A 42,346-nucleotide genomic window follows, 5' to 3' on the forward strand; every position below is an offset into this window, starting at 1 on the left:
ATCGACCGTGGCACCAGATCCGACCGCCGACACACGTCCGAAGGACCCGCCATGAACCACTCCCCAGCCGGTACTCATCACACGGTCCAGCAGGACCATCCGCCCGCCGACCCCCGCCGCTGGACCGCCCTCGCTCATATCTGCGCGGCCCAGTTCATGCTGGTCCTCGACGTCACCGTCGTGAATGTCGCCCTGCCCGACATGGCTGCCGACCTCGATCTCCGCCGGTCCACGCTGACCTGGGTCGTCACCGCCTACACCCTGTGCTTCGGCGGACTGATGCTGCTCGGCGGCCGACTCGCCGACGCCCTGGGCGCCCGCCGCATCCTGCTCACCGGACTCGCACTGTTCACCGCGGCCTCGCTGCTCACCGGACTGGCCCAGAGCGCCCCGATGCTGCTCGGCGGCCGGATCGGCCAGGGAGTCGGTGCGGCCCTGCTGTCCCCGGCCGCGCTCTCCCTGGTCACTTCCACCTTCCACGGCGCCGAACGCGACAAGGCTCTCGGCGTCTGGGCCGCGATCGGCGGCACCGGCTCCGCGGCCGGCGTACTCCTCGGTGGGGCCCTGACCAACGGGCTCGGCTGGCCCTGGGTGTTCTACATCAACGTGCCGGTCGGACTACTCCTGCTGGTCGTCCTGCCCGCCGTCATTCCCGTCCGTGCCCCGCAGCCCGCACGACTCGACATACCCGGCGCGCTCCTCGTCACCGCGGGCACGGCTTCCCTGATCTACGGTCTGGTCGAAGCGGGGGACAGCGGCTGGACAGACCCCTCGACCCTGCTGGCGCTGGCCGGTGCCGCGGCCGCGTACACGGCCTTCGCAGCGGTCGAGCGCGCCAGTCGGGCACCGCTGATGGACCTGCGGATGTTCACCCGGCGGCCGGTGCTCGCGGGCGCGTTCCTGATGCTGATCGCCACCGCGCTGCTGATCTCGTACTTCTTCCTCGGATCCGTCTACCTCCAGCACATCCGCGGCCTCACCCCGCTGCGCACCGGGCTGGTGTTCCTGCCCGTCGCCGTGGCCACCGGCGTCGGCGCACACCTCGCCTCCCGGCTCGTCGGCACGATCGGCAGCCGTCCGACGGCTGTCGCCGGCATGACTCTCGCCGCCGCCGGGACCATCCCGCTGACCGGCTGTCCCAGACCGGCAACGTGTACGCCGGGCTGCTGCCGGGCTTCGTGATCGCCACCCTCGGTATCGGCGCGGTCCTCGTCACGGCCATGACGACCGCCCTGGCCATGGTGGAGCCCGCCGAGTCGGGCCTCGCCTCCGGCGTCGTCAACACCTTCCACGAGGTGGGAGGCTCGATCGGCGTCGCCGTCGTCTCCACCGTCGCCGCCTCCGGCTTCGAGCACGGTTCGGCCGCCGGATTCCGTGACGCGTTCACGGTGTGCGCGGTGGCCGCCGGGGCCGGCGCCGTCGTCGCCCTGGGGCTCGTGCCTCGCGGCAAGCCCCGGTCCACCGGCGGCCCGCACGTTCACTGATCGCCGCCCGCCGGCGAGCAGCCGCCGGGCCTCGGAACGCCGGGAACTGTCACGGTCCACCCCCGACGGCTCCCGGGCTCAGAAGGAAGCGATGAGTTGCACGGCGCCTACCTGCGATTCCCCGCCGATCTTCCCGTGGTGGTGCGCCGGGTGGTCTGCGACTTCGTGTACGGCGGTTCAGGTGCGAAGTCGTCTGTTGCATGCGGCGAACGTTCGTCGAGCAGGTCGCGGGCCTCACCCGGCGGTACATCCAGCAGACCGAACGAATGCGATCAGCACTGGCAGAGGTCGGCCTCGCCCTGGCCGGCCGCGCCGGTGTCCGGCTGGCCGACGTCTTCGGGGCGAAGGTCAGCCGGAACACGGTCCTGCGGTTGGTCGAGGCTCTCCCGGATCCCCGGCCACAGGTCCCGCGGGTGGTCGGCGCCGACGAGTACGCGATGTGCCAAGGCCATGTCTACAGGACCGTCTGATCGACGTTGAGACCAGCAGGTCGGTTGACCTGCTGCCGGATCGTGAAGCGGGCACGGTCGCCACCTGGCTGGCGGAACGTCCGGGGATCGAGGTTCGTGGGCCCGGAGCTTCCCGACGTTCTCGCGCTCGCGGACGTCGTCGTGTCGCGCAGTGGGGCCGGGACCCTGGCGGAGCTCACCGCTCTCGGCAAGCCGGCCGTGTTCATCCCGCTTGCCACCTCGGCGGGGAACGAGCAGCGCACAACGCCCGCCACCTGCAAGAGGCCGGGGCCGCCGTCGCGCTGCTCGGTGACGTCACGGGGGAGCGTCTGCGAGACGGTGTGGGCCCGCTCCTCACCGATCCCGCGCGTCGGGCCGAGATGGCGCGGCGGGCCAGGGCACATCGGAGACCAGATGCGGCGGAGTGGCTCATGGACGTGATCCTTTCCGCCTCCAACTGAGCCGTTACAGAAGGCGGCGGCCGCCGCGCACGATGTGCAGTGCCGTGCCCACCTCGATCAGCACGGCACAGGCGATAGCGCGCAGACTCCCCGAGAGGAGACCGTCTCAGCCGGGTACGACGTTGAAGGTGACCGACTCAGTTCCCGTCTGTCGCCAGTCCGTCGTGACGTCCGCCTTGAGGATGTAGGACCCGGGCTCGTCCAGGCTGTCCTCGAAGTTGAACAAAGTGATGCTCGGCGGGCGGCACCGCGCGCTCGTCACGCGCCGCACCACTTCCGAACCACGGCTCAGCGTCCACTGGACGTAGCACCCGCGGTCCAAGCGGCCGGTGTCGTCGTAGACCTCGGTGTTGGCCCCCGGCCGCGATCCCACGCGATAGGTGTCTGGCCCCGTCTTCCCGGACGAGCCCAACTTGATCCGTACGACCAGCAGACCCGTGTGCCCAGGGCTCTGAACGGCAGCGGCCCTGGAAGGCTCTTCCTCGACAGGCTGCGTCACGGGCTCACGTGCCGGCTCGGAGTCGTTCGACTCCTCGTCCCGCCCAGGCATGTCCTCCTCCTGCGTCGGGGCCGCTCGCGTGGCGGCCGGCGTGTGCAGGGTCGTGTCGGTGTCCGTTGCCGTAGGGGCCGCGACCGATGGCGGAGCGGAGTCCGTCCCTTTCAGCTCCTTCACACCGACGATCAGGCCCACCACGGCGGCGACCACACTGATGATGACAATGACCGGGTGGTCGGCCAGACTTCCGCGCCCAGAGCTCATGATGGTCCTCCCCCGTCGGCTCCCCCAGGTCCCGGACGACGCGCTGACGCCCGGTGCCGATGGGGCAGACCATAGCCAAAACGGCACCCGTTCCGAGACCGATTCCGCACCTTGCCGCCACTTGCCGATTGAGCTCAAGGAGCCCCCGATTCGGGGCTCGTGGTGGATCGCGAACGAGGCTCGCAGCGCAGCGCCTGGGGCGTGCGGGGTTGCCTGAGTCTCCCCTCACGGTCCTCCACACCCTCGTCGGCTGGAATATGCCGATACCGGACCGAGGAACCCGGTTGAATGAGCACGTGACTGTCCATGACGTAGCTCGCAGGCTCAGCAGGGCAATGGCCTGATCGCCCGCCGGCGACGTCAACGGTGATGATCACGACGACCTTGTCGTCGGTGATCCTTACGATCCGGACAGCCAAGAACTCTCGAGGTCGCTGCGGCCAACCGGTGGGCAGAGGCTCGTCGCCCCGTCCACGCCTCCCGACCACTGCACGAACTCGTGCAGGTCCTGGCGATCACCACTCGAGCGACGCGCAAGACGACGTGTGCGTCCCGCCCTGCGTATTCCAGCCGACACCAGTCCCCGAAGCTCCCGGTGTGAGCCGGCAGGAGTCGACGAAAGTTGACCGAGCCGAGGATGGTCCCGAAGCCGGACAGGGCCAGGCCCATGATCCACAGGTCACCGCCCGCACCGGGTGACCGCAGGGCGCTGGACAGGGGCGCGTAACCGGTCCACCCCCACTGGGCGGAGCCGTCGGGGGTGAGAAACCCCGACAGGACGATCAGGGAGCCCAGGAGGGAGAGCCAGTACGCCAGCATGTTCAGCCGAGGGAAGGCGACGTCCGGTGCACCGATCTGCAACGGCATCATCCAGTGCGCGAAACCCGCGAAAAGGGGGGTCGCGAAGATGAGGAGCATGATGATGCCGTGGGCCGTGAAGGCCTGGTTGAACTGCTCGTTGGATAGCAACTGCATGCACGGGCGCGCGAGTTCGGCACGCATCACGAGCGCGAAGGCCCCGCCGATGAGGAAGAACACGAAGGACGTGGCCAGGTAGAGCGTCCCGATCCTCTTGTGGTCAGTGGTGGTCAGCCAGTCCACGATTGCCCGGCCCAGGCCCGGGTCCTGTCGCTGCCGTGTGGCCGCGTCGGCCACCTGCACTTCCGCCACCGTCGCCTCCGGGTGTCTGAGTGCGGGGCCGGATCGCGTCCCCGCCGTGCTGTGCGCGCCAATCAAGCAGCGCGGCATACATGTGCCGTCTACGGCGGGTGAAGAGCCCGGCAGGGCCGCTTCTGCCCACGCGAGCCCGGCAGGGGCGGCTTCTGGCCGCGTCCACACCGATGCCGCGTCGCGGCCCTGGCCATGGCGTGCGCGGCGCGAGCGAGCCGGCCTCAGACCGAGACCGGTCTTCAGAGATCTACACGGCGTCTACGAACTGCACGGTCGCGCCTCGCGGGGCGCTCCGGGTCTCCGTCGCGGGTGTTGAATGGCATAAGACGCGGCCACCGGTCGTTAACCCCACAGGACACGGACGGAGCCGTCGCTCCAGCATGCGCGGCAGCGTCCGCGGAAGACGAACCGAATCGCCGGAGATCACCGACATGGCCAAGCCCGAACAGCACCGCGTGAGCGTCGATGGAAACCGTATCCGCACCGACCGGCTCGTCCTGCGGCCCTGGTCGGTGGACGACGCGGCGAACGCCGTCACCGTCTACGGCCACGGCGAAGTCGCACGATGGCTGGCGCCTGCCATGTCGGCCGTGGACGACGAGACCGCCATGACGGCGGTGCTCAAGCAATGGATCGACGAGTGCTCCGCCCTGGAGCCGCCCGCAGGCCGTTGGGCTGTCGAACTGGCGGATGGTGGCGAGCTGATCGGCGGGGCCGCGGTGCTGCCCCTGCCGCCGGACGGCGTAGACCTGGAGATCGGCTGGCAGCTGGCGCCTGCTCACTGGGGTCACGGACTGGCCACCGAAGCCGGGCATGCGGTGGCGCACTACACGTTCACGCAAGGCGTGGATGAGGTCTTCGCTGTCGTGCGCCCCCGCAACACGCGAGGCGCCGCGACGGCTCGTCGTGTGGGCATGGAGTGGGTCGGGGAGACGCAGAAGTACTACGGCCTCACCCTGCAGGTCTACCGCCTGCGGCGAGGTGATCTCGACCTGCCGGAGATCCCGGCGTCCGGGCCCTCGGACTAACGCGGGAAGACATCGAGGCGGCCGCTGGCGCGTCCGGTCGCTCGGGGCCCCGCTGGTCGGGTGCCCCGGCGCGGCGCCCGTTCCGGCCGAACCTGCTGGTGCGGACACCGACTCGCACATTGCGTTCGTGGAGGACGCGTGGCTCGGCGCCAACGGCCCGGATGGGCGACGCCCTGCACGTCAAGATCCACAAGCGCGACCCTCACCGGTTCACCCGCCTGCCATGGCGGCGGTCACCGCGACAAGCTTGTCGTGGTGCGCCTGCGCCGGCCGAGACGCCTCACTGACCACACCCCATGCCATGCCCGCGCTCGTACGGGACGAGCGCGGACTGCGTGCGAGGCGGGCCGCTTCGACGCGGTCAGAGGATGATGGTGCCGCGGATGCAGATGTCGGTCGCTCCGCTCACCCAGACCGTGCCGTCCGTGTCGGCGCTGACCTCGATCCTCGCGGCCCTGATGCGCGCGGACGATGGAGGTGTCGACCGAGACGTCCCAGTCGATCTCGCCTGCGGCGTCGGCCGCGGCCTGGACCCCCTGGAGCAGACGTTCCCAGGCGCCGTCGGCCGACCACAGGCGATGGCGTTCGTGAACGGTCTTTAAGGCTGCAGCCGTTTTCACTCAGCATCCGAAGCTCGACGACTTCAGGCCGAATCTGCACGAGCGAAGGGCCGAGGGCTGCACGAACGCCTGGACCCTTTGGAAGGAGATCCAGAGCCACGGATACGCCGGCGGGTACGGGGCGGTCCGTGCCTACCTTCGTCCCTTCCGGGAGACCGTGCCGGAGGGGCGGCCGCCGTCACTCAGGACGGTCTCCGGGTGGATCCTGACCCACCCAGACGCCCTTGCGGAAAAGGACCGGCTCAAGCTGAAGTCCGTTCTGGCCTACTGCCCCGAGGTGGACGCCCTTGCCGACCACGTCCGCTCCTTCGGGCAGATGCTCAGCCAGCGCCAAGGAGAACGGCTCCCCACGTGGATAGCGGCGGTCCGGGCCGACGACCTGCCCAGCATGCACACCTCCAGAAACGGCCTCGAATGTGACCTCGCAGGCGGCACAGCCCACCTGACCCTGCCCTGGAGCTCAGGCATCGTGGAAGGCCACGTTAACCGCATCAAAATGATCAAGCGACAGATGTACGGACGCGCTGGCTTCAAGCTCCGGCGCAAGCGGGTGTTGCTTGCCTCGCGACCTCGTTGTCTGTGGCCAGTGCGACGATCCTCCAGACGGCCACGCAAGGAGAGACATGGGCACCTGGGATAACGGCCCCTTCGACAACGACACCGCCGCCGACTTCGGCGGTGACCTGGACGAGGCAGCGCGGGAAGAACGCGAACCCATGATCCGCGGCGTGCTCGTACGCGCCGCGAGCTCCGTGGACTACCTGGGTATCTACGACGGCGAGCGGGCAGTGGCCGCAGCTGCCCTGGTTGTAGCCCAGCACCCTGACGGCGAGCTGACGTGTTTGAACTATGGCCCAGCAGAGCCGCTACCGGAGTTGCCCGCGGACCTTCGACTGCTCGCCGTCGACGCACTGGACCAAGTGGTCTCTGAACGGTCTGAATTCGCCGAGCAGTGGGTCGAAGCTGCGAACTGGCCGCAATGGCGTCAGGAGATCACCCGCCTCCGCGGCGTCCTTGACCCTCCGATCCCGCCACAAGAGGAAGCCCTCTTCGAGATCTAATCGGTTACCGCCAGTCACGGACCACAGGAGTTGCGCCAGAACCACTTCTCACCAGCATTCCCGCGCTCTTCGATCACGGCGTGATGTCGAAACCCACCGACATGTGCTCTCGCTTGAAACCTACGCAGCCAGCACCCAACGCTCGTTCGCGGAGCGCGCGTTCGCCCACCTCCACTGGTTCCGTCGCCTGCGGATCCGCTGTGAGATCCGCGACGACATCCACGAAGCCTTCCTCACTCCCGGGTGCGCGCTCATTTGCCGGCGACGCCTGGCAGCAGTTCAGCGCCGCCACTCATAGACACCCGGTGAGGACTGCAGGACCTCGCTCGGCCACTCCTTCATCACCCGTTCAAGCAGCCTTCGCTGCTCGCCGATCCAATCCTCTTCAAGGTTCATGGGAAGGAACACGGAGACGCACGACCTGCCCGGATCCTCAACATAAACAGCGGGAGTCTCGTGCTCTTCGTTGTGCGGCTGGATCCTGATCTCAGGGCTGTGGTCGTCGTCCCTCCAGCAGATGTCCTGCCCCTCAGCGAGGAGGTCCAGAGCCCGGGACCAGTGCTCCAGGTCGGCAGGGAACAGGGACATGGCCAGTCGACCGTTGACGAAGCTGCTCGTGATCACGACCTCTGCGTCGAGCTGATCATGAAGATGCAGCACACCCGGCGACCGACGCCCCAGCACACGCACCCGGAGGCCGTTGTCACCATCCGAGAGGCTGATCAGATCCACCGTGCACCCTCTGCTCTGCTTACCTTCACCCGCGAGGGACTCATGGTGTCGAAGCAGAGCTGGAGCCACAACGAGATTGCCCCAGTCTCATTCCGTCAGGAGTTCCTATCGCCGGACAGTGGCATCCGCACCTGAACGGGATTGTCCCCGGCGCAGACCGCCGGGCCGCATCCGGTTCCCTTGCCGACACTCTGGTCGATCTTCGTGCGCCATGCGTGCCCTGCGGCAGCTTCTGCTCCGGCCGCTAGGTCACTGAGTCGACCTCACTCGCGAGCACGGGCGAGCCTCCATGCGCCGTGTGACGAACAGGGCGCCCGCCAAGGCGGTCACCACGGCGGTGACAGCGGCCACAAGCAGGGTCCACAGCGTGTTGGGCAGCAGGGGCGGCCCGCTTCGCTGGGTTGTCCGGCCGGGATCGCGGGCGTCCACGTTCAGGACTTGGCGGCCCGCAGGGGTCCTGAGGAAAGCACGCTAACGGGCGGGTTCGAACAGTTCGATGAGGTTGTCGGCGGGGTCGGTGAGCAGGATCTGCCGTCCGCCAGGGCCCGAGACCACGTCGCTGTGGAAGGTGAGTCCGGCGCTGCGGAGCCTGGCGATCTCGGTGTCGAGGTCGTCGACGGCCAGGTGGATGCGGTTGCGGCCGGCACCGAGGTCGGCGGGGGTGGCGCGGGCGCCGGAGCTGGCGGGTCCGGACAGCAGCAGGCGCAGCGGCCCGCGCGTCACGTCGGCGAAGGCCGGGGCGGGGTGGCTGTGGAGGGTGAAGCCCAGGTGGGTGGTGTAGAAGTCGATGGCTGCCTGGACGTCGTCGACGAGGTAGCGGACGCTGGCGAACTGGTCGGTGGTCACGGCTGAACCTCCTGTGGCACAGGGGTGAGCAGGGGCAGCAGATAGCGGATGCGGGTGTCGATCTGCGCTGCTGCGTGGACGAAGGCGGGACGGCCGGTTGAGCCGGGGCCGGCGGCTGCGGCGGGATCGGGGATGCTCCAGTGGACCAGCCGAGAGTTGCCGCCGAAGTCCGGGCAGACCTCGCGGACCTTGTCGCACAGGGTGATCACGTAGTCGAACCGGCGGTCGTTCAGGGTGTGGAGGTGCCGGGGACGCTGTCCGGAGATGTCGATGCCGTGCTGCTCACGCAGAACCTGCACGGCGTCGGGATGGAGGCCGGGTTTGGGGTGGCTGCCGGCGCTGGTCACCTCGACCTGCCCGTTGGTGCGGTGGCGCAGCAGTGCCTCGGCGATCGGTGAGCGGGCGCTGTTGCCGGTGCAGGCGAACAGCACCGCGGGTCGTCTCGCCGTCCGCGGCAAGGAGGGTGGTGGGGCGGGAGTGAAAGCCAGTGCCGGGTGCAGGGCGCTACCCGTGCGGGCGAGTGCTTGGGCGCACTGCTGCACGTCCAGGTGGTAGTAGCAGTCGCGGGCGTCGTGGCTGCTGCGGCGGGCGGTGACCAGTCCGCTGCCGCGCAGCAGGCGCAGGTGGTAGGAGATCAGGTTCTGCGGCTGGCCGGTTCGCTCCACCAGTTCACGCACCCGGTAGTCGCTCGCGGCCAGTTCCGTCAGCAGCTTCCACCGCAGCGGGTGGGCGGCCAGCTGCACGAACGCCGGGGCGGCAGGATCCGCAGGCCTCATAAGGACAGAATACATCAAACAGGCTTGATGTACCGTGCGGGCAGGAGTCCCGACGCACACTGCCGCAAGACGAAGGCGCGTCAAGAGCCGACCCACGGGAACCGCGTCACCTCAGCTCCAGAGGCGGCGCTGATCTGGGGTGTCTCCCGCACCACGCCGGCGACGGCCCGTGACCGGTATCCGCCCCGCGTCCTGGGCGCTGCTCATCTGCGCTTTGAGGTGCCGTCTGCCGCAGGCCTTCGCCTTGCCTGCCGCCGACATGACCGCCCATGGCATACGTGCCCGCTCGTCAGCGCCCGCCGGACGCCCTGAACCGCTCACCTGCACGAGCACAGTGCCGCCCCGAAGGCGTACGTCCCGGCGGACCGGCCCCTTGCGTGCTATGAGGTGGAGCCGAACTCCCGCTCGTGTCCGATGTGGTCGGCGCTTTGCCCGGTGCGCCGCGAGCGGGCCAGAGCGCGCCGACCCAGGACCATGGCGATCAGCCCCAAGGGGACGGCCGCGACGGCTCCCACGATCCCGTTGCCGGTGCCGGGACCGCCGCTGGAGGTGGCCAGGTGCAGCACTGCGAGGGCCGTGCCGGCCACGCCCACCGCCAGGGCCGACAAGGCGCCGGTGCGGGCGTTGCCGATGCTGATACGGCCGGCGATGCGGGCCAGGGACAGCCAGCCGATGGCCACGCCGGTCAGCGCGACGCCGAGGGCCAGGTTGGCCCCCGTGCGGCCGTCGCCGATGACTCCGCCCTCGGCGGCCACCCCCAGGACATCTGTTGCGCTCATGCCGCTCTCCTCCTTCATGTGTGGCCAATTCCGCGGTGATGCGTGTGCCTTGAGCGTGCCGGAGGCCGCACGGCTGGTCGTCCGGCAGGTGCAGTCTTTTCGCACTGCCGCCGGCATGTCAGCCGCCTGCCGCGCGCGCGGCAGGCGGCGGGCGAGTACCGCGGGTGCGGTAGCCGGCCTTTCATCCGCAGGCGGGACTCGCCCGCGGCGCAGGTGCGGTTAGGGTGCCCGCATGGACACAGGGCGTTTTCGTGTCCCGGCCCGTGCCATGGACTGGGGGATCGCCGTCGGTGTGGCGGCACTGCTGCTGGGCACCGGGTTGTCCGGGGAGCACCCGGGCGGGGAGCGCGGGCTCCTCGGCGCCGTGCTGCTGACGGCGGGCGGCCTGGCGCTGGCCGGGCGTCGCAGGGCCCCGCTTGCCGTGCTGGCCGTCACGGGTCTGTGCGCGGTGGGGTACGAGGCGGCGGGCTTCGAGGTTCTCGCTGTCTCCTATCTGGTTGCGGTATACGGGGCGGTGCGGGCCGGGTACCGCGCCCTGACAGTGGCGGCATCGGTGTCGCTGCTCGTCGTTCTGCCTCTGACGGCGCTGGTCCTGCGTGACGGGCCGGCGCGAGAGGCGTTCGCACAGGCCCGCAACGTCCTGGAAATCGCCTGGTTGATCGCCGCGTTTGCCGCTGGGGAGGCGCTGGCGCAGGCCGAGCGGCGGGCGGAGGAAGCCGAGCGCACCCGGGAGGAGACCGCGCGGCGCCGCGCGGACGAGGAGCGGTTGCACATCGCGCGGGAGCTGCACGACTCCCTCACGCACCAGATTTCGATCATCAAGGTGCAGTCCGAGGTCGCCGTCCACGTGGCCCGCAGGCGCGGCGAGCAGGTACCCGAGACGCTGCTGGCGATCCAGACGGCCGGGCGGGAGGCGACCCGGGAGCTGCGCGCGACCCTGGAGGCACTCCGCGAGGACGACACCAACCCGCCGCAGGGCCTTGAGCACATAGCGGCGCTGGTGGAGCGCGCCCGTTCGATGGGCCTGGACGCGACGCTGACCATCGAAGGGCAACGGCACGACGTGCCGGCCGCCGTGGGCCGGACCGCCTACCGCATCGTCCAAGAGGCGCTGACCAACACCGCCCGGCACGCCTGCGCCGGCACCGCGAACGTCCGTATCGAATACCGGCCCGACGCCCTTGCCGTCCAGGTGGACGACGACGGCAAGGCCGCCCCCGACGATGCCCCGGTCCCCGGCCTGGGACTGCTGGGCATGCGCGAACGCGTCACCGCCCTGGGCGGCCGACTGGTCGCGCAGTCGGGCGCCGAGCACGGTTTCACCGTCCGGGCCGAACTCCCCGTGGAACGAGCATCATGATCCGTGTCCTGCTGGTCGACGACCAGCCGCTCATCCGCAGCGGCTTCCGCGCGCTCCTCGACCTCGAACACGACATCGAGGTGGTCGCCGAAGCCGCCGACGGCGAAGAGTGTCTGACGCTCATCGAGGAACAGCTGCCCGATGTCGCGCTCATCGACATCCAGATGCCGGTCATGGACGGCATCGAGGCGACCCGGCGCATCGCCGCCAACCCGGCCCTGGCCGGCGTGCACGTCGTCATGCTGACCAACTACGGCATGGACGAATACGTTTACGACGCGATGCGCGCCGGCGCCGCCGGATTCCTGGTCAAAGACATCGTGCCGGAGGACCTCCTGCACGCCGTACGGGTAGCCGCCCGCGGCGACGCCCTCCTCGCCCCCTCCATCACCCGCAGACTCATCCACCGCTACCTCACCCAGCCACCACCCCCTGCCAGAGCCGGTGCCGCGCTGGAGGAACTGACCAGCCGCGAACGCGAAGCCGTCGCCCTGGCCGCACGCGGCCTGACCAACGACCAGATCGCCGACCGGATGGTGATCAGCCCGATGACCGCGAAGACCCACATCAACCGGGCCATGACCAAACTCCACGCCCGCGACCGCGCGCAACTCGTCATCCACGCCTACGAATCCGGCCTCGTCTCCCCCGGCAACGGCTGACAACAAGGCAACGCTCGTCCTCACTGGCGCACTGCGCCCTGGTCGCCCTGTTCGAGGAGGGGTGACGCGGTTACCAGCAGGGTGCCGGCGGTGCGAGGCCCACCGGTGGCGGCCGGCAGCACGAACGATTCCACCGCCGCAGGCAGTTATCTGATCACCGTCCCTTCCGTAGGGCTTTCCCAACGTGAGAACACCCTCCTGGGCGGTAGCGGACTCCTCGGAGTGATCTGACGACACAGACCACACCGGCTAGGCCCGCGGCGGCACACCATGACGAAGGCCATGAACTCTCGAGGTCACTGCGGCCGACCCGGCGTGCGTATCACGCCGCCGAGGCCTCGAGGTTCCTCAGCTGCACAACCCCCATCAGGTCACCGCCTTCGTACGCGACCGTCCCGGGTACTTGCCTGGCCCGGATGTCGTCGAAGAGCCGGGCACCTCACCCTTCGTCGGCGGCCACCTGTGACAAGGCCGTTCTGCCGTCCGCGATGTGCGAGAAGCAGGCGTCAGTACGTCCTGGCTCCCCCGTTAGCACCTCGACCGCTCACCCAGATGGCCACGACCACCCCGCGATCGGCGCAGCCCGTGCGGCACGGGGCGGGGTCGCGCCGACGGCGTCACGGCCCGCTCCGGGTCGGTGCGGGCCGTGACACGGGCCGTCGTCAGAAGGTCAGGCTCCAGCTGTCGAGGTGGCCGGGGTCGACGGTGAAGATGCCGGGGGTGTTGTCGGTGACCCGCAGCCTCCACGTCCCGTTGGCGGGGACGGCCGAGGCGTCGACAATGTAGTCGGCGTGGAGTTCGGACTCTCCTTCGTTCCAGTACCAGGGCTTCACGGGGATCTCGGTTCCGTCCTCGCTGATCAGGGTGACCACCTGGCCGCCCACCCACGGGTGGACGAGGTCGACGGTGACCTTGAGCTCCTTGGGCGCCTGCCCCGTGCGGCCGGTCACGACGAGGGGGGACTCCACCGTGCCCCACCGCGGGATGTCGAAGCGGGTTGGGTTGACGAAGTGGTGGCCTCCGGAGGCCAGGACCGGCCAGTCGAAGCGCACCGTGGTCCTCGCCCCGTGCTGTGCGGTGTTCTCGACGGTGACGACGACCTTGAAGGTGCCCGCCTTCCGGGGCGTGCCCGAGATCAGGCCGCTGCGGGGGTCGATCGACAGCCCCTTGGGCAGGTTGTGGGCGGCGTAGGCGAGCGGCCCGGTGGCAGAGCCCTCCGCCACAATCTGGCGGCTGGTGGGCTGGCCCACGGCGGCCGGCCGGGTGGAGGGGGCGGTGACGGCGATGTGGTGGACGTAGCGGGCGCCCACGTTGACGGCGGCCCAGGCGTTCCCGACGGCCTCGTAGGTGGGGCTGCCCTGTCCGAACATGTCGGCGGCGGCCTGGAGGGTGGCGGTGCGGGCCCCGGCGTAGTCGGTGCCGCTGGTCATGTACGTGGTCAGGGCGCGGTACCAGATGTCGGTGGCGTTGCGCAGGCCGATCGGGGTGACGGGGAGGCCGTCGTAGGTGGGGCTGTCGTAGGCGACGCCGTTGAGGGTCTTGTTCCCGCTGCCCTCGGACAGCAGGTAGAAGAAGTGGTTGGCGGGCCCGGAGCTGTGGTGGACGTCCTCCTTGTGGAGGTCGGGCGTCCAGTAGTCGAGTGAGGTGCCCTTCTCGGGGTGGGCGTCCTTGGAGGGCTGGTCCATGTAGCGCAGGGGCCGCCCGGTGCCGCGGACGTCGGCGAGTTCACCGAGGGTGTAGTCGGGTGTGTCGGCCGCGTTGCCCGTGAAGAACTCCACCGCCGTGGCCATGATGTCGCTGGTCGCCTCGTTGAGGCCGCCGGACTCGCCTTCGTAGGTGAGGTTGGCCGTCGCCGAGGTCACGCCGTGGGTCATCTCGTGGGCCGCGATGTCCAACTCGGTGAGCGGGTGGGCGTTGTCGCGTCCGTCGCCGTAGGTCATGCAGAAGCAGAGGTCGTCCCAGTAGGCGTTGGCGAGTCCGTCGCCGGCGTGCACGCGGGAACGCGCTCCGGCCCCGTCGCCCTTGATGCCGTCGCGGCCGAAGCGCTCGCGGTAGAAGTCCCACGTCATGCGCTGGCCGTACGCGGCGTCCACGGCGGCCGTGGTCCGGTCGGCGTTGGTGCCGTCGCCCCAGTCGTCGTCCTCGTCGGTCACGAGGACGCCGGCGCCGCCGACGCCGGTCAGGTCGTAGGTCCTGTGGCCGCCGCGCTCCGGGTCGGTCAGTTCGAAGACGTCACCGGCGCGCACCGTGCCGATGGGGACCTGGCCGCTGTACCGGCTGTGTCCCGTGCCGGTGCGGATCTGTTCGACGTCCTGCAGAACCCGGCCCGACACAGCGTCCGTGACGACGCTGCGGCGGCTCGGGGTGCCGTCGGTCTGGACGCCGGTGACGTAGGTCTGCCAGGAGAGGGTGGCACGGCCCTCCCCCAGGTAGACGACCAGCCGGGGAGCGCCGGCGTCGGTCTGCTTCCGGGAGCGAGCGTCCTCGGCCGCGCCCAGTGCCGTGCGTCTGGCCTCGGAGGCGCTGATCGCGGGCTTCGTGCCGGGCACCCGCACGCGAGTGTCCGTGGCCTTGGTGACGGAGCGCGCGCCGGCCTTCCGGTGCACGACGAGGTCCCCGCCGAGCACGGGCAGGCCCGCGTAGGTGCGCTCGTACCTGGTGTGCACCGTGCCGTCGGCGTCCTTGACGACGTCCTTCGGTATCAGGGCCTCTCGCTCTTCCAGTCCCAGGGTGTCGGCGGTGGTGGACCGTTCGTCGGCCGCCGCGGTGAGCAGCCGCGCGCGCTCCGCGGGCGACAGGCGTACGGTGCGGGCGCCGGCTCTGGCGTCCGCGGCGATCCGCTGGGGTGCCTCGTCCGCCGCGTCACGGGCCGCCGCGAGGCCGGCCGGCAGGACGGGGGTGAGCGTCGCGGCCAGGGCGAGCGCGGCGGCAGCGGCCAGACCGCGTCGCCTGCCTCGTGCGCTCTGCCGGTGTGGAGCGGCGGGGTGTGCCAAGTGCGGTGCGTCCGCGGCACTGTGATGGTTCGTCACTCGTGGGCTCCTTGTGTCCGGCCCTGTGCGGGACCGGCCGTTCGAGGGGGTGCGGTGGCTGGTGAGCCGGTGGGAGGCGGCGGGGATGGGCTGTCGCGCCGTCGCCGGGCATACGGGCGGGGCAGGAGGCGGGCACGATGGGCTCCGCCTCCTGCCCCGTCCGGTGTTCACTTCGACCGCGTCAGCGCAGCCCGTACGCCGTCGGGATGGTCTGCCTGACCGTGTCGCCCTGGCTGTCCGCCGCGCTGATCCTCAGCCCGACGCCGTTCGCGGCCTGTTGCCGCCGCGGGTTCTCGATGGTCACCGTGTAGATGTTCTTGCCACCGGCCTTGGTAGCCGCCGGGTGCCAGGTCCGGCCGCCGTCGAAGGTGGCCTCCGCCTTCAGGGACGTCACCTTGGGAGGCGTCGTGAGGCGCTCCTGGTAGTAGGCGACGACCGTGACCTCGTGCTTGCGTCCGGACGCGGCGGTGTTGGCGAGGTCCAGGCCGAAGTCGTAACGCAGGAAGATCAACGGTTCGGGCCGGCACGCGGACGTGTCGCCGTCGACCAACTCCCCCACGCACGGGCTCTGTCGGGGCGTGTCGTTGGTGGTGGCCTTGGCGGAGGTGTACTCCCACACCGTTCTGACGTCGTCGGTCTGCGTCTGGAACGTGTACCGGGCCGACTTCGCCGGCAGGTCGTAGGAGACGAGGTCGCCGCCCTTGCAGCCGGTGAGTGCCAGCATCGCGGTGGCCGCGAGCACCGTGAGGACTCTTCCCCGGTGCAGGTCCTTCGGCACACGTCTGTTCATCGGATGGATCTCCTTCGGGGGTCGTGATGCCGTCACTGGAGCTCGAGCGTGTAGTCGGCGTCGGGAAGCGGCACCACATGCTGTTCGATCTCGTCACCGGAGGCGTCCAGCAGCTTGACGTCGCAGGTGAAGTCCATGTTCGGGAGGGTGACCGACGGGACAGGGCCGCAGGACGGGACGTCGGTGAGGGAGCTGGTGATCAACTCGCTTCCCTCGGTGGCCATGAGGGCCTGCCGGCCGCCCGAGCCGCTGCCCGTCAGATAGACCGCGGGAGAGAAGGTGTCGCCCTGCCGGCAGCCGGCGCAGGGTCCGGCGGTCACGGTGAAGCCGGACGCGGTCCGTGCCGTCTGCGCCGCTCCGGGCACGGCTGGCCCCTCGTTCCAGTGGATCTCGTCGCGCCCGTCGAGGACAAGGTCGTTCACCTCCTGGCGGTTGTGCTCCAGGAAGCCGCTCGCGTCGCGGTCGGCCCACGAGGCGGTGAACCTGCTGATGGCGTCGTCCCGCCGGGTGACGAAGACGCTCATGGTCTCCTGGGTCGGCGGCTGCGGCATGGCGACCTGCGAGGTGTATGAGGTGGCCCGCAGGTGCTGCATCCAGCTCAACTGGTGCACCACTCCGCGGCGTTGGGCGTGGAAGGAGAGGTCGACCCGGTCGAGGTCGCGCTGTGCGACGTCGTAGTCGTCGGCCTTGATGCCGCCCTCGTCGTGGTACCTGGCGACGTAGACCGTCGGCACGGCGCTGCCACCGAGGTCGACCTTGATGCCCGGACGGCCCGTCGTGAGCCGCTTGATGAGGGCCTCGGCCTCGCTGTAGGGCACGCTCACGACCGGCAGGGCGTCGTAGGTCTGCACGGCCGGGCAGCTGCTCGGCCCGTCCAGGCACTGGTCCAGGTCGGTGGGCCTGCCCAGGGAGGTGAGGTCGGGCGCGGCGACCAGGACGCCGACCGCTCCGGCCTTGGCGGCCGCGGCCACTCGTTCGTCCCGCAGTCTGGCGAAGTCGCAGACCCCGGCGCACAGGTCGTCCGGCGTGACGAGGACCAGCTTGCCGCGGGCGTCGACGCGGGCGAGGTCGGCGGCCGTGCCGGCGCCCGCGTGGACCAGGGACAGATGGCCCTTGACCGGGAGACGGGGCATGGGGATCGCGGCTTCGCGGAAGGTCGGGGACCCGTTGTCCCGCAGCCACATCTGGGTCTCCCCCACCGAGGCGTCCGGGGTCGCGTAACGGGCGGAGAGGGCGACGGGGGTCCCGCCGCCGGTGGCTCGCATGGTGACGACGGGCGTCGTGCGGGAGCTGTAGAAGTCGTGGGTGAAGGTGCCCATGGTCACCTTGCCGGTGGGCAGGACCCACCAGTTGGGCTCAGCGGCCTTGTACTCGACCTGGAGCACCGTGCTCTCCGACCACGCGCCGGTCTTGGACACCCGGGTGGACGTCGCCATCGCGGAGTAGGTCTCGGTGGGCTCCGGGTACCGCACCCTCAGGGGTTTGGCCTTGCGCAGGTCCAGGGTCACCGTGGTGGCCTTGGTGAGGTCCACCTCCGGCGCGACGGGCTCGGCCTGCTGCAATGCGCCGTTCGCGTCGCGCCAGCTGACCGACGTCCGCGCGGCGTAGGTGCCGCGGTAGAGGCTCTCGGTCACGCTCTGGCCGCCGGAGACGACGTCCTCCAGGGCGGGGTGCAGGTAGATCTTGTCGTCGACCGGCAGGAAGGTGACGGTGCCGTAGCGGACGTCCGTGGCGCCCGCCGGTGGGACGACCTTCAGGGTCAGGGGGAACTTCTCGTCCTCGACGAACGTGTGGACGCCCGACACCAGCTGGATCTCACCGGAGTCGTCCTTGGCCTTCAACAGGCCCTTGTAACCGCCGAAGGGGCCCTTGGTTCCCAGCACGCCGCCGTCGAGTGTCACCGACGCCTCGGCTGATCCGCCCGCGGGGACGACGAGTTCGTCCTTGTCGAGGGTGAACAGGCCCTTCGGCGCCGGGTTTCCGTCGGCGAAGGCGACCGGCATCGACAGGTGCAGCGTGATGGCCTGGTCGCTGCGGTTGGTGTAGGTGATCTTCTTGGTCACCGGCGCGTGCGGGAAGGCCCGCTGGCCGAAGTTCAGGTTGCCCTTGGGCACGAGTCGCGGGTCGGTCGCGGTCGCCAGGTCCACCTGTCCGGTGCCCTGGGCGTAGACGTCGTGGCCGAGGTCGTCCGCGGTGTCCATCAGCAGCGCCTTGATCTGCGCGCCGGTGAAGTCCGGGTGCTGCTGGGCGACGATGGCCGCTGCGCCCGCCACGTGCGGCGTGGCCATCGAGGTGCCGTCCGAGGCCGTGTAGGAGTCGTCCACCGGCGTGCCCATGGCGGTGCCGGAGGCGCGTGCCGCGACGATGCCGACGCCGGGGGCCGCGATGTCGGGCTTGGCGGCGCCGTCGCCGACCCGCGGGCCGCGGTTGGAGAAGGAGGCCATGTCGCCGTTGTCGTCGACGGCCGCCACGGCGAGGGCGTCGTCCGCGACCGCCGGGGCGACCACCTTCTGCCGGACGAGGCCGGAGTTGCCCGCGGCGGCCACGAAGAGGGTCCCCGTGCTGCGGCTGAGCTCGTTGACGGCCTGGCTCAAGGGATCGGTGCCGTCGGTGGGCTCACCGCCCAGGCTGAGGTTGACGACCTTCGCGCCCGCGTGGGCGGCCCAGTCCATGGCGGCGATGATCGCGTCGTCCGGGCACTGACCCGCGTCGTCGCACACCTTCCCCACCAGCAGTTTGGCGCCGGGTGCGACCCCCTTGTAGCGGCCCTTGGACGCGGCGCCGCTGCCGAGGACCGTGGACGCGACGTGGGTGCCGTGTCCGTGCCCGTCCTTGGTCCCGGTGGGGCTGCCCGTGAAGTCGACCTTGCCGACGATGCGGGAGGCCACGTCCGGATGGGTGGCGTCGATGCCGGTGTCCAGGACCGCGACGGTCACGCCGGTCCCGTCGTAGCCGCGTTCCCAGGCGACGGGTGCGCTGATCTGCGGGACGGACGTGTCGAGGGCGACGTGGGAGAGCCCGTTGAGCCAGATCTTCCTGACGCCGGCCAGGGATCCGGCGGCTCGGGCGGCGGCGGGTGTGCCGGCCGTCTTGCCCCGCACCCCCTGCCACCAGCGTCCGCCGTCGGCGACGGTCATCGACCGGCCCTTGATGCTGCGCAGCGCCCTGCCGGCGGTGGCTCCCGCGACCTTGCGGGTCGCGTCCGCGCCCGCCTTGTCGGTGTAGGCGACGAGCACAGGGACGGTGTCGCCCCTGCCCGCCGCGGCGAGCGCGACCAGGCGCCGCAGGTCGAAGAGGCCCCAGTCGAGGACCCCCGAGCCGACGAGGGCGAGCGCGTCGTCGGGTACGACGTACACCGTGCCCTGGCGGGTGAGGGTGTGGAAGGGCACGGACGGCCCGTCGGGCCGCGGCGCGCTGTCGATGGAGCGGACGACCGGTGCGCCGTCGTCGCCGAGGCCGACGTGGACCTTGTCGCCGGTGATCAGGGTGACCGGCACCGAGCCACCGGACGCGGCGACGGCGCGCGCCAGGTCGCTGTCGGCGGCGGGGTGGCCGTTGGTCCGCACGACACCGGCTCGTGGCTGCTGTCGGTCCGGTTCGGCGGCCTGCGTCGGTGTCGTCGACACGATGACGCCAAGGACGCCCAGTCCGGCGGTGACCGCGCCCAAGCGTCTGGTGAGACGCTTCCTTGCGCTGGGTCTCATCTGTGGATCTCTCCTGTGGGATGGGGGACGGGACTTCGGGGTGCGGGTGCGCGTGCGGGGGGTGGGTTCAGGGGGACGCGGCATCGGGCGACGGGCTCCGGCGATGCGGGAAACAGGTGTGTGCCGCGCGTACCAGGTGTGGCTGGCTGTTTCCGCTCGGGTGTGGCCGGAGGTTTCCACTCGGGTGCGGCCGGGTGTTTCCGGTCCCGTGCGGCCGGGTGTTTCCGCTCGGTTGTGGCCGGAGGTTTCCACTTGGTTGTGGCCGAATGATCCGTCCGCGCGATTCTGGAGGGCGACGTGGCGTCCTCGGCACGTCGTTGACGGGTCGGCGCGCTACAGCGGTTCGTAGTCGGCGCAGGAGGTGTCAGCCGCGTCCTCCGCGGGGGCCGGCTGGGCGGCGTCGGCGGAGGGCGGTTCGTTCACCTGGTCGGCCGGAGTGATCCGAGCCGCCCCCGGTGCGCCGGAGGACGGAGTGGCGGGCGACATGCGCACCAGTGTGCGTTCGGGCCCCGCTCCCCCTCGATTGGTCACATGAGTGAATCAACTCGCCGTGAACGTCGCGGTATTTATTCGTTCACGGCGGACGGCCGGGAATTCACTCGTCGCCCGGCAGCCCTGCCCTGGCCCCCGGCAGCCCTGTCCCGGCCCGGGTCCTGGCCCCCTGCATGCCCGTCCCGGAGTCGGCGATGAGTCCCAACTCCACGATCCGCAGGGCGAGTCCGGTCCGGGTCGGCACCTTCAGTTTGCGCATGGCCGATCTGAGCTGGCTGGCCACGGTCTGCGTCGACACCACGAGGGCATCGGCGATCTGACGGTTGGTCCGGCCCTCCAGCAGCAGACGGGCGACCTCCAGCTCGCGCGGGGACAGCCGGTTGCCGTAGCCGGGACGTCCGGGGCCGCGTGTCTCCCGGACGCTCACGCCCTGTTCGGTCAGGAACCGCGCCACCCGCTCCGCGTCGTGCCGGGCTCCCAGCTCGCCGAGGGCCCGGCGCACATCGGCCAGCGTCGACAGCGCCGGTTCCCGCTCGCCCTCGTCGCCGCCCGCCAGGCGGCAGTGGGCACCGCGCTCACGGGCGAGAAGGGTGTCGTAGGGGCGGGGAAGGGTGTGCCAGCGGTCGGCCGCGCGCTCGTACAGCAGGGCGGCTTCGGGAAGATGGCCGTCGGCTTCGGCGAGAACCGCTCGGCACTGTGTCAGGCAGGCGAGCGCGGCAGGTGCGTCGTTGTCTCCGAGCGCCCGGGCGAAGGCGTCGGTCAGTCGGACGGCGTCGTCGTGCCGGCCGGCGGCGGCGAGTGCCGCGACCCGGACCGCCGTGAAGTCGCAGGCCCTGGTCCAGATTCCCCCGTCGACGACGGCTTCGGCCAGGCCGTCGGTGAGACGAAGGGCCTGGTCGACGTCACCGTCGCGCAGCCACAGCCGTGCCGAGGCCGCGGTGGCCTCGATGAGCTGCTGGTCGTCGCGCCCGGCGAAGTCCAGTCGTTCCAGCGCCGCTTCACGCTCCCCGGTCGCCGCCAGGATCAGGCCCGCCACGAGGGCCGCCTCGCACCGGTCCTTCAGCCGCACCCCCTCCCCGGCGGCCAGGTGCGCGGTGCGCTCGGCGAGTCCGGACCAGTTTCCGGTGAACCAGTCGAGGTGAGCGCCGGAGGTGGCGATCGTCTCGAGGTAGTCCAGCAGTTCATGGCGTTCGGCGAGCGACCGGGCCGTGGCCAGACGGGTGCGGGCCTCCTCGTAGCGCCCCCAGCGCACCGCGGCCTCGGCGAAGTTGGCATGGCCGATCGCCACGATGGAGGCCTCACGCGGATCGCCGACGGTGTCCGGCATGTGCCGGGCCTCCTCCCAACCACGCTCCTCGCCGAGCATGACCAGCGCGAAAGCGCGCTCCACGGACAGCTGGAGGCGGTCGAGAGGGGTCGTCGCCGTGTCCGCCGACGGCGCCTCCCGCAGCCAGCGCAGGTGTTCCCGGACGGGACGGGCCACGCCCAGCGGGAGGGCGAGCAGGAGGCGGGCCCGTGCCGCCTCGGGAAGGCCGGGGCGCAGGCCCGGGACCGCCGCGAGAATCTCCGCGCGGCCCGCCTCCATGTCACCGGCCGCCATGAGCAGCCGGCCGATCTGGAAGCGCAGCAGGGCCCGTTGCCCCGGGGTCGGCATCGCGGCGTCCAGTGCCCTGCGCAGCGAGGCGATGGTCTCCGAGTACGGGTCGGAACCGGACAGTGCCTGGAACTGTATCTCCGTCACCAGCCGGACGAGTACTTCGGGCGGGACGGCCATGGTGGTCACCAGGCTGTGCATGAGCAGGGCCGCGGTGGCCACGTCACCGGACTGGACGCACAGGTCGGCGGCCTGTTCGGTGTACCGGCACGCCGCCTCGACGTCACCCGCCAGCCGGAAGTGCCGGGCCAGCTGGGCGACCGGGGGCAAAGGCCACTGCTCCAGCGCCCGGCCCGCGCGCAGGTGCATGACCCGCCGCTCCTCGGGCGGGATGGCCTCGTACACGGCGTGACAGGCCAGCGAATGGCGGAAGGCCCACTGTCCGAGCCGGAGTTCGCGCAGCAGTCCCCCGCAGAGTGCCTCGGCCGCGTGGGCGGCGAAGGTGTCGTCGGGCAGAGCGGTGACCGCGCGGAGCGTGGCCTGGTCGGCCGGGCCTGCCAGCACGGACACCGCGTACAGCACGGTGCGGGTGTCGGGTTCCACGCGGCCGACGCGATCGAGGACGGCGTCGCGGATCGTGGGCGGCACCTCGATACGTTCCAGCCTGCGTCGCGTCCAGCCGCCGTCCTTGCGGACGAGGTCGGCGCGGTCGTGCATGAGCCGCACCGACTCCTCGACGGCCAGCGGTACGCCTTCGGTGCGCTCGTGCAGGAAGGCCGCGAACTCGTGCGAGACGCTGTGCCCGGTCAGCATCGAGGAGACGAGCGAAGCGGTGTCCTCGACGTCGAGCGGTTCCAGGGCGAGGCGTACCAGGTGCGCCTCGGCCGGTGGCCGGGACGTCAGCCGCAACAGCAGGGAACCGGGCGGCACTTCGTCGCGGCGGTAGGTCAGTACCACACTGACCGACTGCGGGCGGCGCGAGACCAGGAAGAGGAGGAACTCCAGCGTCGCCTCGTCCGCCCAGTGCACGTCCTCGATCACCAGCACTCCGATGTCGAGGCGGGCGAGAAGCTCCACGATCGCCCGGAACAGGCGGTGGCGTGCCGAAGTGGCGTCCTTGAGCGGCTCGGGGGCGGGCGGGAGATCGTCGGCCCACTCGGGAAAGAGGGGCCGCAGGGCTCCGGCGAGGCCGCTGAGCGGCAGGCTGGCAACGTTGTCGACACCCTCGCGCACAGCGTCCACCACGGCCCCGAGGGTGTACGGCACGCGCAGTTCGGGGCAGGCCCCGACCAGGACAGGGCGACCGCGCTCCTGCCCGGTCCGCGTCGTCAGGAACTCCCTCAGCAGCCGGGTCTTGCCGATGCCGGCTTCGCCCTCGAGAAGGACCAGCGCGGGGGCGGTTCCGAGCGCCCCCTCCAGGGCGGCCAGCTCCCGGTCACGACCGACGAACCGCGGTGCGGACAGCACCTGGTCTTCCCCCGCCTCGGTGTGTGCCCCTTCGGCCACCGTCCGCTCCCTTTTCGCCGTCGTCGCAGATCACCGGTGCCGACTCTAGACGGTGCCCTGTGTGCACCGTGCAGACATTCGCGTGCGGCGGACGCGGATGTGAGCCTGTTTGCGGGGTTCGGCCAGGACGGTGGACGAGACCGAAGGAGCCTGCCTACCCGGCCGGTTGCCTGGATGGTCCTGCGGTGCTCGGCGTCCGATTTGCTGCGGCGCCGGTCTGAGGCAGGAGTGCGCGACCGGGCGTCCTCAGGCGGGGCTGCCGAGCCGGGCGCCCTCAGGAGGGCTGCCGAGTCGGCCGCCCTCAGGCAGGACTGCCCAGCCGGGTGTCCTCAGGAGGGCTGCCGAGCCGGGCCGCCCTCAGGCAGGAGTGCCCAGCCGGGCGTCCTCAAGAAGGGCGCGGGGCCGGCCTCCCTCAGGCAGGAGCGCCCAGCCGGGCGTCCTCGGTGCGATGCGCCGTGAGGGCGTGCGGCGGCACCACTGCCCCGTCGGAGGTGACGAACGCCAGCTCGGCCACCGTGCCCGACTCGTCCAGCGAGAAGCGGGGAGATGTGCCGTCGGGCCGGGGGCGGTGCGTGCGCCCCCAGTCGGCCAAGGCGGCGATGATCAGGGAGAGGCTGCGACCCGCCTCCGTGAGCACGTACTCGTCACGGGCGCGTTCACCGGGTTGACGGTAGGTCCGGCGCTCCAGCAGCCCCTCGTCCACCAGGAGGGCGAGTCGCTTCGTCAGGATGTTGGGCGCGATCCCGAGCGCGTCACGAAAGTCCTGGAAACGGGTCGTGTGGGCCACGACCGCCTCGCGGATGATCAGGAGCGTCCAGCTGTCGCCGAGGACTTCGAGGCTCCGCGCGATCGAGCAGGTCGAGTCCTTGCCGAGTGCCTTGGTCATGAGGCCAGCCTACACCTGAGTTGCGCAAATATATTCAGGGGTCTAACTTGCACAGGGCAACTCAGATGGGCGGCGCCGTCGCCCGCAGATCGACTGGAGACTTCGTGTCAGCCCTAGGAACCCGCGTCAGCTTCTGGACCGCGGGCGCGGTGGTGGCACTCGCCCTGTGGACGAGCGCGTGCCCGACCATGACGTATCCGCTCTACCAGAGCCAGTGGGGGGTCTCGACGACGACCATCACCTGGATCTTCGCCGCCTACCCGATCACCCTGATCCCCGTGCTGGTCCTCCTCGGAGACCTGTCCGACCACATCGGCAGGCGGGCCTCGATCCTGTGGGGCCTGTCCGCCGAGCTGGCGGGCGTCCTGCTCTTCGCCCTGGCCGACGATGTCTCGTGGCTGCTGGTCGGCCGCGCCCTGATGGGACTGGGCGTGGGGCTCTCCATCAGCCCCGCCAGCGTCGCCATGGTCGAGTTCAGCGCTCCCGGGCAGGAGAAGCGCGCCGGCGCCGCCAGCACGGCCGTCTCGGCACTGGGGATCGGTCTCGCCATGGTGGTGGGCGGCGCCCTCACGCAGTACGCACCGCACCCCGTGCACCTGCACTTCTTCGTCCTGGCCGGCGTCATCGCGCTCGTCGCCGCCATGGTGACGCGCCTGCCGCGCCACACCCGCGACGAGGCGACCGGCCCCTGGCGGGTGCGCCCCCTCTCCATACCGCGAGGCAGCAGGCTGGTCTTTCTCGCCGGAGCGCTGGCGTTCGCCTCGTCCTTCCTGCTCGGAGCGATCGTGCTGCCGCTCGGCGCGAAGATCGCACAGCAGCTGGCCGGATCGACCAACTCCCTCGTCACCGGGGCCTTGCTGGCGGTCTTCGCGGCCTGCATCACGCTCTTCGCACTGAGCGCCCGGCGCCTTCACGTGTGGCTTCTCGTCACCCTCGGCGCCGCGGGTTCGATCACAGCGGTGTGGCTGTACGTCCTCACCGGCACCACACACTCGCTCGGGCTGTTCTTCGTCGCCTCCGCGGTCGCGGGTGCCGCCTACGCCTTCGACTTCGCCGGCGGCCTGACGGTGTTCAACCGGTACGCCGCGCCGCACCACCGGGCCGGCATGGTCTCCGCGGGCTACCTCGTCGGCTACATCGCCCAGGGGGTCGGCGCGCCCGCCCTGGGAGCCGTCGTGACCGCCCACGGCCTGATGTCGGGTCTGATGACCGGGGCGATCGCCTTCGGCGTCCTCTTCCTCGCCGCCCTGACGGCCGGCCTGACGGTGCTCGCGCCCCTGCACAAGGCCGAGCGGCGCACGTCTCGCCTTGCGGCCGCATCGTCGAAGCCGTGTGGAGTCGAAGCCCGGTCCTCATGACCACCGCGCGTCCGTGGCACCGTCGTCGACTTCCCGGCCGCGGGCCGAACCGCCCCCCACCACCAAGAGGTACGCCATGGCAATGCCACCCGAAGAGGCCCTGCCTGAGCCGGTTCGGTCCGGTCAACAGACCGGCGCCCCAAGCGTCGTGGCGAACGCGTTCGCGCTGCTGCGCGTGCTCGCGGCGATGCGGGGCCCCCCTGGGCGTCACACGCGGCGAAGCGGTCCGAGCGGAAGAACGCTGAAACCCATATCCTCCGAGACTTTCGCAAGGGTGCGCTGCGTCTTGTAGTCGAAGCCGAATCGGGGTTCGGTCATGATCCGGAGGTCCACGACCGCCATCCTGCCTCCTGCACGGCCTTACCCCTCGAACGTGGTCAGGCTCGGGGAAGGGTGTGCGTCGCCGTCAGTGTGGTTCCGGCGGGGAGGCGTCCGCACGGAAGTGGGTGGGTGTACGGCCGAAGTGCCGTTTGAATGCGTGTGAGAAGGCGAAGGGCGAGCCGTAGCCGACCTGCCGTGCGACGGCGGTGAGCGGCTCGTCTCCGGTCCGCAGGAGATGTGCCGCGCTGGTCATCCGCCACCAGGTCAGGTAGGTCATGGGCGGCTGTCCAGTGAGAGCGGTGAACCGCCGGGCCAGGGTCGCGCGGGACAGACCGACGCGGGCGGCGAGGTCCTCCAGCCGCCAGGGCGCCGCAGGCTCGGTGTGCAGCGCCTCCAGTACGGCCGCGACCTCGCGGTCGCCCAGGGCGCGCGGCCAGCCACCGTCGGGGTGTTCCTCGAACCAGGCACGCGCCATGTAGACGAGCAGGAGGTCGAGCAGCCCGGAGACGACGGCGTCCCGGCCGGACCGGTCGCCGGTCACCTCGGCCGCGAGGAGGTCGACGGCCGCGCGCAGCTCCGGGTGCCGGCCGGGTCCGGCGGGAAGGTGGACGACGTCGGGCAGCGAGGCGAGCAGAGGATGCCCGCGCGCGTGGTCGAGGCGGTACTTGCCGCACAGGAACTCGACGCGGCCCTGCGCGTCGGCCTCGGCATCGTCGAGCGGGACCGCGCCCTCGGCCCGGGGCATGTGGGAGAGGACGTGGGCGCTGCCGTGCGGGACCAGGACCACGTCCCCGGTGGCCAGCGGCACGGGTTCGGCACCCTCGGTGAGCAGCCAGCCGGTGCCGCGCAGCAGGATGTGGAAGCCGGCGCCTTCGTAGGGGTCGAACCGGTAGCACCAGGGCGCGTCCACCCGCAGCCGACGGGAGGCCGGGCGGCCGGTGCGCATCGTGGTGATCACGTCGCTGAGTACGTCCACGCCTTCACCGTACCCGGGGCAGCGTACGCACTGGATGTGCCGTCATTGAGACGATCGCGCAGGAGGGTGAGTTGTCCGAGCATGGATCTGCTCACCGTACCGCCCTAGGGTCGACATATGCACACTATGCAGCGTTTCCGGCTGGGCGACGTCGAGATCACGAAGGTGGTCGAGTGGCAGGGCGAGATCGCTCCCGCCCGGTTCGTGATCCCGGACAGTCCGCCGGAGATCTGGCGGGACAACGAGTCCTGGCTGGCTCCGGACCACTGGCACCCGGAGACCGATGCGTACCACGGAGCCGTCCAGACCTGGGTACTGCGCAGCGAGGGCAGGGTCGTCCTGGTGGACACGGGGGCGGGCAACGACCGGACCCGGCCGCAGGTGCCGCTCTTCGACCATCTGCGCACGGACTTCCTGGACCGTCTGGCGCGGGCCGGCGTCCGGCCCGCGGACGTGGACGTCGTGATCAACACGCATGTCCACTACGACCACGTCGGCTGGAACACCCGGCGGGACGGCGACTCCTGGGTCCCGACGTTCCCGAACGCCACCTATCTGATCCCGAAGGCCGATAAGGAGTACTTCGACCCCCGCAATGCCCACCGCCGGCCCGCACCGCGGGACGAGTACGAGCAACGGCGACGCGAGGGCAGCCACTTGGTGTATGAGGACAGCATCACGCCGGTGCTCGACCGTTCCGTGCTGTGGGAGGGCGGTCACCGCGTCGACGCGCACCTCACCCTGGAGCCTGCGCCAGGGCACACCCCTGGCTCCTCGATCGTCAGGCTGTCCTCCGGCGGGGACCGTGCCGTGTTCGTCGGGGACATGCTGCACAGTCCCGTGCAGATCCTCGACCCGCGATTCAACAGCTGTTTCTGCGAGGAGCCGCGCGCGGCCGCCGCGACCCGCCGGGCGGTGCTCGAACAGGCCGCGGACCGGCGAGAGTTGGTTGTCCCAGCGCACTTCGCGGGCGCGGGTGCGGTCGAGGTGCGGCGGGACGGCAGTCGCTTCGCGGTGAGCGGTTGGGCACCCGCGGCCGACTGAGAGCGACTGCGGGCCTGAGCGGGACCAATCTGTTCCAGGCTGCGTTGAACGCGGGCGTGGGTGCACCGGTCGATGGCGTCGGTGAGGTGGTCCCGTGCTTCGCTGGCGAGGCTCACCGGGCGTGGGTCGAGGGCGTCGAGGCCGGCACGGTGGTGGCACGGAGGTGGCGGCAGGGTGGTAGCGGCGCCGGTAGTCGCCGATGGCGGTCAGCAGCCGGGTGTAGGTGCGCTGTTCGTCCTCGTCGTCTTCGCCCTGGGCGGTCGTCTCCCCATCCAGGGCGCGGGCAGAAGATCACCGACGAGTACGGCGGCCAGCGCCCGCCGGGCGAGGCGGGCCTGGGGTATGCCGTGGGACTGCGGGGCGACGCCGAGAAGTCGCGCAGGGGCAGTGCCGCTACTTGAGCTGGTCGTCTGTGAAGTACTCGGACTTGACCAGGACGTCGTAGTTGGTCTTGTCGACGCTCGTGGGCTGCAGCAGGACGGCCGGGACCGCCTTGACACCGTTGTCGTAGTCCATGCTGTTGTCCACCTCCGGCTCCCGCTCGTTGAGGATGTCATCGACCATGGTCGCCGCGGCCTGGGCGAGTTGGCGGACGTCCTTGTAGACGGTCTGTGACTGCTGGCCCGCGATGATGGACTTCACCGAATCCAGTTCGGCGTCCTGACCGGTGACGATCGGAAGCGGTCTGCCGCCGGAGCCGTAACCGGCCGACTTCAGTGCGGACAGGATGCCCCTGGATATGCCGTCGTACGGCGACAGGACCGCGTCGACCTTCCTGTTGCCGTACGACTTGGTGAGGATGCCGCTCATTCGCCGTTGCGCGGTGGGCCCGTCCCAGCGCCGGGTGGTGATCCGGTCGAGTTGGGTCTGACCGGACGGGACGACCAACTTTCCGTCTTCCAGGAACGGTTGCAGGAGCGCCATCGAACCGTCGAAGAAGTACTTGGTGTTGTTGTCGTCGGGGGAGCCGGCGAACAGCTCGATGTTGAACGGGCCCTTGCCATCTTCCAGGCCGAGCTTCTCGATGATGTAGTGGGCCTGCATCCGGCCGACCATCTCGTCGTCGAAGGAGACGTAGTAGTCGACGTTCCGGGTGCCGAGGATGAGCCGGTCATAGGAGATCACCGCGATATCCGCGTCGGCGGCCCGCTGCAGCACGCCGTCAAGCGACCGGTTGTCGATAGCCGCGATGATCAGAGCGTCGACGCCCTGCTCGATCAGTCCCTTGATCTGTGAGACCTGAGCCTTCGGGTCATCGTCGCCGTAGACCAGCTTGGTCTTGTAACCCCTGGCCTTCAGGCTCTGGACAACGCTCTTGCCGTCGGTGAGCCACCGGTCGGAGGACCGGGTGGGCATGGCGATACCGACGGTGGCGCCTTCGGAAGCGCCCCCGGAGCCGTCCTCGCCGTTCTGGCTGCAGGCGGACAGGAAGGCGAGAGACGCGGCTCCGGCGAGGACGGCTCTTCGATTGAGCATGGTGATCGTTCCTTGTTCTTCTCGTCGTTGAGGAGATGAGGGCACAGCAGACGCATGTGGAGCAGCGGGGAGGAGTGGAGCAGGCTGTACGAGCCCGCCGAACGGTGTCCCGGACCAGGTCACGGGGGTTGAGGCCGCGCAGATGCACCCTTCGGGGCCTGAAGTATTTGGACCGCGATGAACGCATTAGCGGCGGAGCTCGTTGACCACTCTGGTTCAGGTCGACTCGGTCCCTTACGCGACTCGTCCCCAAGGCAAGACGAGGCCCTGCGCACCGGCGACCACTGCGTCGCTGGGCCTCATCATCCGAGAGTCTCTGACTTTCATGAGCCGATACCCGTGTGCACCTCGACGCACGTGGCGCAAGTTCCGAAAGACACAGGGCCCTCGCCTCTCAGATGTTCGATATTTCGTCATGCGTTCGGAAAAGATGGCGCGAAGTTAGGGGAAATGTGACGGGCTGTCAACGGTGTGAACAGATGGAGGTGTCTGGGGCGAGGACATGAAGGTCGGTGAGGCAGAAGGCGCGGATCACGGCCGTGCAGGGGGTGGGCAGACGGGGGCCGCGGTGATGGCGGCCCGGTGGGGGCGGGTGAGGTGAGTGCTTCGCGCGGTAACACAGGTTGGCTGGGGAGCAGGCCAGGCTGCGCGGGACAGCGCACCCGGCCCACGGCGCGAGGGCCGGCAGGGCGGGTGTGGGGGGCATTCCTGGGGGCGACGTTCTGGGGGCGGGTGTTGGCGATGGACAGCTGCATTCAGCCGCATCCGCGCGGTCCTCGTAGGAGGCGTGGACGCTCTTTGTCGCACGGCGCAGCCGGGTCCGCTGCAGCCGGCACCACCGTCGTCCTCCTGCCAGGACCGCCACCACATGGGCGGCGGCGGTCCCTCCTCCCGCGTCGCCGCACCAGGAGGGCACGGGATGCTACGCGGGGATCACATGCAGGGTCAGATCCGCGCCGTACTCGCCGGTCAGCGCGAACAGCCGGCTGCCGTCCGGCGACCAGATCAACCCGTGCGGCCGCAGGGACCGGCCGGTGCCCGGTTCCAGGTCGATGATCCGGGACGGGGTGTCGGCACCGGATTGGAAGAGGTAGACGTCCTGCCCGTACGAGTTGTCGATGCCCGCCGCGACCTCACCCTTCACGGACACCGCGGCCGCATTCGGATAGGAGGTGGTGGGATACGTGTGCACGACGGACAGGTCACTCAGCCGGAACGCCAGGTGGTGGTACGGGTAGCCACCGACGATGAAGAGGGTAGCGGCGTCGGGAGACAGAACGAGGTCATTGATGGTGCCCACACCACCGGGGTTGTCCTGGGTCGTGCGGACGACGGGCTTGCCCGTGCTGACGTCATAGACCGTCACGTTCGACGAGGACAGGTACTGCTCGCCGGCGATGACCACACCCGGCGCCGCCGGTGAGGACAGCAGCATCGGTGGCCCGGCCCAGGTGCCCCAGGGCACCAGACCGAGGCGGACGGTGGGACGGGTGCCGCTGAGGTCGAGCGAGCCTATGTTGCTGTCCCAGTCCGATCCGTAGCTGAACCACAGGGTGTCGCCCGCGAGAGCCAGCCGCAGCGGCGCGGTTCCCTCGCCGGTGGCGTAGCGGGCCTTCTCCCGGTAGGTGCCGGTGTCGACGGCGGCGATCGCGTCGCCGCCGCTGAGCGCCACGTACAGCGTGCGTGAGTCGCGGGACAGCACCAGGTCCGCCGCGCCCGGCTTGTTCTCGAGGGTTCGCAGGAGCCTGCCGTCGAAGTCCGTGACGAGCACGGAACTCGTGACGATGTCGGCGATGTAGAGCCTGCGGTGCACGGCGTCCACGGCCATGTCCGCGTGATAGGAGATCGGAAGTGCCGTGGAGGTCGCCTCGGTCATCGTCTTGGCCGCGGCGGCAGTGCTCGTACCGAACAGCGGCAGCAACAGCAGGATCAGTACACCGACGGCCGCGCGAAGGCCGGGTCTTCTCATCAGATCATCGTCCTCGTCGATCGGGGTGCCTGAGGAGACAGGCGAACAGGAATGGGGCACCTGCGACGGATGCCCCTGCGTGTGGCGACCATGCACACCAGATCGCACAATTCCACTGCGTGGTCAGATAGTTGACGTTCCGTCGAGTAGAGGGGTATCGGCCGCCCTGGACCACGGCGGTGAGCACGGGTAGTTGTTGCGCGCGCCCAGCACCATGGACAGGAGGACGGCCGCACATCTCGCTGAAGGCGGTGCGGGGACCTGGCCGGCTCCCCTTCACCAAGCATTCGGTGAGGAATACGGCGCCAGGGGTGCACCGAAGGACGGCTTCTTTGCTGACCCGTCGGTGCCGAAGGACGGTACAGCCGACCCCGGTGCGGCTAGAAGGGCTCAACCCACACCTAGCACACGACAGTTGTTCATGGCGGCAGATCCGACGAAACCCGTACACAGCGAACCCCGGTCCCTAACCTGAGTGTTCGGCACGAGACGTCACGCGACGTGCCGCCTTCACCCCCGGGGAGACCAGTCGGCTCATGGATCCTGCCACCCTGACCACCTACGCCCGACGGTTCGACGGCATGAGAGCCACGACGTCATGAACGAGCCATCCTCACCCGCACCCGGACGGCCCGACGAGATCTAAAGTGTTCGCGTGACCGAGCAGAACCCCGAACTCATCGCAGGCCGGTACGAACTGGTCGAACGCATCGGCCAGGGCGGCATGGGCCGCGTCTGGCGTGCCCAGGACCGGCAGCTCTTCGGACGCGAGGTCGCCGTCAAGGAGATCCTCTTCCCCCCGGCCATGGACGACGACGAGCGGGCCACGCTCGTCGGACGCTTCACCGGTGAGGCCCGTGCCGCGGTCGTTCTCAGCCACCCGGGGATCATCACGATCCACGACGTGGTGGAGCACCGCGGTGCCCCCGTCATCGTCATGGAGTTCGTCCGCGGTGCGTCGCTGGCCGCCGCCATCCGCGCACAGGGCCGGCTGCCCGTGCGGCGGGTGGCCGAGATCGGCGCGATCGTCCTCGACGCCCTGACCGAGGCACACAGGTCGCGGATCGTCCACCGTGACATCAAGCCGGACAACGTACTCCTGGCCAAGGACCGGGTCGTCCTCACCGACTTCGGCATCGCGCACCTCGCGGACGCCACGACGAAGCTCAGCCGCAGCGGAATCGTCATCGGCACACCGCAGTACATGCCCCCGGAGCAGCTCGAAGGGAAGCGGCCGACCCCCGCCAACGACCTGTGGGCGCTGGGCGCCACGCTGTACCACGCCGTCGAGGGGCAGCCTCCGTTCGACGCGGACGGATTGCACGCCCTGGCGGTGGCCGTGTTCACCCGCCCGCACCGACCACCGGTGCACGCCGGACCGCTCGCTCCGGTGCTGGACGCGCTGCTCGTCAAGGATCCCGCGCAGCGGGTAGGTGCGGCCGAGGCCGGCCGAATGCTGGCGTCGGTGCTCCGCTCCCTCCCTGCCGCCGAGGAGGCGGACGAGCGTGGTCGCGCACCCGAAGCGGGACAGAACTCCAGGAAGGATCCGACACTCCCCGCCGAACCCTCCCCGCCCTCCGCCCCTGCGGCCCCGCGGGTTCCCACGGTCCCGGACTCCGGGTCCACGCCGGTCGATCCCCGGCGTCCGAGCCCGGACCGCTCGACCAGTCATCCGCCGGTCCCGGACCGTCCGACCAGTCCTCCGCCCGTGCCGGGACCCGTGCCTCCTCCGCCCACGGAGGACCTGGTGTCGCTGAAGGCCACCGCCGAGGCGGAGGCGGGCGACCGCAAGGCCGGACGGGCACCTGTCCTCACCCGGCGCTCCGTGATCCTGGGCGCGGCACTGGCCACGCTCGCGGCCGGTTCCGCACTGACCTGGACCTTGTCCGGCGACAACGAGAAGCCGCACGGCGGCGGTGCGGCCGGGAACAGTGCCGAGGGTTCCGCCGTCACCGTCGCGATCGGCGTGGACGCCCCGCTCACCGGGGCGCTGGCGGAGCTGGGCCTCGGTGTGCGCAACTCCGCAGACCTCGCCGTCCGGACGGCGAACGAGAAGAAGGTCGTCCCCGGTGTGCGCTTCGAGATCAAGGCGGTGGACGACGCGGGCGACCCCGCCAAGGGCGCCACGAACGCCGCGGGCTTCGTTTCCGACGCGAAGGTGTTCGGCGTGGTCGGCCCCGTGAGTTCCAGCGTGGCGGAGTCGATGGTGCCGCGCCTGGCCGAGGCGGAGCTGGTCAACGTCTCGCCGGCCAACACCAGCCCCACCCTGACGCTGGGCCCCGACTGGGCCTCCGGTACCAAGGTCCGTCCGCACGACACCTACTTCCGCACCCTGACGAGCGACGCGGACCAGGGACCCTTCGCCGCGCGCTACCTGCGGAACGAGGCGGGCAAGGGCAAGCTGTACGTCGTCGACGACCGGACCGCCTACAGCACGGCACTCGTCTCCGGGTTCACGGCCGAGTTCGAGAAGCTCGGCGGGAGCGTGGTGGGCCGGGAGCATGTCGACACCGACCAGAGGGGGTTCTCCGGCCTCGTGGCCAAGGTCCGGGCCTCGGGCGCCGACGCGGTCTTCTTCGGCGGCTACTACGACACCGCCGGGGCGCTCTCCCGGCAGCTCGGACAAGCCGGGGTCGACGTCCCCCTGATGGGCGGCGACGGCATCTACGACCAGCAGTACCTCACCTCCGGACCGGAGGTCGACGGGGACCTCGCCGTGCACATCGGCGTGCCCGCCGAACAGCAGGCGAAGGGGGCGGACTTCCTCGCCCGGTACCGCAAGGCGGGCTATGCCGAGCCGGCCGGCTGGTACGGGCCGTACGCCTACGACGCGGCCTGGAGCATCATCGAGGCCGTCAAGGTCCTGGTGAAGGCCAACGACGGCACTCTGCCCGGGGACGCGCGGGCGAGGATGTCCGAGGCCGTGTCCCGGCTCGCCTTCGACGGAGTCACGGGCCGGGTCGCCTTCGACGGCTACGGCGACACCCGCAACCGGCGCCTGACGGTACTCTCGGTCGAATCCGGGCGGTGGACCAGCGTGACCAGCGGCCCCGCGGCTCCGTGACACCGAGCCGAAGAAGGGCCAGTGCTATCTGAGCCCACTTCATCAACGATCTGCCGGCGTTCTCCCGCGTCGGCCACGTGCACAACGACCACCGCACCGTGGACCTGCAGAGCGTGCGCGACAGCGCCCTGGGCAACCTCAGCGCCAGGCGGGCGAGCAGGCTTTGCCACGGTGTTTCGCCCTGCGGGTCGGTCCCGGCCGGCCCCGCACGCAGACTGACAGCGCCGCGGCCGACAAGGGCTACAGCAACGGCCCGTGCCGCGAACACCTGCGGCGCCTGGGCATCCCGCGGCACAGGATCCCGGAGAAGACCGATAGCCCGGCCACCCGCCCGCCTGCGAAAAGGCTTGCGCAGGCGGACGGCCACCAGGCTTCGACGAAGAGCGGTACAAGAAGCGAAACACCGTCAAACCAGCGATCAGCAGGCTGAAGCAGTCCCGAGCCGTCGCAGCTCACTATGACAAGCGCGGCTACATCTTCCCTATCCTCTTGGCACCGCCGCAGCTGCTGCCCCTGTCATCTGGCTCCGAACGTGACCTCGGACAGGGTTCACGGTGTGCCGCCGCCCTTCCGACCACCACCGGCGAGCTGACCCACCATCATGATGATGAGGCCGGCAAGGAGGATCGCGGCGCCGATCAGAGTTCCCGACGGCCGAGCACCGGAATCGCTGATCATCAACCCGAAATCCAGCTGCCAGCACAGCGCAAAAGCCACCATCAGCTGACCCCAGCCATAGATCCGCGGGGCGCGAACATGGCGCCGGTTCATGGGGAGCACCCAGCCACTGGCAACCGCCGCAACGCCGGAGACGGCGATGAACAGCGCCAGCAGGACAAGGGGCACGGCGAGGTAGAACTTCACGGTCCCTCCCTGCGTACCGGGCCCACGCCCGACAGCAGCGTGATCATGACACCCGCCGCATCACACGTCCATGCCTACGCAGGTGCAGTGATCGGCCGGACAAGTCCTAGCCGTCCGCTTGAACGGCGCCGTCGGATGCGGGGCGCCGGTAGGCGCCGTGCCACCAGATCCGGGCGAGTTCGCGAGCGAAGGCGCGGTCACCGCTGCCGTCGTCGACGCTGATGTGGTGGGCGATCGCCTGTGCGCCTCCCCAGACGATGATGCGGCTGGCGGAGGCCGCGTCGAGGTCGGACGGGGCGAGTCCGGCCGCCTGGTCGGCAAGCAGGGACCGCAGGGCGTTCGCGTCGAAACCCTCGAGGTCGGCCGTGTAGAAGTCGTGCACCGTGGGGTCGTAGGCAGCGGCCTCACGCACCGCTCTGATGAGGCTTTGATGGAGGCGGTGCGTCTTGATCACGTCTTCGAAGAAGCGCGCGAGCGCGTCCGGCCCCGCGGCGGGGTTCCACTGCCGGACGTGCGTGAGCAGCGACTCCCGCAGGTCGTTCGTGAGCCTGACCAGTACGTCGGACTTGCTCTGGAAGTGCGCGTAGAACGTGGCCCGGGAGACGCCCGCCTCTTCCAGGATCCGCTGGACGCTGATCTCGGAGAAGGCTTCGCCGGACTCCAGGAGCCGCTGGAGGGTGGACATGACCTGGGCCACCGTCGCGGCCGAGCGTGCGGCGTGGTGGTCGGTCTGGCGTCGTGTGACCGGTCTCATCAAGATCCTTCTCGTACGTCCTCGCGCGTGTGCGCTCCGCGGGGTGCGGCGGAGTGCGGAATCAGCGCACCACGGGCAGAGCGTAGTCCCACAGCCGGTCGGCGGCCTCGGCGTCCACCGACCACTTCGCCACCCCGGCCATCACGTCGGGCCCGCCGTCGACGACCTCGGATTCCTGGTTGTCCTCGAAGTACCGGCCGGTCACGCCGTCGAGGATGGGTGATGCCGCCAGCAGGGTGCTCGTGGCGGCGCCCTGCGCCGGGGTCTTGTAGTAGTCCGGGGTGACGAGGTTGCCGTCCTCGTCCAGGGCGCCGAGCGCTCGCAGGGTGGCCTTGTCGAGGTGACGGGCGAGGTTGGTGTGGATCCAGCCGGGAGCGCAGGCGTTGGCGGTGATGCCGTCCCCGGCCCACCGCCGGCTGATCCCTACGGCGAGCAGCACGTCGGCGGTCTTCGACTGCGCGTAGGCGACGAACGGGTCGTAGGGACGCTCTTCGAACTGCGGGTCGTCGAAGTCGAACCCGGCTCGCAGCTGTGCGCCGGAGCTGACCACGACGACGCGGGCGTTCTCGGCGCTCCTCAGGGCGGAGTGCAGGCCGACGGCCAGGGCGAAGTGACCGAGGTAGTTCGTGGCGAGCTGCAACTCCCAGCCCTGGGCGCTGACCTGCCGGGTCGGAAGCATCATCACGCCGGCGTTGGCGACGAGGCCGTCGAGCGGCCCTTCCCAGGAGTCGCAGAAGGCTCGGACGGAATCCAGGTCCCCGAGCTCGAGCGCGGCGGCCTGGGTGCCGGGGAACTCCTCGACGAGAGACCTGGCCGCGTCGGGGTTCCGGGTGGCGATCGTCACCTCGGCGCCGGCGCCGGCGAGCGCGCGGACCGTCTCGAGGCCGAGCCCGGAGGACCCACCTGTGACGATCATCCGTCGCCCGCGCAGGTCGACTCCGTCGAGCACCTCGGCGGCGGTCGTGCGCATCCCGAACGGGGTGGTTATCGGCGTCATAGCTGTGTCCTGCCTGGAGGGGGCCGTCAGCACGGTGACGGGGAACGGGTCTGCGCCCGACGGCCCGACGTCATTTCCCCAGTAACCATACATCGTGTTCAGACTTCATGTATTCGCAGGTCGGACGGATGCAGAAGACGCACTGCAGGAGGTACGGGTGCGCCCTCATGGACCAGGGGTGACCTCGGGACACGTGAACCGCACTGGCCTGACTTGCGATCGGGCGTAGGCGATCTCGGCCTTTACGCCTTCACGCTTTCACCCTGGTCAGGGTCAGCCCGGACTGCGAGACGCGACCGCATGCCACGGCCTCCTTGTCCGACGATCCGGCCAGCCGAGGTCTGTCATGAACCACCCGGAGCACTGGCAGCCGGGTGAGCCGCGGACTGGGTCACCTGCAGCCTTCAGCCGCACGGTCGTGGAGATCACCTGTTCAGGGGCGCGCGTGGCAAGCGGTCACGTCAGAGGTCCGGGGATCTTCCCCGGGCGGACTTTCACGTCCTTCACGCGCGTGCTGTCTGGGAATGCCGCCCGTCTCAAGGTCGACGGTGTTCCCCCGCTGCCTCAGTCCCGGAACCGGGTGGTGTGGTGCCTCCTACGCAACGACGTCGCCGAGGCCGACCGCCCGACCGACCTCCGGCCGGCCTGCGACACCACGTGCCCCACCTGCGGCCCCGTCGAAAGCTCCAGTGCTGGAAGAAGAAGAGGCCCGACACCCCTGTCGGCGAGAACGGCCGCAGAGGCAGGGCACGTCCGTGGCGAAGATCGCCGAGGTGACGTTCACCTGCGCGGACCGGGTCCGAGACGTGAGCAGACCTTCGGCCAGCCGCGGTCAGGGGGCCCGCCGCACGCCTACGCGCGGTTGAGACGCACAGCACGGCGCGCAGCAGGGCGAGGGCGGTGAGGGAGTGGGCGCCCTTGACGGTGGCCACCAGCCGGCCGGGCAGGTCTGGATCGAGGGCCGTGATCAATGCGGGGAGGGTCAGGCTCGGCAGCCGAAGCCGGGATGGTTCGGCGAGGACCAGGAACGGAACTGAGCGAGCAATCTGCCATCTGCCGACAGAAGAGGCGCCCAGTCACAGCTGTTGCGACTGAGCGCTTCAGTACATGCGTCAGCTCACACCTGGTGGGCGGCCTGCGGAGAGACCGGCCGCTCGAAAAAGGTCTCCAGTACAACCGTTGCCTGCGTCCCGCTGACTCCGTCGATCGCGTAGATCCGGCGCAGCACGTCCTGTAGTTGCTCTGTGGTCGTGGTCCTGACTTTCACCAGCACCGAGGCGCTGCCAGCGATGATGTGCGCCTCCAGAATTTCGGGAAGTGCGGCGAAGTCCTCCGCCGAATCGCCCATCCAGGCGGTCGAGTCGACCATCACGTAGGCCAGTACACCGCCGCCCACCGCTGCCGGGTCCACCTCGGCGGCGGTGCGCCGAATGACGCCGCGCTCCCGCAACTTCCGCACGCGCTCATGAGCCGCGCCCGCGGACAGGCCCACAGCCTGGCCCAGCGCGGCGTAGGACTGGGTGGCGTCCTGCTGGAGCTGCGCCAGCAGTGCACGATCGATGTGATCCACAACTCTCCATTCGGAATAACCTTGCAAGAACTATACGTCATCTTGCAATCTCCTCTTGATGCCGAAGCCTGTTCGGTAGGGGATCGGCACGTCTATGGGGAGGGGATCCATGACCAGCGAGCGCCCTGCGCTGTACGAGATGCTCGACGACCGATTCCGTACCGGGCGGTGCATGAACGGTGATGACGGCTTGGAGGTGCTGTACACCGGCTGCCGCTGGGCCGAGGGACCCATCTACCTTCCTGCTTGGCGGCAGGTGATCTGGAGCGACATCCCCAACGACCGGATGTTGCGCTGGGACGAGGAGACCGGTGCCGTCAGCGCCTTCCGCCGTTCCGCAGGGCACACCAACGGCAACACCCTTGACCGCCAAGGCCGGCTGATCACCTGCGAGCAGGGCAACCGACGAGTGACACGAACCGAGCACGACGGCACTGTCACGGTGCTGGCTGACCGCTGGCAGGGCAAGCGGCTGAACAGCCCGAACGACGCCGCGGTGAAGTCGGATGGCTCCGTCTGGTTCTCCGACCCGGACTTCGGCATCACCAGCGACTACGAGGGTTATCGCGCCGACAGTGAGATCGGCGCCAACAACGTCTACCGGATCGACCCGGACAGCGGTGAAGTGCGCCTGGTCGCCGACTGCTTCGGGGCGCCGAATGGCCTGGTCTTCTCGGCCGATGAGCGACAGCTCTTCGTCTCCGACACGCGGGCCGACTGTATCCGGGTCTTCGAAGTACGGGACAACGGCACGCTCTCCGACGGCAAGGTCTTCGCCGACGCCGCATCCCGCCAGAACGCCCGTTTCGACAACCTTCGCTTCGATGACGGCGGACGGCTCTGGGCAGCCGCGATGGACGACGGGGTGCACTGCTACGACCCCGACGGCACGCTGATCGGACGGCTCAACGTACCCGAGGCGGTGGCCAACATCTCCTGGGGTGGAGCCAAGCGCAACCGTCTCTTCATCACCGCGCAGACCAGCCTCTACTCGCTGGTCACGGGCGTCACGGGCACGCATCCGACCGGCCCGGGACACCAGCCCTGGTCGGCTCCGAAATCCAGGTGACCTCCGACCGAGCGACCAGCACGGCATCGGCCTCATCAGCACCTACGGTGTGACTGACCACTGCATCTGTCCAGGACAGGCCGCGCCGACCTTGCCGGTGAAGGGGGATGCACCGCAGATGGTCTCCGTCCCGGAGGAGATGAACGTGCCCCGACAGGCTGGTGGACGACCGTGCACCCACCCCGACCACGTCGGGGGAGACAATGCCTATTCGTCACGCCGAAACCGGCTTCACCTGCGCAGACGCCAGATCTCACTTCACAGCCGTCGCCGGAACGGGGCGAGAGTGGCGCGCACGGCATCGACGGCCCCCCAGTCGGGCTCGAACTGAGCGATCACAGCCAGATGTTGACGCAGTTGGAGAATCGGCATGCGGTCGCGCCAGCCGCGGTCGAGGCCGGTGAGCTCGGCGTACAGCGTGAAGAACACGTGCGCCTCAGGCGGTGGCGCCGTCGTCCACAGGTGAGCGAGGTCGACCTCGGCCCACGTGTACGACACGGCCGGGTCGATCAGTGCAGGCCGGCCGTCAGCCGTCGCCATGACGTTCATCGCCCACAGGTCTCCGTGCGTCAAACAGGCAGGTCTGATCGGCAGCAGCTCAGGCAGCCGCTCGCACAGGCGCTCCAACGCCATCCTGTCGGCGGCATCCAACGTCTCTTGAACACGACGCTCGCCCAGCCAACGCAACAACCGATTCTGGGCGAAGAACTCGAAACCGTCGTCCTCCCAGGTATTGAACTGCCGACGGCGCCCCAGCCAGTTGTCCTGGTGCCACCCGAATCGGGGGTGCCGAGTGGTGGTGTGCAGGTGGGCAAGCACATGCGCGAGCTGCTCCCAGAAGACCTCGGTCCTGGGCTGCGGCCGCAGTATAGACAGCACGAGTACGTCGCGGTCCACAAGGATGATTTCGGGCGTGGTCACGCCGCCCGCCTCACTCAGCACGGTGAGCCCTTCCGCCTCGGCAGCGAAGGCGTCGCCCGACGGTGGCTCACTGAACGTCTTGACGAAAACTGACGTCCCGTCACCACAGTGCACCAGCACCGAGGTCGCGGCGAAACCTCCGGCAACTGGCTCGACCGCGACGACATCGCTCAGACCGGCCGCCTGGAGGCGTTCAAGCAGGGCAGGTGTCGCTGCCATCACTGGTGCACTCCTCTGTTGAGTCCCGATCCCCTCAGCGCCGACGCCCCCAAAGACCCGCATCACATGGGCAGTCCTCGAGCGACGCTGGATCACCAGGCGGGCCCGCCCCAGAACGCCGATAGACCGCCGACAGAACGCCGAGGCTCCTGCAGGGCCGCACGGGCCGACACACTCCTACCACGAACCGCCGACACGTGCACTCAAGGATCCGCGACACTTTCGGTCACTGATCCACCGCGTCCCACATGACAGACGTCGCCCTCACCACACCCAACCGTGGTCCACCTGGGCGTTCGTCGCCGTTTACCAATAGTTCGAAACATTCGAAGCCGATCCCACGGTCAGTCAATTGATGTTTCGGGAATCTTTCGGAAACTTTGTCATTGACTGTGCGCTTGAACCACGCCCATACTCTCCAGCGTTCGAAACCTCTCCGTAACAACGAGGGGACCCTTGGTGCTTGTAGGCCGATTGCTGCACTTTCGGCCCCTGCAGACGACCGAGGTTCCTCATGAACGGTGCTGATATCGATCCGAACATTCCAGGGCGTTCGCCAAGGCCCCTGGCCTGCACCCGACGAACGGGCCCATCGGCGCCGACGTGGCCTTCCGGGCAGCATCCGTGATCTCCCTCCTGCAAGTCCCCACCCAGGAAGGAAAGGCATGCACCACTCATCCGCGCAGACGGTCGGGAGCCCCCCTCCCCGGTCTCGAAAGCGCCTGCTCTCCCTCTTCAGCAGGCTCTGTGCATTCGCGATCGTCATCGCAGCGGTGGCGTTGCCGGCCACCGCCAGCGCCGACACCACCATCACCACCAACCAGACCGGCACCAACAACGGCTACTACTACTCGCACTGGAGCGACGGCGGCGGCTCGGTGTCCATGAACCTGGGATCCGGCGGCAATTACAGCTACCAGTGGAGCAACGTCGGCAACTTCGTGGGCGGCAAGGGCTGGAGTACCGGCGGACGCAAGACGGTGAACTACTCCGGCAGCTTCAACCCGTCCGGCAACGCCTACCTGGCACTTTACGGATGGTCCCAGAACCCGCTCGTCGAGTACTACATCGTCGACAACTGGGGTACCTACCGGCCCACGGGCACGTTCAAGGGCACCGTCACCAGTGACGGGGGCACGTACGACATCTACGAGACGACCCGCGTCAACCAGCCGTCCATCGAGGGCACCAAGACCTTCCAGCAGTACTGGAGTGTCCGGCAGTCGAAGCGGACCGGCGGCACCATCACGACGGGCAACCACTTCGATGCCTGGGCAAGGCACGGCATGAACCTCGGCAGCTTCAACTACATGATCATGGCCACCGAGGGCTACCAGAGCAGCGGCAACTCCAACATCACCGTCAGCGAAAGCGGTTCCGGCGGCGGCAGTGGTGGCGGGGGCGGTGGTGGCGGTAACGGCGGCTGCACGGCGACGCTGTCAGCCGGCGACAAGTACAACGACCGCTACAACCTCAACGTCTCCGTCAGCGGATCCAACAACTGGACCGTCACGATGAAGGTGCCCTCACCCGAAAAGGTCCTGGCCACCTGGAA

General features: G+C 69.6%; 33 protein-coding genes and 6 pseudogenes. 18 read left to right on the plus strand and 21 right to left on the minus strand.

Annotated features, from left to right (window positions below):
- Positions 1-51: 51 nt before the first annotated feature.
- From ADL34_RS25550 to ADL34_RS35120, 4 genes and pseudogenes are all read left to right on the plus strand, one after another.
- Positions 52-1,182: an MFS transporter gene (locus ADL34_RS25550; RefSeq protein ID WP_324610582.1), complete on the plus strand. Its 1,131-nt coding sequence runs from the start codon at positions 52-54 to the stop codon at positions 1,180-1,182.
- Positions 1,152-1,484, plus strand: a complete 333-nt coding sequence (locus ADL34_RS37140; protein ID WP_324610581.1) for a hypothetical protein — start codon at positions 1,152-1,154, stop codon at positions 1,482-1,484. Before ADL34_RS25550 ends, ADL34_RS37140 begins: the two co-directional genes overlap by 31 nt.
- Positions 1,485-1,684: 200 nt before the next feature.
- Positions 1,685-1,954, plus strand: coding sequence for a hypothetical protein (locus ADL34_RS25555; protein ID WP_062671843.1), 270 nt, complete (start codon positions 1,685-1,687; stop codon positions 1,952-1,954).
- A 93-nt stretch (positions 1,955-2,047) separates the two neighbouring features.
- A pseudogene (locus tag ADL34_RS35120) lies at positions 2,048-2,394 on the plus strand (glycosyltransferase); the annotation flags it as partial.
- Positions 2,395-2,500: 106 nt separating this feature from the next.
- Here ADL34_RS35120 and ADL34_RS25565 read toward each other — a convergent pair.
- Positions 2,501-3,154, minus strand: coding sequence for a hypothetical protein (locus ADL34_RS25565; RefSeq protein ID WP_062671835.1), 654 nt, complete (start codon positions 3,152-3,154; stop codon positions 2,501-2,503).
- Positions 3,155-3,528: 374 nt separating this feature from the next.
- Here ADL34_RS25565 and ADL34_RS37260 point away from each other — a divergent pair.
- Positions 3,529-3,780: pseudogene (locus ADL34_RS37260) on the plus strand (hypothetical protein); the annotation flags it as partial.
- On the opposite strand, the pseudogene ADL34_RS25570 reads toward ADL34_RS37260, so the two are convergent.
- Positions 3,773-4,402 (minus strand): annotated as a pseudogene (locus ADL34_RS25570) (cbb3-type cytochrome c oxidase subunit I); the annotation flags it as partial. The pseudogenes ADL34_RS37260 and ADL34_RS25570 overlap by 8 nt on opposite strands.
- A 302-nt stretch (positions 4,403-4,704) precedes the next feature.
- Between ADL34_RS25570 and ADL34_RS25575 the strand changes: the two are divergent.
- The 5 genes and pseudogenes from ADL34_RS25575 to ADL34_RS36840 form a co-directional block, all read left to right on the plus strand.
- Positions 4,705-5,352 carry a GNAT family N-acetyltransferase gene (locus tag ADL34_RS25575; RefSeq protein ID WP_234375108.1) on the plus strand — a complete coding sequence of 216 codons (648 nt, stop codon included), beginning with the start codon at positions 4,705-4,707 and terminating at the stop codon, positions 5,350-5,352.
- A gap of 383 nt (positions 5,353-5,735) precedes the next feature.
- Positions 5,736-5,954, plus strand: a complete 219-nt coding sequence (locus tag ADL34_RS37265; RefSeq protein ID WP_062739816.1) for a hypothetical protein — start codon at positions 5,736-5,738, stop codon at positions 5,952-5,954.
- Positions 5,955-6,129: 175 nt separating this feature from the next.
- A pseudogene (locus ADL34_RS35130) lies at positions 6,130-6,537 on the plus strand (ISL3 family transposase); the annotation flags it as partial.
- 58 nt (positions 6,538-6,595) lie between these two features.
- A complete protein-coding gene (locus ADL34_RS25585; protein WP_062671831.1) occupies positions 6,596-7,033 on the plus strand; it encodes a DUF4259 domain-containing protein in 438 nt (145 codons plus the stop codon).
- A 169-nt stretch (positions 7,034-7,202) separates the two neighbouring features.
- Positions 7,203-7,331 (plus strand): annotated as a pseudogene (locus ADL34_RS36840) (IS5/IS1182 family transposase); the annotation flags it as partial.
- On the opposite strand, the gene ADL34_RS25590 reads toward ADL34_RS36840, so the two are convergent.
- The 4 genes from ADL34_RS25590 to ADL34_RS25605 form a co-directional block, all read right to left on the minus strand.
- Positions 7,313-7,765 carry a DUF5959 family protein gene (locus ADL34_RS25590; protein WP_107115715.1) on the minus strand — a complete coding sequence of 151 codons (453 nt, stop codon included), beginning with the start codon at positions 7,763-7,765 and terminating at the stop codon, positions 7,313-7,315. The pseudogene ADL34_RS36840 and the gene ADL34_RS25590 sit on opposite strands and share 19 nt — an antisense overlap.
- Before the next feature lie 471 nt (positions 7,766-8,236).
- Positions 8,237-8,611 (minus strand): VOC family protein, encoded by a 375-nt coding sequence (locus tag ADL34_RS25595; protein WP_062671830.1) that lies wholly within the window; start codon positions 8,609-8,611, stop codon positions 8,237-8,239.
- Complete coding sequence (locus ADL34_RS37145) at positions 8,608-9,387, minus strand: ArsR family transcriptional regulator (protein WP_079034355.1); 780 nt, start codon at positions 9,385-9,387, stop codon at positions 8,608-8,610. The genes ADL34_RS25595 and ADL34_RS37145 overlap by 4 nt, the downstream gene beginning before the upstream one ends.
- Positions 9,388-9,767: 380 nt before the next feature.
- The gene (locus ADL34_RS25605; protein WP_062671889.1) at positions 9,768-10,166 is read right to left on the minus strand and encodes a DUF6223 family protein; all 399 of its coding nucleotides are present in this window, start codon (positions 10,164-10,166) and stop codon (positions 9,768-9,770) included.
- 232 nt (positions 10,167-10,398) lie between these two features.
- On the opposite strand from ADL34_RS25605, the gene ADL34_RS25610 reads away from it, so the two are divergent.
- Both ADL34_RS25610 and ADL34_RS25615 read left to right on the plus strand, forming a co-directional pair.
- On the plus strand, positions 10,399-11,526 hold the full coding sequence (locus ADL34_RS25610) for a sensor histidine kinase (RefSeq protein ID WP_062671827.1): 1,128 nt from the start codon (positions 10,399-10,401) through the stop codon (positions 11,524-11,526).
- Positions 11,523-12,188, plus strand: a complete 666-nt coding sequence (locus ADL34_RS25615; RefSeq protein WP_062671825.1) for a response regulator transcription factor — start codon at positions 11,523-11,525, stop codon at positions 12,186-12,188. Before ADL34_RS25610 ends, ADL34_RS25615 begins: the two co-directional genes overlap by 4 nt.
- A gap of 662 nt (positions 12,189-12,850) precedes the next feature.
- Here ADL34_RS25615 and ADL34_RS25620 read toward each other — a convergent pair.
- From ADL34_RS25620 to ADL34_RS25640, 6 genes are all read right to left on the minus strand, one after another.
- The gene (locus tag ADL34_RS25620) at positions 12,851-15,217 is read right to left on the minus strand and encodes a M4 family metallopeptidase (RefSeq protein WP_062671823.1); all 2,367 of its coding nucleotides are present in this window, start codon (positions 15,215-15,217) and stop codon (positions 12,851-12,853) included.
- A 181-nt stretch (positions 15,218-15,398) separates the two neighbouring features.
- Positions 15,399-16,007: a hypothetical protein gene (locus ADL34_RS25625; RefSeq protein ID WP_062671822.1), complete on the minus strand. Its 609-nt coding sequence runs from the start codon at positions 16,005-16,007 to the stop codon at positions 15,399-15,401.
- 32 nt (positions 16,008-16,039) lie between these two features.
- Positions 16,040-19,711, minus strand: a complete 3,672-nt coding sequence (locus ADL34_RS25630) for a S8 family serine peptidase (RefSeq protein WP_159038979.1) — start codon at positions 19,709-19,711, stop codon at positions 16,040-16,042.
- A gap of 333 nt (positions 19,712-20,044) precedes the next feature.
- The gene (locus ADL34_RS36220; protein ID WP_159038980.1) at positions 20,045-20,197 is read right to left on the minus strand and encodes a hypothetical protein; all 153 of its coding nucleotides are present in this window, start codon (positions 20,195-20,197) and stop codon (positions 20,045-20,047) included.
- 109 nt (positions 20,198-20,306) lie between these two features.
- Positions 20,307-23,303 (minus strand): ATP-binding protein, encoded by a 2,997-nt coding sequence (locus tag ADL34_RS25635; RefSeq protein ID WP_062671814.1) that lies wholly within the window; start codon positions 23,301-23,303, stop codon positions 20,307-20,309.
- Positions 23,304-23,715: 412 nt separating this feature from the next.
- Positions 23,716-24,189: a winged helix-turn-helix transcriptional regulator gene (locus ADL34_RS25640; protein ID WP_062671812.1), complete on the minus strand. Its 474-nt coding sequence runs from the start codon at positions 24,187-24,189 to the stop codon at positions 23,716-23,718.
- 104 nt (positions 24,190-24,293) lie between these two features.
- On the opposite strand from ADL34_RS25640, the gene ADL34_RS25645 reads away from it, so the two are divergent.
- A complete protein-coding gene (locus ADL34_RS25645; RefSeq protein ID WP_159038981.1) occupies positions 24,294-25,547 on the plus strand; it encodes an MFS transporter in 1,254 nt (417 codons plus the stop codon).
- Positions 25,548-25,754: 207 nt separating this feature from the next.
- Here ADL34_RS25645 and ADL34_RS37070 read toward each other — a convergent pair whose 3' ends face one another.
- Together ADL34_RS37070 and ADL34_RS25650 are read right to left on the minus strand one after the other, a co-directional pair.
- Positions 25,755-25,889: a hypothetical protein gene (locus tag ADL34_RS37070; RefSeq protein WP_267891520.1), complete on the minus strand. Its 135-nt coding sequence runs from the start codon at positions 25,887-25,889 to the stop codon at positions 25,755-25,757.
- Positions 25,890-25,953: 64 nt separating this feature from the next.
- Positions 25,954-26,844: an AraC family transcriptional regulator gene (locus tag ADL34_RS25650; RefSeq protein WP_062671810.1), complete on the minus strand. Its 891-nt coding sequence runs from the start codon at positions 26,842-26,844 to the stop codon at positions 25,954-25,956.
- A gap of 126 nt (positions 26,845-26,970) precedes the next feature.
- Here ADL34_RS25650 and ADL34_RS25655 point away from each other — a divergent pair, with 126 nt between their 5' ends.
- Positions 26,971-27,888: an MBL fold metallo-hydrolase gene (locus ADL34_RS25655; protein WP_062671809.1), complete on the plus strand. Its 918-nt coding sequence runs from the start codon at positions 26,971-26,973 to the stop codon at positions 27,886-27,888.
- A gap of 393 nt (positions 27,889-28,281) precedes the next feature.
- Here ADL34_RS25655 and chvE read toward each other — a convergent pair whose 3' ends face one another.
- Entirely contained in the window at positions 28,282-29,364 is a 1,083-nt protein-coding gene (gene chvE, locus ADL34_RS25660) for a multiple monosaccharide ABC transporter substrate-binding protein (protein ID WP_062671808.1), read from the minus strand.
- Between the two features lie 922 nt (positions 29,365-30,286).
- Complete coding sequence (locus ADL34_RS25665; protein ID WP_062674466.1) at positions 30,287-31,333, minus strand: YncE family protein; 1,047 nt, start codon at positions 31,331-31,333, stop codon at positions 30,287-30,289.
- A gap of 655 nt (positions 31,334-31,988) precedes the next feature.
- Here ADL34_RS25665 and ADL34_RS37150 point away from each other — a divergent pair.
- Complete coding sequence (locus ADL34_RS37150) at positions 31,989-34,397, plus strand: bifunctional serine/threonine-protein kinase/ABC transporter substrate-binding protein (RefSeq protein WP_079034494.1); 2,409 nt, start codon at positions 31,989-31,991, stop codon at positions 34,395-34,397.
- A 549-nt stretch (positions 34,398-34,946) separates the two neighbouring features.
- Here ADL34_RS37150 and ADL34_RS25675 read toward each other — a convergent pair.
- The 4 genes from ADL34_RS25675 to ADL34_RS25690 all read right to left on the minus strand — a co-directional run bounded on the left by ADL34_RS25675 (position 34,947) and on the right by ADL34_RS25690 (position 38,582).
- Positions 34,947-35,261: a hypothetical protein gene (locus ADL34_RS25675; RefSeq protein WP_062674468.1), complete on the minus strand. Its 315-nt coding sequence runs from the start codon at positions 35,259-35,261 to the stop codon at positions 34,947-34,949.
- Between the two features lie 106 nt (positions 35,262-35,367).
- A complete protein-coding gene (locus tag ADL34_RS25680) occupies positions 35,368-36,015 on the minus strand; it encodes a TetR/AcrR family transcriptional regulator (RefSeq protein WP_062674470.1) in 648 nt (215 codons plus the stop codon).
- A 61-nt stretch (positions 36,016-36,076) separates the two neighbouring features.
- Positions 36,077-37,012, minus strand: coding sequence for an SDR family NAD(P)-dependent oxidoreductase (locus ADL34_RS25685; protein WP_062674472.1), 936 nt, complete (start codon positions 37,010-37,012; stop codon positions 36,077-36,079).
- A gap of 1,117 nt (positions 37,013-38,129) precedes the next feature.
- Entirely contained in the window at positions 38,130-38,582 is a 453-nt protein-coding gene (locus tag ADL34_RS25690; protein WP_062674474.1) for an Lrp/AsnC family transcriptional regulator, read from the minus strand.
- Positions 38,583-38,691: 109 nt separating this feature from the next.
- Here ADL34_RS25690 and ADL34_RS25695 point away from each other — a divergent pair, with 109 nt between their 5' ends.
- Together ADL34_RS25695 and ADL34_RS37270 are read left to right on the plus strand one after the other, a co-directional pair.
- Positions 38,692-39,651 carry an SMP-30/gluconolactonase/LRE family protein gene (locus tag ADL34_RS25695; RefSeq protein ID WP_062674476.1) on the plus strand — a complete coding sequence of 320 codons (960 nt, stop codon included), beginning with the start codon at positions 38,692-38,694 and terminating at the stop codon, positions 39,649-39,651.
- Positions 39,626-39,904 (plus strand): annotated as a pseudogene (locus ADL34_RS37270) (IS5/IS1182 family transposase); the annotation flags it as partial. The gene ADL34_RS25695 and the pseudogene ADL34_RS37270, both read left to right, overlap by 26 nt.
- Before the next feature lie 5 nt (positions 39,905-39,909).
- Here the strand turns inward: ADL34_RS37270 and ADL34_RS25700 are convergent.
- Entirely contained in the window at positions 39,910-40,791 is an 882-nt protein-coding gene (locus ADL34_RS25700) for a fructosamine kinase family protein (RefSeq protein ID WP_062674480.1), read from the minus strand.
- 665 nt (positions 40,792-41,456) lie between these two features.
- Here ADL34_RS25700 and ADL34_RS25705 point away from each other — a divergent pair.
- Positions 41,457-42,346, plus strand: an 890-nt coding sequence (locus ADL34_RS25705) for a glycoside hydrolase family 11 protein (RefSeq protein WP_062739818.1), incomplete at its 3' end; no start/stop codon positions are given.

The sequence above is a fragment of the Streptomyces sp. NRRL WC-3605 genome (genome assembly GCF_001509795.1).
Classification (GTDB): Bacteria; Actinomycetota; Actinomycetes; order Streptomycetales; family Streptomycetaceae; genus Streptomyces; species Streptomyces viridochromogenes.

Coding starts and splice junctions, on each gene's coding strand:
- ADL34_RS25550 (WP_324610582.1), top strand. CDS start 52: ATGAACCACTCCCCAGCCGGTACTCATCACACGGTCCAGCAGGACCAT.
- ADL34_RS25555 (WP_062671843.1), top strand. CDS start 1,685: ATGCGGCGAACGTTCGTCGAGCAGGTCGCGGGCCTCACCCGGCGGTAC.
- ADL34_RS25685 (WP_062674472.1), bottom strand. CDS start 37,012: ATGACGCCGATAACCACCCCGTTCGGGATGCGCACGACCGCCGCCGAG.
- ADL34_RS25695 (WP_062674476.1), top strand. CDS start 38,692: ATGACCAGCGAGCGCCCTGCGCTGTACGAGATGCTCGACGACCGATTC.
- ADL34_RS37145 (WP_079034355.1), bottom strand. CDS start 9,387: ATGAGGCCTGCGGATCCTGCCGCCCCGGCGTTCGTGCAGCTGGCCGCC.
- ADL34_RS36220 (WP_159038980.1), bottom strand. CDS start 20,197: ATGTCGCCCGCCACTCCGTCCTCCGGCGCACCGGGGGCGGCTCGGATC.
- ADL34_RS25615 (WP_062671825.1), top strand. CDS start 11,523: ATGATCCGTGTCCTGCTGGTCGACGACCAGCCGCTCATCCGCAGCGGC.
- ADL34_RS25605 (WP_062671889.1), bottom strand. CDS start 10,166: ATGAGCGCAACAGATGTCCTGGGGGTGGCCGCCGAGGGCGGAGTCATC.
- ADL34_RS25700 (WP_062674480.1), bottom strand. CDS start 40,791: ATGGCAGCGACACCTGCCCTGCTTGAACGCCTCCAGGCGGCCGGTCTG.
- ADL34_RS37070 (WP_267891520.1), bottom strand. CDS start 25,889: ATGGCGGTCGTGGACCTCCGGATCATGACCGAACCCCGATTCGGCTTC.
- ADL34_RS25680 (WP_062674470.1), bottom strand. CDS start 36,015: ATGAGACCGGTCACACGACGCCAGACCGACCACCACGCCGCACGCTCG.
- ADL34_RS25575 (WP_234375108.1), top strand. CDS start 4,705: ATGCGCGGCAGCGTCCGCGGAAGACGAACCGAATCGCCGGAGATCACC.
- ADL34_RS25630 (WP_159038979.1), bottom strand. CDS start 19,711: ATGAGACCCAGCGCAAGGAAGCGTCTCACCAGACGCTTGGGCGCGGTC.
- ADL34_RS37265 (WP_062739816.1), top strand. CDS start 5,736: ATGCAGATGTCGGTCGCTCCGCTCACCCAGACCGTGCCGTCCGTGTCG.
- chvE (WP_062671808.1), bottom strand. CDS start 29,364: ATGCTCAATCGAAGAGCCGTCCTCGCCGGAGCCGCGTCTCTCGCCTTC.
- ADL34_RS25565 (WP_062671835.1), bottom strand. CDS start 3,154: ATGAGCTCTGGGCGCGGAAGTCTGGCCGACCACCCGGTCATTGTCATC.
- ADL34_RS25585 (WP_062671831.1), top strand. CDS start 6,596: ATGGGCACCTGGGATAACGGCCCCTTCGACAACGACACCGCCGCCGAC.
- ADL34_RS25665 (WP_062674466.1), bottom strand. CDS start 31,333: ATGAGAAGACCCGGCCTTCGCGCGGCCGTCGGTGTACTGATCCTGCTG.
- ADL34_RS25655 (WP_062671809.1), top strand. CDS start 26,971: ATGCAGCGTTTCCGGCTGGGCGACGTCGAGATCACGAAGGTGGTCGAG.
- ADL34_RS25610 (WP_062671827.1), top strand. CDS start 10,399: ATGGACACAGGGCGTTTTCGTGTCCCGGCCCGTGCCATGGACTGGGGG.
- ADL34_RS25640 (WP_062671812.1), bottom strand. CDS start 24,189: ATGACCAAGGCACTCGGCAAGGACTCGACCTGCTCGATCGCGCGGAGC.
- ADL34_RS25625 (WP_062671822.1), bottom strand. CDS start 16,007: ATGAACAGACGTGTGCCGAAGGACCTGCACCGGGGAAGAGTCCTCACG.